The sequence below is a fragment of the Fuscovulum sp. genome, assembly GCA_035192965.1.
Taxonomy (GTDB): domain Bacteria; phylum Pseudomonadota; class Alphaproteobacteria; order Rhodobacterales; family Rhodobacteraceae; genus Paragemmobacter.
In genome coordinates this window covers 1,044,889-1,101,541 of the sequence record CP136571.1, presented here as the reverse complement: position 1 = coordinate 1,101,541, position 56,653 = coordinate 1,044,889, and the positions used below count along the sequence as shown (strand labels likewise).

The following is a 56,653-nucleotide window of genomic DNA, read 5'->3' as shown; positions in this document are numbered from 1 at the left end:
GATCGATGCCTACATCTCACGCGCACATAGGGATGCGCGGGGGCAGGGGTGTTCGGCCGCAGCGCTGAGCGGTGAGGCCGCGCGGTTGCCGAATGATACACGGGCCGTCTTTGGCGCGGGGATCGGGGGGCTGTTTGCCGCGTTGGAGCACGGTCTTGCCGGGCAGCCGAATGCAAGGGCGCAGGCCATCAGCCTCTTGGCGCAGGCGGTTGGTGCTGTGGTGCTGTCGCGCGCCTGCCCGGACGGGTCTGCGCTGGTGGATGAGATTCTGGATACCTGCCGGGCCGATTGCCACGCCGCGCTGGACCGTGACGCAGAATAACAAACGGGGGCCGCAGCGATACGGCCCCTGACGTTGCCCCCGACTTTTATCCAGCGTGAGCGAGACTCCGGGTTTGAGTTTTGCTTGTTTGGGCGGGTTGGGCAACGGGGGCTGGCGCGGAGCTTTGCGGGTTGCGCAGCGTCAGGCCCCGTTGCGGGGTGAAGGTTTGGGCGAACTGGGTAGGCGTCTGCCAGCCGAGGCGTGAGTGGGGGCGCTCGGTGTTGTAGTCCTTGCGCCAGGCCGCGAGCGTGGCGCGGGCGTGGTTCAGGGATGCAAACAGCGTTTCGTTCAAGAGCTCGTCGCGCAGACGGCCATTGAAGCTCTCGATGAAGGCGTTCTTGGTCGGCTTGCCGGGTGCGATGTAGTGCCAGTCGATCTTGCGGTCGTCGGCGAAGGTCAGGATCGCGTTCGAGGTGAACTCGGTCCCGTTATCGCTGACGACCGTCATCGGCTTGCCGCGGGCCTCGAACAGGGTCGACAACTCCCGCGCCACCCTTGCGCCCGACAGGGAGGTGTCGGCGATCAGGGCGAGGCATTCCCGGGTGCAGTCATCCACAACGGTCAGCACCCGGAAGCGGCGGCCATCGGTCAGCTGGTCGGAGACAAAGTCGAGCGACCAGCGCTGGTTCGGCATCAGCGGTAACGCCATCGGTGCCCGCGTCCCTATCGCCCGTTTGCGTCCACCGCGACGGCGCACGTGCAGCCGCTCCTCGCGATAGATCCGGAACAGGCGCTTGTGGTTCACCTCATGCCCTTCACGGCGCAAGAACACGTGCAGCCGCCGAAAGCCGAACCGGCGACGGACACGGGCCAACTCCTTCAGCCGCTCACGCAGCACGGGATCATCCTGCCGGATCGCCTCATAGCGCATGGTCATCCGGCAACAGCCGATCACCCGGCACGCCCGCCGCTCGCTCATCCCGTGGCCCGCCACCAGATGCGCGACCGCTTGCCGCTTTCCGGCGGGCGTCACCACTTTTTTCTCAAGAGATCCTTCAGCGCCGCATTGTCGAGCATCGCATCGGCCAACAACCGCTCCAGACGGGCGTTCTCGTCCTCGAGCCCCTTCAGGCGCTTCGCCTCACTGACATCCATGCCACCATACTTGGCCTTCCACTTGTAGACGGTCGCATCGCTGACGCCGTGCTTGCGGCACAAATCGGCGACGGAAACCCCGTTCGGCATGGCGCTCGGACCAATGGCGCGGCCATGCTTCACCATGCTCCTTCAGAATGCCGATGATCTGGTCTTCGGTGAACCCGCTGCGCTTCATCTCTGGTCCTCTCGGCTTGGCCAGAGTCTACCTCAGACTGGATTAGGTGCAGGGGGCATCGTCACCGATATTCTCCGGACTTCATGACTGCCACATTCTAGTGTCGTGCATTTATGTAATTGATTTCCGTAAATTTTCCGAAAACCTGCCTGAACACTTTGATTTCGGAGCCATTCGCGAATTGGAACAGAAATCGAAAGTGGCGGGGCACTTGTTTGCACTCATGTCTCTGGATTGAACCGCCCCGGATTTACCGGAGGGCAAAACTCTCGGAGAATTGCCCGTTATGGAACAGACATCAAAGAAGAAGACCTCGAAGCCATATTCGCCTGAGTTCCGCGAACGCGCAGTTCGGCTTGCGATAGAACATCGCGATGAGTATCAAAGCGAAGCTGCGACGCTGACGGCGATCGCGGGTAAATTGGGCTGTTCGCCGGACAGTCTTCGCGTCTGGATGCGACAGGTCCAGCGTGATGGCGGCGAACGGCCAGGCCAGACGACCGCCGAGAAGGCGCGGATCAAGGAGCTTGAAAGCGAGGTGCGGCAGCTTCGTCAGGCCAATGAGATCCTGAAGAAGGCGTCGGCGTATTTTGCCCAGGCGGCGCTCGACCGCCCGTTTCGCAAATGACTGCCTCCATTGAATAACACCGCAGGGAGTTCGGGGTCGAGCCGATCTGTAAAATTCTATAGATCGCCCCGTCGACCTATTATGACCGGCGGGCCATCTTGCGTGATCCTGACCGGGCGTCAGCCCGGGCCAAATCGGACGCCGCCCTGAGCGTCAAGATCGACGCCGCCTGGGGTGCCAACCACAAGCTCTATGGCGCGCGGAATATCTGGCATGTTTTGCGACGGCAGGGTGACAACGCCGCCCGCTGCACCGTGGAACGGTTGATGCGCAGTTTAGGCATCAGGGGTGTGGTTCGCGGCAAGAAGGTCATCACAACCAACCCTGACACATCTCTGCCCTGCCCGGACGACAAGGTGAACCGCCTGTTCATGGCAGATCGGCCTAACAAACTGTGGGTTTCAGATTTCACCTATGTGCCCACTTGGTCCGGCACCGTCTATGTGGCCTTCGTCATCGACGTCTTTGCACGGCGGATCGTGGGCTGGCGTGCCTCAACTTCGATGAAGACCCAGTTCGTTCTTGATGCGCTGGATCAGGCGATCTAGCAAAGAAAGACGCAGCATAACAAGAGCTTGGTCCATCATTCTGACCGCGGATTGCAAAATCTGTCGATCAAATACACCTACCGCCCGGCCGAGGTAGAGATCGACCTTTCAGTCGGGACAGTCGGTGACGCCTATGACAACGCCCTAGCCGAATGCGTCATTGGCCTCTTCAAAACCGAGGTCATCAACCAGATCGGGCCCTGGAAATCGATCCGTGAAGTCGCGTGGGAAACCCTCAAATGGATCGATTGGTATAACAACCGCCGCCTTTTCGGTCCCATCGGATACATCCCGCCCGCAGAAGCAGAGGAGGCGTTCTATGCAAACCTGAACTCACTCGATATGGTCGATTAGTCGTTGAACAAATCACCCTCCGGTAAACCCGAGGCGGTTCATGACCGCTCGGTCGACCATCAGGCGCTGCTCCACAGACGTGGCATCCTGACCTCCATGAGCGGGCGCGGAAACTGCTACGACAACTCGATGGTGGAAACGTTCTTCAAGGCCATCAAGTCGGAGCTGATCTGGCCAGTCGCGTGGCAATCCCGCCAGCAGGCCGAAAACGACGTCGCCAGATACATCGACGGGTTCTATAACCCCATCAGGCGGCATTCATCGCTCGGCTTCCATAGCCCCATCGACTTCGAGCGAACGGCCCGGGAAGTGAGCTAAACGCTCTCCACGAAAGCCGGACAAGTCCAACTCGGACCTTCATCGAGCATGCGGAGAACGCCCGCTTTCCGCCCGACGCCCCCACTCCTAGCCTTGAATACGGTATCCTGTGGGGGTCGGCATGACCGAAGAACGTGCCGATATGTGGGCCGCCGCGGTTGGATGAGATACAAATCTGTCATGCAGCTGTGGCTGACCTGTAACCCAACTGGTTCACTTCTATGCCATTGGAAACTCGCGACAGGAATTGCCCATGCTCCTTCGTTCCCTTTGCCTGACATCGGTCGTGGCACTTGCCACGGCTTTTCCCGCCTCGGCCGACACCGCGTTTACGCGTATTGCGACCTTTGCCACGCCACAAAACATGGCTGATGGCGAGGATCAGAGCCGCGAGAGCTCTGCCGAGATCGTCTCGGTCTCTGAGGACGGCATGACGTTGGTCTATTCCGATAGCCCTCTTGGCGTCATCGGGCTTATCGACATTACGGACCCTGCGGCGCCCAAACCGATGGGCAACATCGAAACCGGGGGCGAACCCACGACCGCCGTGTTCATCGGTGACCAGATCTTTGCTGGCGTCGATACCAGTGAAAGTTTCACGGCACCGTCGGGCAAGCTGGTCACGATCGACCCGGCCACCCGCAGCGTCACGGCTGAATGCGAGATCGGTGGACAGCCCGATTCCGTTGCCAAGGCGCCGGACGGAACGTTCCTCGCCATTGCCATCGAAAACCAGCGCGATGAGGACGCGGGTGATGGCGGGTTGCCGCAGATGCCCGCGGGATATGTCGTGAAACTGCCAGTCGTGGACGGCGTGGTGGATTGCGCTGCGCAGGTCCGCATAGAGGTAACCGGCCTTGCCGCCGTCGCGCCTGAGGATCCAGAGCCCGAGTTCCTGGACGTGAACGCGGCAGGCGAGATTGTCGTGACGCTGCAGGAGAACAACCACATCGTGGTGATCGGCGTCGATGATACGGTAGCCAGCCACTTCAGCGCGGGTGACGTGGCGGTGGACGGCATCGACACGCGCCGCGACGGGCGGTTGTCCTTTACAGAGGGCAAAGCGGCGGTGCCGCGCGAGCCCGATGGCATTTCTTGGATCGACAGCGACCACGTCGCCGTTGCGAACGAGGGCGACTGGAACGGCGGCACGCGCACATGGTCGATCTTCCGCAAGGACGGCACGCTGGTCTGGGATTCTGGCAGCAGCCTAGAACGAGCCATTGCTGCGATTGGCCACTATCCCGAACACCGCAGCGGGTCCAAGGGCGTGGAACTGGAATCAGTCAAGTTCGCCAACTATGGCGGAGTGCCCATGGCCGTTGTCGCCTCGGAAAGGGCATCGATCATTGCGGTCTATGACCTAACCGATCCTGCCGCACCGGTGCTGAAGCAGCTGCTGCCGTCGGGGGTGAGCCCCGAAGGCATCGTGGCAATCCCCGAACGCAATCTGCTGGTCACCGCGAATGAGGTGGATCTGCGCGCGGACGGTCTGGCTCCGGCACATGTCATGATCTACGCGCTGGCCGAGGGTGCGCCGTCATATCCGATGCTGACCTCGGAAGGAACCGATCCGCTGATCGGCTGGGGCGCTTTGTCCGGCCTCGCGGCCGATCCGGCCGAGGCGGGCAAGCTCTATGCCGTGTCGGACAGCGTCTATGGCGCGATGCCGCGCATCTACACGATCGACGCCACGCAGACACCGGCACGCATCACCGCGGCGCTGGACACCACGCGCGGTGGCGACCGGGCGCAGAAGCTGGACATCGAGGGCATTGCCCCAGATGGCGAAGGCGGCTTCTGGCTGGCCAGCGAAGGCCGCAGCGACCGGCTGATCCCGCATGCGATCTATCAGGTCGACGACAAAGGCGCGATCGTTCAGGAAATCGCCCTACCCGAGGAGTTGCTGGCCAACGAGATACGCTTCGGGTTCGAAGGCATCACTGTGGCGGGCGACTGGCTGTGGATGGCCGTGCAGCGCGAATGGAAGGATGACCCCAAGGGCATGGTCAAATTGCTGGCCTACAACACCGTCGACAAGAACTGGGGAGCGGTGCATTACCGGCTGGACGCGCCCGCCGAGGGTGCCTGGATGGGCCTTTCGGAAATCACCCTGCACGGCGACTGGGTCTATGTGGTAGAGCGTGACAACCAGATCGCGGGTGCTGCGGCTGTCAAGAAGCTGTACCGCGTCCCCGTCGCGCAAATGGTGCCTGCAACTCTGGGCGGCACCCTGCCGGTGGTGGAGAAGGAACTGGTTCGCGACTTGCTGCCCGACCTGATCGTGCTGAACGGCTATGTAATGGACAAGGTCGAAGGCTTTGCCATCGACGCGGCCGGAACGGGTTGGGTCGTAACCGACAACGACGGCGTTGATGACAGTTCGGGCGAGACCCTGTTCTGGTCAATCGGCCGGATCGAGTGACTTCACCATAACCGTCACAGATTGCTCCCGGGGGCTATGCCCGGGGGCTCTTTCGTGCCAACGCGGCCCCGCAGCCACATCGTGGATCATCGCCCGGTGCAGCGGTATCAGGGGGCGTGCCCACGATGCTCAGGGCAACCACGATGTAAGCCCAAAGATATCCCCATTTCCTGATGGACCGCATGAAGATCTCCTTCGGGACTTCCTGGTGTAGGCACATTCTGCCAAGCGCCTGTCCGACCCGTCGACCAGAAGTCGTTTGGCGACTTGCTGCACTACGGCGGGAAGGCCGGGTCGATTTTCTAGGCCGATCCCACAGTTGCAACATCAATCAAGCGCCTCGAACCAATCCAGCACCATCGGGGCCCAGCCTTTCGGGATACTGTGTCCTCCCTCATGCAATGCGAAGATCAGGTCTGTGCCGGGGTGGCAATTGGTCCATTGCTGAACAGCAAACGGGCCAAGGCTTGCCGTTCTGTCGGCAACCGCTGACTTGCAGCCATTTGCCTTGCGCCAGATTTGCATCGCCTCGGGCACATTGCCCTGCACGAAGTCCGGCGAGATCTGGCGCCCTTCCAGAGGAACTGTCCGGTCGCTGGTGCCATGTGTATGCAAGAGCCTGACCGGACCTGCGCAGTTGGCCGGATGTGGACGCCAGAAACTGCCCGCAACCGGGGCATAGGCGGCAAAGGCAGTGGGGTTCAGACAGGCGACATAGCTTGTCATTGATCCGCCGATCGAAAACCCTGCCAGTAGCATTTCATCCCGTTTCAGACCGTATTTCGCTGCAGCATCATCCGCCACGGCAATCAGGAACGTGGCTTCATCGCGCGTTGCGGGGCGGTTTGGATGAAAGTCCCACGATCTGCCCTTGCCATTCTCGCGCGGTTGGCCATCCGGCGCGATCACGGCATAGCCGCGCTCAAGAAACAGTCGGGCCATCCCGTCATTGCGAACGAAACCCGCTCCTTCGCCACCGTAGCCATGCAGGAGCAGGACAGCCGGATGCAACGCCACCGCTTCCTCCGGCAGGACGATGTGATAGGTGCCGTCGGGCAGCGAGCACGGTTCGGGATCGCCGTTGCACCCGGCCATCGCGAGAGAAGCGCTGAAGAACACGGCAAGGGTCGCGGCCAGCGCGGCAATGGGACGGATCATGCGGTTTTCTCCCCGGCTTGGCGTTGCTTGAATGCCGAGAGGGGCATCTGCACAAGCGCCGCCAAGGGAATGGTCAGACAGAGGCTGACACTGATGGGCAGAAGCCAAGGGCTGATCTTTCCAGCGAGGGACAGTGAAAGAAGAACCACGCCGAGCCCGGTTTCGACAGCATGAAATCGCAAAAGAGTGCGCAAGTCAGACCGGCCTGTGGCATGCGGCATCCATCCCCCATCACCCCCCCGCACAATGCGCAGCACCGCCCGCACTTGGTGCACCATCAAAGCCGGGGCGAGTAGAGCGGAAACGAGCAGCTCGGCCGTAACGAGACCTGCAAAGCGGGGCACCCCGGCAATTGGCAGGCCGTTGCCGCGCAAGTGGGCGATGATCCCCAGAAGCTTCGGCGCGACAAGCATAGCGACAACGACACCGGCGATGGTGGTCTGTGGCATTTGGGGGGTGAGTGACCAGTCCGCCAAGAGCGGAGTGGCAACGATTGCGGTCCCACCCTGGCCGGAAAGCGCCCAGAGCAGAAGCAAAAGCAGCCACCAGACCGAGGAGAAGTAGGACATAGCCCCCTGCAAAAGGTGGAACCGCGACAAGGGGTGCAGCCCGGGGACCAGAAGAAGCCTGACATGCTGCAGGTTGCCCTGACACCAGCGTTGGTCGCGCCTTAGGTATCCGATCAGCGTTTCGGGCGTGTCTTCATGGCTTTCTTCCGCCTCTGGCATCATCTGCACCCCCCATCCGGCGCGACGCATCAGGGCAGCTTCGACGAAGTCATGACTAAGGATGACCCCACCGCGCGGGGCCACACCGGGAAGATGCGGCAGACCGGCTGAGGCGGCGAAGGCACGTGTCCTGACCAAAGCATTATGACCAAGGAAATTACCCTCATTTCCCGTCCACATGGCAAAGCCGCGCCCCATGTTCATGCCGTAGACCTCGGAGGCAAAGCTTTGCAGACCCTGCCAGACGGTCTTCCCAGGAAGGATACGGGGGATGGTCTGGATCAGGCCAAGCCCAGGCTTCCGTGCCATGGCATCTGCCATCAGGATCACTGTGTCAGGCCCCATGATGCTATCCGCATCTAGGATTAGCATGGCGTCATGGGCGTGACCTTCCGAGATCACCCAGTCGCGAATATTGCCGGACTTGTAATCGGTGTTCTTGGCGCGGCAACGGTAGGTCAGGGAAAGGCCCCGATGCCGAAGGCGGCATGCCGCGACCACTGCCTCCTCGATCAATGCCGCAGCCGAGGATCGTGTGTCGGACAGAACATGCAGTGAGAAGGAATGCCTGCCCTTGCCGCCAACACCTGCAAGAAGCTGAATGGCATTGCCGATCGTTTCTGCGGCAGGCTCCCCATACATCGGCAGCAGGATCGCGACTTTTAGCTCATGAAGGGGCCGCACCGTGGATGGCCGCCTCCAGCAAAGCCCAAGTATCGCAGTGGCGACCGAGAGGACCATCCAGAAGAACGCAAAACCCGATAAGCCGGCCACGACGGCCTCTGCTAGTGTCAGCCGTCCGTCCATGGTGAACCAGCCAACCCATACCGCAACAAGCGCAACTGTGAAGCAGAGCGGCAGCACAAGCACGAAGGTCCGACAGGCCAATACCTGCCCGCTTGGGCGCAGACCCGGTGCAGCAGGATCACGAAAGGGTGCCGTCATGCTCTGGTCCGGCATCACCAGCGATTCCGCAGCAAGGCTGCCGGGCAAAAGCTGACGCGGGGAGAACGTCACGTCCGCACCTTGGTTTGCCAGTCTGCTTCAGCCGCGGGTGCGGCGGTGCGGACCGGGGCGGTCTTCCATGGCTGGCTTTTGAAATAGGCGGCGATCCATGCCACGCCGATGATCAAGGCGAAACCCGTGAGGTTCACCACAAGCGCAGCAAGCGGGCTGCTTCCTGCCAGTTTCAAGAATGCGCCAAGGACGCGCGCAAGCACCATGGATGCGGCGAAAACCGCAAGCGATTGCTGACCGACGCGGCAGATGAGGGCGATGATCTGTCCGGCCCAGCCGCCAAGTCGCAATCTCGCGCCGTCTGGTCCCACAGCGGCCCAGGCCAAATAGGCAAGTGCGAGGAAGTGGACATAGCGCAAGATGCCAAAGTCGGTCTTGTTGAACAGTGGTGCTGCGGCTTTTCGGACCTCGCGCAGCAGTTCGAATTGGGTAAAGACCTTGCCCCAGGCAAAGGGTATCGACAGAAGCACGATCCCGACCGCCAGCCAGATCAACGCGCGGTGGACGGGTGGCGCGGGAAGCCATCCCGCCATCAGGGCAAAGCCGGTGAAGAATACAAGCTGCCAAGCAAATGGGTTGAAGAACCATTGGCGGTCAGAGGATTTGGTGAACCAAAGTTCGGCCGGAAAGTTCAATCCGGCTGTGGCTGCGATCCAAAGCGCGATGCTTGCGGCAAGAACAAGCCGCGTATCTTGGCGTGCAAGCCCCATCATCACGGGGATAAGCGCGAGGATCACCAGATACATCGGCAGGATGTCGAAATAGTTCGGCACATAGGTCAGGGTCAGCAAGCCGATCAGGTTCGGACCGGTGTTGTTGAGGAAGTGATTGAGGTTCAGCGCCGAAACCTCATCACGCGGGAAGAAACCCGTCATGTTCAGCGCGACCATCAGGGCAAGCGTCACGAAGAACACGCCCAAATGCACCCAATAAACCTGCCAGACCCTGTGCAGGATGCGGATTGTCCCTAACAGCCAACCTGCCCGCGAAAAGACTGCCCCGAAGGCAAGCGCAGAGGCCATGCCAGAGCAGAAAACGAACATCTCTGTCGCGTCGGAAAAGCCGAAGCGGGCAGGTATCCACAGCGCCCAGGGGTTGCCGGTGATATGGGCGATGAGGATGATGAACATGCCAAGGCCGCGAAAGAAATCGAGGCGAAGGTCACGCTGCTTTTGGGCCGACGCCATGTCACACGGCCTTGACGCGAACAGCGTCGATCAGGGACAGGCGCGCGGAGGTATAGCCGTCAATAGTGCCCGCCCGCCGTGCCATCCGATCGCGAAGCAGGGCTTCAGCCGCTTCTGAGTATCCGCTTCTGAGCGCCGCTTCGATGGTGATGCGATCAAAGATATCGCGCTGCGCGTGGCTGCCGCCGATCTGCTGCAGGTCAGCGCGCCCTGCACGCAGGTGCATCCATGCCGACGCATATTCTCCCCCGGCAAAGGATTGCAGTCCCTGCGCGATATGCAGGCCCGGATGGGCGATGACCCGCTGCGCTTCATGGCCCACAGGGCGTGTGGCCTGCATGCGGGCGATAAGTCCAGCGGCCGCCTGATCCCGCGCGCCGCCGCAAAGCGCCAGCATGTAATGAAGATCCGCGAAGGCGAGGCAGCCGTCGGTGGCACGGTTCTCGGACAGGTCTGCCAGTTCTTCCCACCGTTCGCCGACATTGACGCCTTCAAGTTCTAGCCGCGCAAGAAGGGAGGCCGCGTTCGAGATATCGCGGTAATCGTCGGTCTTCTCGGCGCGGATATCGGCGTCGTAGAGGGCCAGCGCAGCCTCGTACTCCCCAAGGTCCAGATGCATCAGGGCCCGATGCCACCAGACGTGGAAGCGGAAGTTGTTGCAATGCGCCCAAGCGGCTTCGCGCCCCGTCAACCAATCCAGCCCGGCGCGCGCGCGGCCCGTGCTGTCATAGACATGAGCCACGGCATGCAGACCCCAAGCATCATCCGTGGCAAGCGCTACGCCGTCGCGGCCGATCCGTTCTGCCTGCGCAAATTCTCCAGTTTCTTCCAGCGTGAAGGCATGGCAGCCCAAGATGTAGCCGCGCGCCGGGTGGTCGTCGGTCCATGCGGGAAGGATGGCTTCAACCGACGCGCGCATCGCATCGGGCCTGCCCATGACGAAATGGATCGCCTGAACCATCTTCATTGCCAAAGCATCCCGAGGGTTCAAACTCAGGATCACCTCCATGCGCGCGGCGGCACGGGAGGGGCGGCCGCCCAGCCAGTCGCCCAGAGCGTGGACGAAAGCGATTTCTCGCATCGTTGCAGGGGCACCGGTCAGCGCTGCGGCATAGGCTTGACGGGCGATTTCCACCATTTCTGCGCGGCCCAGCAGAAGACAGGATATCCCCCGGATCGCCTGACCCAGCGCGAAATCTGGACAGGCTGCAAGCACGCGGTTCAGATCGGGTCCGGTGCTTGCCGCGTGCGAGAGTATGCCCCTGATCACCCGGTTCCAGTCATCGATCAACTCCGATGAAAGGGAGGTGGGCGTTCCACTCAGGTCATCTGACAGCGGCATGGGCAAACCTTTCACGGCGGAGTGAAGGCCTGCAGGGGACGGAGATCGGCATTTGCAGGCGCGGACAGTCTGCGTTTCGCTATCCGACCCTGTTTTGTTACAGTCGGAAGGGATCGTAACACCCGTCTCACGCAGTCGTTACAGCGCCTCCCTTAAAAGGCCCCGTCATAGGCCCGTCGCGGGATATGCGCCGCAATCAGGGTAAAGCGGTCGCGGCCAAGCGCAGCACGTGCCTCGGCGGCCAGCGTGGCGCTGTCCGACACGTCCACACCATGCCCGCCAAAGGCCCGGGCAAGGGCTGCGAAATCGGTGCCCGCTCCCGGCCCGCCGAAATCGACGCCAAGGTTCGGGCGCTGGCTCGCGCGCTGCTTCATCTCGATCAGGGTCAGTCTGTGATCAACGAGAACGCAGATCAGGATGGGCAGATTCTGCGCAGCAAGGGTGGCCAACTCGCCCGCCCCCATCTCCAGCCCGGCGTCACCTACGAAAGCAAGGACGGGACTTTCGGGCCGCCCCATCTTGGCCCCACCGGCAAGCGGCACGGCGCAGGCCATAGTGCACAGGCCCGAGGATTGAAGGATCAGGCGGGGCGCGGGGCACGCCCACATCTGGGATAGGAGAATGCGATGTGCGCCAGAATCGGCGGTGATTACGGTCTGCGACGGCATGACGGCCCGCAGCGTCGAGAAAACTGCATGTGGACCCCATGCATCTGGGCCGCTGAAGGCGGCCTTCAGCGCGTTCCGGGCAGCATCCGGCTCACCCTCGGCCCATCGCTCTGGCGCGTCATGGCAAAGCGCATCGAGGGTTGGTGCGATCCCGCCGATCAGTGGGATGTCTGCGCGGTGCATGCCGTGGTCGCGCCGGGTAGGGGCGATTTCGATTACGGTCTGGGATGGACCGAAAGGGTTGCGCCAGCCGATCCGCATCTCGATTGGATCGTAGCCGATCAGAAGAACTGTGTCGGCCTGCGCGATGAGCGGCATCAAGATGCGATCCGCCTTAGGTGACAGGCCTGCGCCACCCAAACAGAGCGGATCATCTTCATCCAGCAGCCCTTTGCCCTTGTAGGTGGTTACAAGCGGAATGTGATGGCTACGGCAGAAGGCGGCGATGGTTGGACCTGCCGCTTCGTTCACTGCATCAACACCGGCGATGGCGATGGGCCGCCGCGCAGCACAGAGCGCGACGAAGGCCTGCTTGAGATCGTCCAAAGGTGGCAGTCCGGTGGCAGCGGTCCAAAGAGTAAGCGGAGATGCCTCTTCAGCAAGGCCTTCGGCTACGTTGATCGGCACGTCGATATGCACTGGCCCCGGCTGGCCCGAAGTCGCAAGGGCGATCGCCTTCGCCATGCCCGCGCCGACGGCCCCTCGGGCAAGACGGAAGCTGCCCTTGACGACGGGACGCAGCATCGCCTGATGGTCGAATATCTGATGGGTATAGGTTTCCGCCTCGGCAGCATCGACACAGCCGGTCAGGAAGATCAGCGGCACGCGATCCTGCATCGCATTGGCCACGACATTGACCGCATTGGCCACCCCGGGGCCAAGCGTCGCCACCAGAACCGGCAGCGCCCCAGTCATGTGCCAATGGCCCTCGGCCATAAAGCCGCCGCCATTCTCGTGCTTGACCAGCACGAAGCGCAGGCCCGCGGCGTCCAACCCCTGCATCAGGGCGAGTACCTCGCCCCCCGGAATGCCGAAGGCATGGGTTGCACCGGCACGGAAGAGGGCCTCGCCAATGATGTCCGCACCGGTTGTCGTCATGGTTCAAAATCCCCGCCAATCACGCCTGAGGCCGCAAGTTCCGAAAGCTCTGCCCGTGTCAGCCCAAGGTAGCGGGACAGAACCGCAACGGTATCGCCCCCCAGCACGGGAGGCGCCTTGGAATAGCTGACAGGGGTTCCCGACATCTTCAACGGGTTGCCGATGACCTTCACCGCTTCCCCCGAGGCAAGGGTCATGGCGACGGTCATCTCCCTTGAAGCGACCTGCGGGCTGGCGAAGACCTGTGCAAGATCGTTGATCGGGCCTGCCGGAATGCCCTGCGCTGCACAGAGCGAAATCCACTCCTGCGCTGTCCTTCCCGCAGTCAGGGCGCCCACCAAAGGAATCAGAACGTCGCGATTGCTCACCCGCGCCGCATTCGTGGCAAAGCGTGGATCGGCGGAAAGACCAGGCGCACCGGCAAGAGCGGCGAAACGGGAAAACTGCGCGTCATTGCCGATGGCGAGGATGAAGGTGCCATCGCTGGCCGGAAAGGTTCCATATGGCACGATGGTCGGATGGTCGTTGCCACGCCTCGGCGGCGACTGTCCATTGACAAGGAATCCGACACCCTGATTGGCCAGCATGGCCACCTGCGCATCCATCAGGGCAAGGTCAATGTGTTGGCCCACGCCCGTTTCCTGGCGTGACACGACGGCGGCAAGTATGCCCACTGCCGCATACATCCCGCAGATCAGGTCGGCGATACCGACCCCGGCCTTGAGTGGCGGGCCATCTGCCATGCCCGTCAGGCTCATCAGCCCGCCTTCGCCCTGCACAAGAAAATCATAGCCTGCGCGCTGTGCGTTTGGCCCGGTCTGACCGAAACCGGTGATGGAGCAATAGATCAGGCGTGGATTGGCAGCCCGAAGGGCAACTGCATCGAGGCCGTAACGCGCCAGATCACCCGGCTTGAAATTCTCGACCACCACGTCCGCCTGCGCGGCCAGCTCCTGCACCAGTGCCTGCCCGCGCGGATCGGCTATGTTTACGGCGATCGAATGCTTGCCCCTGTTGGCCGACAGGAAATAGGCGCTCACGCCAGATTCGCACCCGGTTGCATCAGTCAGGAAAGGCGGCCCCCAGCCGCGTGTATCGTCCCCTACACCGGGACGTTCGATCTTGATGACCTCGGCCCCGAGATCGGCCAAAAGTTGGGTCGCCGACGGACCGGCGAGGATGCGCGACAGGTCAAGCACACGCAGGCCAGCAAGGGCCTGCGCGTGCTTTTGTTCTGGCTCGATGGCGGTCAACTCCCCAGTCCGATCAATTGGGAACCGGTGCCGCCGAGGTGAAGGCCGGGATCTTGGCCGTTGAAGCATCGGCGGCTTCGATTCCTGGCCAGTTGGCTTGGGACTTCTGCAGATTACCGGGAATGTCCTCTTCCCAGAACCCCACGACGTTCTTTGTAATGTTGAGGTAGAGTTTGCCGTCGACAATCCGCCAGAGTGTGGGATTGCCGGGAACCTTGCCGCCCTTGGAAACGCCATAGGCGCAATGCCCGTCATATTGCGGAGCAAACGCCGCAGGGTTTGCAAGGAAGGTGTCGCGGTTGGCCTCTGTCGCGAAGGCGAAGGTGGCTCCGTTGTATTCTGTCGTGATCGCGGCATTACCTGGCAGGGGCGATAGCTGCGGCTGGCCAATCCCGGATTGCGGCAGCTCGAAATAGGATACGACGTCATATCCCGAAACAGCAAATCCGGTCTTGTCGACATATTGATCGCCCGCAAAGGCGGTTCCAAACATTCCGGCGGCAAAGGCAAAGGCAAGGGCGGTGGTCTTGAACATGGAAAGCTCCTGTTTTGTCTAAACGTCCATTCGCAGGCTGAAAGAGCGGCGTTACCGCCGGGACCGTCTGGTCGCGGAGACGTGATGCCTATGCGAGGGTTTCATTCCTCGTGTCCCAACTGGGCAGAAAGCGCCGCGCATAGCGCATCGCGCTGCAAAGACATAAATCGGTGCGCTGCTCTTTCGGTCGGGTGTAGGGGGTCTTTCACTCTGCCAGTGGCCGAGCGACGAAAGTTCGCGGCATTGCCAAGGTTTTCACGGATTGTTTCCGGTGTCAGCCCGGCGACAAAGCTGCACTGCCCACCGGCTGTAGCGAAAGCTGCCTCGATATTGGCCTGTGCCACTTGGCGCAGGCGGACGGACTTCTCGCCATAGGTCGGGGCCGACGTCATGAAGATGCAAGGCTGATCCGCAGGCAAATCGGCAATGAAAGAACGCGCATCCTGCAAAGCAGCCTCGGCGCTGGCAGCCCAGCGTCGCGTGGCATTGCCCATGAGGAACATGATCAGGAGCTTTGGTTGGTAATACCCCTCGTTGAACACGGCCTGAAGGGGAGAAAGGCCGTCTTGACAGAACTGGAACCGTTCACCTTGCCCGATCTGGACATAGGGGTTGGCACCTTGGGAAAGCAGTCCGTAGGCACCGGCATTGACCTTCCATTTCGGGTCGATGTCGCAGATTGCCCCTTTGGCCGAGCGTCCCGTTGACGTCCATGACTGCAGACTGCTGGAGCGTACACCGATCACGCCGACAGTCGTGTCGCGCGAAAGTCCGCACGCGCCCCTCAAGTCCTCAAGGATCGTAACAAAGGCCTCACCCGCTCCGAAAGAAAGCTGCGAGTCGCCTAAAACAAGTATGTCTGGCGATGTCTGCGTCTGGGCCATGGCCTCGCCGCGCAGGAACAGTCCCATCACGGCGATGGCCAATGCCGCAACCCGGTTTTTCATGGCTGTTCCCTTCGGCGATGGGCTGCGTCTGCAGATCCGACCTGCGGCACTTCGCTTGCCGAAACAGCATCGTTACAAGAAGGGCTGGGCAAAACCAAAATCAGCGCGACGCGACACTCAAGCGCCAAACACAAAGGCAGAACACGCAGAAATCTTTTGTGGGGCTATCTGTTTCCCGAAAGTATCTGCGCGCGCCGTTGCCAGAGATCATTGCATGTGGTCCATACCCAACGGCACGGTCGACCGAGCCATCCCTTCTTCCACTCACAGACCGGCTCCTCGCTCAAGGCAAACGGAGACGGTTTCGCATCCGCCACATGGCAAACTTCTGTCAGTTTGTGGGTGGGGCCCCTGATCCGGAAACCGCTTGGGCAAAAGACAGCGCCTCGTTTGGCGCCTGACCAAGGCTGGTTGCGATGATTGCGGACCAGTCCAGCGCGGGATGGTCGCGGGTGGCAAGGGTCGCAAGGGGCTGGCCCGTGGCAACGGCCTCGGCCAGCAGGGACTTGACCTGCCGTTCGGCATCAGGGCGGGGTATCTGGCGGGCAAGGGCAAAGGTCAGCGCCTCGGCGTGAATGCTGCCGTGGCTTGTGCCCATCTGTGCGGCGATTGCCATCGGGTCGGGTTCCAGCCGAGACAGGCAGTCTTGCGCCAAGCTGAGCATACGCCCCAAAGCAATGCAGGTTTGCGGCAGGGTCAGCCATTCGGTGAACCAGGCCGCACCGTCCCGCTGCTGACGGTGAACCCCGGCCCCCTGCAAGATGGTGGCCTGCCCGATGACATGCCGCGCCAACGCGACAAGCGCCGACGGGGCGACAGGGTTCTGCTTTTGCGGCATCGTCGATGAGGCACCGCCCTGCCCCAGCGTCACTTCGGCCAACCCGGACTGGGTTAGCAGGATCAGGTCCTCTCCGATCTTGCCAAGGGAAGCGGCCAGCGTGGCGGCGAAGCCTGCGAGTTGGCTGATACCAGAGCGGTCGCTGTGCCAGCTGTGACCGGGGTCTTCAAGGTTCAGCACCTTTGCCAATGCGGACCGCACCGCCGGGCCCTCCGGCCCCATGGCAGACAATGTGCCAGCCGCTCCCGAAAGGGATACTTGCAGAACTGCGGGGCGCAAGCCGACCAGACGGTCGCGTGCAGTGATCAATGGCCAGCCCCAGCTTGCAACAACAGCGCCAAAGCTGGTCGGCGTCGCGATCTGGCCATAAGTCCGGGCGGCCATCGGAAGGGTGGCATGGCCTTCGGCAAGGGTGACCATTTGCTGCAACAACGCACCCAGCCGGGCCTCCCACAGGGCCAGCACGGGCCGCAACCGCAAGGCAAGGGCGGTGTCCATGATATCCTGACTTGTGGCCCCCCAATGCAGGTACTGCATCAGGTCGGGCGCGGTCGCCGCCTTGCGAAACGCCCCAAGCAGCGCCGGCACAGGCACCCCGTTGCGGGCCGTGTCTGCGGCAAGCGCGGCAGGGTCGATCTGCACTTCATGCGCGGCTCGCTCGATGAAGGCGGCCGCATCTGCGGGGATCAGACCCAGATTGCCTTGAACACGGGCCAGCGCTCCCTCGACCAGCAGCATGGCGCGCAGTTCGGCGCTGTCGCTGAAAAGGCGCTCCGTTTCCGGGTCACCAAAAAGCCCCGCATAGATCTGGGAATTCATCGGACTGGCGGGCATGGCGGGCTTTCTCGGGGGGGGCGTTCTAGGCGGTTTGCGGCAAAGGAAGGCCAAGGATGGCGCGGGCCTCTGCCCAGGTCGCCACCGGGCGGTTGTAACGATCACAAAGGTCGACCACCCGCTGAACAAGGGCCGCGTTGGACGGGGCAAGCCTGTCACGGTCAAGACGCACGTTATCCTCCAGCCCCGTGCGGGCATGGCCACCAGAAGAAACGGCCCAGTCGTTCAGGATGATCTGCGCCGGCCCTATCCCGGCCGCGCACCAGGGCACATCGTCGCCGAACAGGCGTTTGACGGTGGCGATGTAGTAGTCGAACACGTGGCGGTCTGCGGGCATTGCGTTCTTAACACCCATCACGAATTGCACATAGGGCGTGCCTGCCAACTGTCCCTTGGTCTGCATCTCCTTGGCCTTGAGGATATGCGAAAGATCAAAAGCCTCGATCTCGGGCTTGACCTCGTACTTCAGCATCTCGGCAGCAAGCCAATCCACCAGATCAGGAGGGTTTTCGTAAACGCGGGTCGGAAAGTTGTTCGACCCTACCGAAAGGCTGGCCATATCCGGCCGCAAGGGCAGCATGCCGCCACGCGCATAACCGGCCCCTGATCGCCCACCGGTGGACAATTGCACGATCATGCCGGGGCAGTGCTTTTCCAGCCCTTCCTTCAGCCGCGCGAAACGGTCGGGGTCGCTGGTCGGCTTTCCCTCATCATCGCGGACATGGCAATGCGCAATGCTCGCCCCGGCCTCGAACGCTTCCTGCGTGCTTTCCACCTGTTCGGCGATGGTGATCGGCACGGCGGGATTGTTGGCCTTGGTCGGCAAGGACCCGGTGATGGCGACGCAGATGATGCACGGATTGGACATTGTCACACGTCGATGAATACGGTTTCGCCGTCGCCCTGCAACCGGATATCGAAGCGATAGGTGGATGGCCCGGTCGCAATAGCGATCAGCGTCGCCACGCGGGCACGCTGCTCGATACTTCCAAGCACAGGGTCGGCAGCATGGGCGGCGGTGTCTTCGGGAAAGTACATCCGCGTGTTCAACCCGATGTTGATACCCCGTGAGACAAGCCAAAGGTTCAGGTGCGGCGCCTGCATCCGGCCCGCACGGCCCGCAACTGGACCGGGCTTGACGGTTTCAAACCGAAAAAGCCCTGTGTCAAAATCTGAAATCACTCGGCCCCACCCACGAAAGCCCGGCGCGCAATCGGCCGCGCGGGGATCTTCCGGATGGGGGTAGATGCCGTTCGCATCCGCCTGCCAGACCTCGATCAGCACATCCTTGATCGGCGCACCCAGACCATCGAACACTTGGCCTTCGATGGTGACTCGGGGGCCGGGAACACCTTCGGGCGCAAGGGTCTGGCCCAGTTCGGTCTCAAAGGTATGAAATCCGGCGGCACCGGGGGCCAGCCCGATATGGACATAGGGACCAGCGGTTTGCGAGGCGCTTTCGCGCAGGTAGGGCAAGGTTTGGACCATCTCAGTTCCCCTCAAGCCGGTTTTCAAAGAGCGTCGACCGCCGCCCGCGCAGCACGATGTCAAACTTATAGGCCAGACAATCCATAGGCACGGCAGAATTCAGATCAAGCACGGCAATCAATTGCTGCACCGCCTGCGGGTCGGGGATGGTCTGAACGATCGGGCATTTCGGGATCAGCGGATCGCCCTCAAAGTAAAGCTGCGTGATCAGGCGCTGGCTGAACGACGTGCCAAAAACGGAGACATGGATATGCGCGGGCCGCCAGGAGTTGACATAGTTCAGCCAAGGGTAAGGCCCGGGCTTGATGGTGCGAAAGGCATAGCGGCCCTCTGCATCGGTCAGCGTGCGCCCGCAGCCGCCAAAATTCGGGTCCAGCGCACCTAGATAGGCGTCTTTCTTGTGGCGATACCGACCCGAGGCGTTGGCTTGCCAGATTTCGACCAAGGTATTCGGTACGGGGCGGTTGTTCTCGTCAAGAACCCTGCCCTGCAGAATGATCCGCTCGCCCACTGGCAGACCGCCGTGGTTGAAGTTCAGCGTCAGGTCATTGTCGAGCGCGCCGATATCATTATGCCCGAAGGTCGGCCCGGTGATTTCTGACACGGTCTGTTGCAGCGTCAAAAGCGCGTTGCGGGGCGATCGTGGCACGCTGGTCTTGTAACCCGGATGGTGGGCGGGCGGATGCAGGTTGCGGTCGCGCATATAGAATTCGGCGGGCTTCATCGGGTGACCTCCTGCTCCATGGCGGCGAAAACCTCCTTGGCGATCGAAATGGCATGGTTGGCGCGCGGCACACCCGCATAGATGGCGACATGCAACAGCGCCTCCATCACGTCGGATTGCGTGGCACCGGTGTTGCGGGTGGCCCGGATGTGCATGGCCAATTCGTGATCGTTGCCCAGCCCCGCAAGCAAGGCGATGGTCAGCATCGACCGTTCGCGCAACGAGATGGTATCGCGCGACCAGACATGTCCCCAGGCGGCATCGGTGATCAACGCCTGAAAAGGGGTGTCAAACGGGGTCTTTGCTGCCTCGGCGCGGTTCACATGGGCATCGCCCAGGACGCGGCGGCGGGTTGTCATGGCCGTCTTGGTCAGGTCAGACATGGGCGTGGGCTTTCAGGAAAGGCGAGACGATAGCAGCCCAGGCTGCGGGCGTCTCGACGCAAGGCAGGTGGCCTGCGCCAGGGATGATATGGAACGCGGCGCCCGGGATAAGGGCTGCAGTGGCCTGCACCAGATCAGGCGGGCTCGCCCCATCTTCTGATCCGGCGATCACCAGCGTTGGCAGGCGCAAGGCGGCGGTGGCGCTGCTCTGATCCGCAGTGGCAAGCGCTTGACACGCAGCGACATAGCCTTCGGCCGGCGTGCGCAGCAACATGTTGCGCCAAGGGGCACAGGACGGACTGGCGCGGAACGGGGCGGCAAACCACCGCTCCATCACCGCATCAGCAATAGACCCAAGCCCGTGCGAAGCGACGGCATCAATCCGGGCCTGCCAGCTTTCCAAGGTACCGAGACGAGCGGCGGTGTTGGACAAGACCAACGCGCGCACAAGGTCGGGGCGCTGGCTGGCAACGACCTGCCCGATCAGCCCGCCAATGGAAAGCCCGACAAAGACGATCGGGCCGCCGCCCAACGCCTCGATCACTGCAATCGCATCCGCGGCATGATCCTCGATCCGTGTCCCGCTGCCATGATCCGACAGGCCATGCCCGCGCTTGTCATAGCGCACCAGCCGCAGGCCCAGCGGCAAAAGGGGGAGCACGGCATCCCAAAGGCGCAGATCGGTGCCCAACGAATTGGCAAAAACCACCGCGGGCGCGCCCTCTGGGCCATCAGTCTGGATGTGAAGGGCGCCAAAGGGCCGGGTCAGAACTTGCATCACTGTCTCTCCAATCCATAATATAACCGGAACAGAATGGGTGAAGAAATGCGAAATGGCTGCATATGCATAACTCCATGATTATGCATCCCGCAATCAAGCTGCGCCATATCCGCGCCTTTCTGGACATTGCCGCCATCGGCGCCCTGTCGCCCGTCGCGCGGGCCCAAGGCATTTCGCAGCCTGCGCTCAGCCGGACCCTTGCAGAGCTTGAAGATTTGCTGGGCATCGCGCTGTTTCGTCGCGAACGCCGGCGATTGATCCTGACCGAGCAAGGCGCAGTTTTCCGTCACCATGCCACATTGGGCCTGCGGGCGCTGGAAGATGGCGTAGCCGCCCTGCACCCGGCCACCGGCGACAGCATCCGCGTCGGCATCCTGCCCACAGCGGCGACGCGGCTTTTCCCGCGCGTGGCAGTGCGCTTTCGCGCCCTTCAGCCCAATACCGTTCTGAAGATCGAGACTGGACCGCATGCCTATCTGATGGGCCTGTTGCGCGCCGGTGGGATCGACATGATGGTCGGCCGCATGCCCGATCCGCAAGACATGGTCGGCCTGCGCTTTACCCATCTCTATGAAGAAGATGTCGTGCTCGTCGCCCGCGCGGGCCACCCGATGGCGGCCCACTCGGTGGCCGAGATTCTGCAGGCTGTGCCGGTCATCCTGCCCCCGGATGGCGCCCTGATCCGGCGCAATGTGAACGACTATTTGGCAATGCTTGGCCTGCCCACCCTGCGCCCTGCGGTCGAGACTGTGGCGTTGGCCGTTGGTCGTGGTCTGCTTGCTGCGTCGGACGCGGTCTGGTTCATCTCGCGCGGGGTGGTGGCCGAAGAACTGGCCAGAGGCGAGCTGATCGCGCTGCCCACCGGTGTGCGGTTTTTGTCGGGCGCCGTGGGCATCACACAGGTCCAAAGCGCAACATCCCATGCGCGCGTCGAGCTTTTGCTGCGACTTTGTGCCGAAGATGCGACCGCGCCTTCCCATCTGCAACCGCCGCCTCAGTAGGGGAGCCCTGAATAAACCTCTGAAAACAAACGGCGCGCATCAGACGATTCCGCAAGCTGGGCCAGCTCCGCCACCTGCATCCGGCGGTCAAACCCTGTCTGGTCCGGGAAGCGGTGCATCAGCGTGGTCAACGACCATGAAAACCGCATCGCCTGCCAAACCCGCGCCAGCGCATCCTGCCCATAGCGTTCCAGAAGGTGATTGCTGCCATCCGCGTGCTGCGCGATCAGCGCGCGCGACAAATAGAAGATATCGGACACAGCCAGGTTCAACCCCTTAGCCCCGGTGGGCGGCACGATATGCGCCGCGTCGCCGCACAGGAACAGGCGGCCCCATTGCATCGGCTCGCAGACGAAACTGCGCAGGGGCGCAATGCTTTTCTCGATCGACGGGCCGGTGACAATGGTGGCCGCCACTTCGGGCGGCAGACGCGACAGCAGTTCAGCCCAAAAGGCGTCATCCGGCCAATCCTCGACCCGGTCGGTCAGCGGCACTTGGATGTAATAGCGCGACAGCATCGCGTTGCGCATCGAAGTCAGCGCAAAACCGCGGGCGTGATTGGCGTAGATCAGTTCCGGTGTTGCAGGCGGCGTGCGCGACAGCACCCCCAGCCAGCCAAACGGATAAACCTTCTCGAACTCTTGCCGGACCGAGGCCGGAATGCTGGGGCGGCTTACGCCATGGAAACCGTCGCAGCCCGCGATGTAGCGGCAGTCCAGCCGTTTTTCTCCGCCTTCATGGCGAAACGTGACATAAGGCGCGTCGCTCGTCAGATCATGCAGCGCAACATCCGACACCTCATGCAGGATCGTGGCCCCCATCGCATCCTGCGCCTCATAAAGATCGCGCGTCACTTCGGTCTGACCATAGACCATCACCTGCTTGCCGCAGGCTTCCATCAGGTCGATCTTGATCAGCGTGTCATCCGACGTCAGATAGCAACTGTCATGCGGAATGCCTTCGCGCATCATCCGCGCGCCCACATCCGCCTCTTGCAAAAGCTGCACAGTCCCGGCCTCCAGCACGCCGGCGCGAATGCGCGACAGGACATGCGGCCGGGTTTGCCGCTCAAGAACGACGGTCGAAATGCCCGCCCGCATCAAAAGCTGCGACAGCAGCAGCCCCGCAGGCCCGCCTCCGATAATGGCCACATCCGTTTTCATCCGAATCCTCCCCGGTACTCCCTGCCCGGTTTAGGTGCGGCGACCCCAGTATTGAATGGACAGCACGGACAGCCACTGGCACTTTGCGGACATGAACACACTTTCGTCCGACACCCACACCGCCATTCCTGCCTGGAGCCTGTATGGCGAAAGCCGGGCCTTTCCCGATGTGCTGCACATCGAGCGATTCACCGACCGCGCGGCTGGTCTGGACTGGCGGATCGCCCCACATCGGCACCTGCATCTGCACCAGTTCTTTCTGATCCAAAGCGGGGTCGCTCAGATCACCTTGGATGGAAAAGGTGTGGCAGTCGCACCGCCTGCTCTCCTGAACGTGCCGCCCGGCGTGGTCCATGACTTTACGATGGAGGCCGGAACGCAAGGTTGGGTGCTGACTGTTCCGGTGCAGACCCTGCCTGATCAGCTTGGCCCGGCACTGGCGCGGGATACGGCGTTGGGGTGGCCGGGGATCTTGTCGTCGGGCGATGAATACTTGCGTCTTTTTCAGCAGATCGAGGAAGAACACCGCCAGTCGCGCCCGGCACGAGAAATCCTGCTGGGCGCACTGGCCACCGAACTTGCTTGTACGGCGTTGCGGGATCTGGGCCAGATCAGGGCCGACACAGCCGGGACCGACCCGCGTTTTGCGCAGTTTCAGGCTCTTCTGGCCCGGCACATGCGCGACCGATGGACGCTCACGGATTATGCGCGCAGCATCGGGCTGTCGCCCCGTCACCTGAGCCGGATTTGCCAGGCCGCCACCGGCCAACCCGCCTCGGGCGTGATCGAGGCGGCCGCAATGCGCGAGGCTTGTCGCCTGCTGGTCTATACCCGCACTCCCGTCGCACAGATCGGCTACGCCCTTGGGTTCGACGACCCGTCCTATTTCTCGCGCAGGTTCCGCAGCGTGATGGGGCATTCCCCCGCGCGATATCGTGCAGGATATGATCAGGATTAAGGTTGGTCCTGTCCGGCCAGACGCGAGCCTTGTCGCGCTATCCTTTCCGGTTCAACCCCAGCTTTGCCAGCCGATAGTCCAACTTTGCCCGGCTAAGCCCAAGCGCCCTTGCTGCGGCAGAAACATTGCCGTCAGCGGCGGCCAGAGCGGCGCGATAGGTATCAAGTTCCAGTTCGTCGAACGTGCGCCCTTCGGTCGGATCCGCCAACGCGCCCTGGGGGCTGCGCCGCACAATCCGGCCCGAAGCGTGCAGGCCTTCCACGAATTCAGGCATCTGCTCGATACCCGTAAAGATGTGCGAAATCTCCAGATCGCCGCCCGGTTCGGCATAAATCACGCCGCGTTCGATCATGTTGGACAGCTCTCGCACATTGCCCGGAAAGTCATAGCGCATCAGCAGATCGCGCGCGGCCGCCGTGATCTGGCGCAGCGGCTTGCGATGGGTGCGGCTATGGGTCAGGACGAAATGATCGATCAGCATCGGCAGATCATCGCGCCGGTCGCGCAATGCCGGAATGACAATTGGCAAGAGCGACAGGCGAAAGTAAAGGTCCGCCCGAAACGCGCCAGTGGTGACAGCATCTCGCGGGGCCGCCCCGGTGGCCGACATCACGCGCGTCGCCTTGCGGTTTGCCCCCCCATCGCCCAGATGGGCGGCCAGCTGCGATTGCAGCGGTCGCGGCAAAGAAAAGAGGTCGTTCAGAAACAGCGTCCCTCCCTGCGCCCGCTCAATGGCACCGCCCTTGCCGAACAGCGGCGTTTCCGCATAGCCGCCCGCATAGGCATCACAGTTGACGGTCACGAAAGGCGCCTTCGGTGTCCGGCCGATCTCGTGCAGGCGGCGGGCAAAGAACTCCTTGCCGGTTCCCGGTTCGCCCATGAAGATGACCGGCTCGTCATAGCCCGCGACCCGTTCCAGAAGGCGCCGCGCCCGCTCTATGGCGGCAGTCTTGCCGATGATCGCATGCGGGACATTGGCCTGAGGGGGTCGCGGGTCCGTCGCGCTGGGATTCCATGGCTTGGCACGCGGGCGGGCAGTCGCAGAGGCGAAATCCTCCAACTCCGGCACATCTTTGCCCCAGGCGGCAGCGTTGCGCCCGATCACGACGCAGCGTTCGGCCCCCATGCCCATGCACTCAACCTCGCGAAAGATCACCGGTTGGCCCAGAAGGGCGGTGGTGAACCCGGCTGGCGCCCCCACCTGCATCCAGCAGGTCGGGCAGTCGGACACGCCAAAGGCGTTCAGATGCTCCACTGCCTCCGTGCTGTCATGCCAGTGAAACTCACCGTGATAATGCCCGCGCTTGATGTCGAACTCGAACCGCTTGGTGGTGACCTTGACGAAGCCTTCCATCGTGTGCAGGCGCGGGCCGGCCGCCAGCGCGGCGGTCAGATCATCCTGGTTGAACCGTTTCCGGACCAGGTCGGCGTAGAGCTGCCCCTGCCGCCAGCCCGTGCGGTAGAACAGGCTGCGTGCCGCATCTATGCCGATCCGCTTGATCACATCGCGCCGCAGGCTGCCCAGAACCTGCGTCTGCATCATCACCATCCGCTCGTCGCTCAGCCAGATGCGGCCATCGCCAAGGGCAAACTGCAAGGCCCCTGCAAGGTCGGCCAGCGTCGGGGCGGCACCTTCTTCCAGCAGCCGACTATCCCCCCGCGCCGTGATTCGAGGCGCGCGCCGAGAAGCTTCGGTCAAGGTGATGCGTTCGGTCATTTTCGCCATTTCATGAAACTGGAGCCGATTCTAACTATTTCATGAACCGCCCCATTCGGCAAGCATATCGAATAAAAACTCGTAAAAACAGATGGATGAAGCTGTATTGAGGTAAACCATAATTATTCTTGAAAGTCATGTTTTCTATATGCCAGACATCTCGTCAGCGTTTTGGGAGGAGCGCCGCAGATGGGCCAACGGCTCGGCGGCGAATGGACAAAAGGGTGGCCGCTGAAGGCACCCATAAAGGGGAGGACGGACATGGACGGCTCAGCACCGATCTTTTTGGAACAGGACGCCTGGACAGGCATGATTTTCTCTGGCGGCTGGGGCAAGGCCGCGGGCGGCGTATATGACGTGACCGCCCCCGCTGACGGCAGCGTTGTGGCGTCGGTCGGTCAGGGCAACAAGGCGGATGTGGCACGCGCTGCGGCCGCTGCCGCCGCTGCTCAACCCGCATGGGAGGCGACCCCGCCCGCAGAGCGCGCGCGCATCCTGACTGCAACCGCTGAAATCCTGGAACAGCACCGCGAAGAGCTGATCCCGTGGATCATCCGCGAATCCGGGTCAATCTATCCCAAAGCCGCAATCGAAATCGAACATTCAGCGGGCTTCCTGCGGGCCGCTGCGGCCGCCGCACTGGAGCCGACGCGCCGTGTGGTTCAGTCGCTGGACGGGCGTGATGAAGAGGTGATCCGCGTTGCACACGGCGTCGTGGGTGTGATCTCTCCTTTCAACTTCCCCCTGATCCTGTCGATGCGCGCCATTGCAGCAGCGCTGGCCACCGGCAATGCCGTTGTCCACAAGCCCGACCCCCGCACCCCGATCAGCGGCGGTGTCATCATCGCCCGTGTGTTCGAAGAAGCCGGTCTTCCGGCGAACCTTCTGCACATCATTCCCGGTGGCGGCGAGGCGGGCACAGCCCTCTGCGAAGACCCAAACATCGCCATGGTATCCTTCACCGGCTCGCCCGGTGTGGGCGCAAAGGTGGGCGAGGCGTGTGGCCGCAACCTCAAGAAAGTGCAACTGGAGCTTGGCGGCAAGAACGCCCTGATCATTCAGGATGACGCCGATTTCGCGCTCGCAGCCGCCAATGCGGCCTGGGGCACATGGCTGCATCAGGGCCAGATCTGCATGGCGACCGGCCTGATCCTTGCGCCTGCCGCGATGGCCGACGCGCTGGCGGCAGAGCTTGCAACCAAGGCCAGCCGTCTGCCTGTGGGCAATCCGGCAACCGAGCAATGCGCCCTCGGGCCGCTGATCTCGGATGGTCAGGTGGCGTTGGTCAAGGCCATAGTTGAGGATGCCGTGGCCAAGGGGGCAAAACTCCTGGCCGGTGGCACTCCGACGGGGCGGATGTTCCCGGCAACGGTGCTGTCCGGTGTGAAACCCGGCATGCGCGCCTTTGAAGAAGAAATCTTTGGCCCCGTTGCCGTGGTCGTTGCCTATGACAACGACGATCACGCCATCCAACTGGCGAACATGTCGGAATTCGGTCTGGCCGCCGGGATCATCGGCAAGGACATCGACCGCGCTCGCCGCATCGGCATGCGCCTGAAGGTCGGTCATCTGCACATCAACGATCAGACCGTTATGGCCAGCCCCAATGCCCCCTTTGGCGGGCGCGGCAAATCCGGCAACGGCAGCCGCATCTCCGGGCCTGCGATCTGGGAAGAGTTCACGCAATGGGTCTGGATCACCGCGCGCCCTGACGCCGTGATGTACCCATTCTGATCTGACATCCCTCACATCCAGCACGCTTTCGGCCGCCCCCATCGGGGGCGGGCGATTGCGGCTTGACCAAACGAAAGACCAAGACATGACTTTGAACGGAAAGACTATCGCCATCACCGGGGCATCTTCGGGTATCGGCGCCGAGATTGCCCGTCTGGCCCGGTTTCAGGGTGCGCATGTGATCGGGCTGGATCGCAATGATCCGATGATCACCGTAGACGGGTTCGTCAAGATCGACATGGGCGATGCCGCGGCGATCGACGCCGCCGTTGCCGCCCTGCCCTCCGGCATTCATGCGCTGGTGAATGCGGCGGGCGTATCCGGCCTTGCCGACAAAGACGTGGTGGCGCGCGTCAACTATCTGGGCCTGCGCCACCTGACCGAGGCGTTGCTGCCCAAGATCGCAAAGGGCGGCGCGATCGTGAACATCACCTCGATCCTTGGCGCAGAATGGCCCAAGCGGGTGGATGCGCACAAGGCGCTGGCCGCGACCACGACCTGGGCCGATGGTGCGGATTGGCTGGCCAAGAACCCGGTCCCGCAGGAAACCTGCTATCAATACTTCAAGGAAGCGCTGGTCGTCTGGACCAAGAAGCGCGGCTACGACCTGTTCATGCAGAACGACATCCGCATGAATTCGGTCGCGCCCGGCCCGGTCTTCACACCGATCCTTGGCGAGTTTGTGCAGATGCTGGGCGAAGAACGCGTGGCAGCCGACGCCGCAAACATCAAACGCCCGGCCATCGCCGATGAAATCGCCCCGCCTGTGCTGTTCCTGTGTTCGGACGCCGCGCGCTGGGTCACGGGCATCAATCTGCCCGTCGATGGCGGGATCGACGCTCTTTACGTCTGAAAACAGGGGGTTGCGCCGATGCCTTTTGGCGTCGGCGCCACGGGGGAGGAGCAGCTTTCGCTGCAAAAACAAAGACGAGGGACATCTTGAAGAACACTGCAAAACTCTTGGCCGCGATGGGTCTTTTGGCGTTTGCCAGCCCGGCAATCGCGCGTGAACCCGGCACGCCTGCGGCAATGCCCGCCGGCGCAACCTCGGCTGTGCCGGTAGGCGCCAACCCACCGCCCGGCCTGTACTTCTCAAGCCGGACAGAATTCTTCTTCGGCGATATCTATGATGCGAACGGCAATAAACTGCCCGTCTCGCTGGATGTGAAGGCGACAGCGCTGCAATTCCACTGGGTGCCAGGCAATGAAATCCTTGGTGGCACCTATCGCGCCATGATGCTGATCCCGTTGGTCGATGTGTCGGTGGGCGGTGTCGGCAGCAATACCGGTTTGGGCGATATCACGATCTCTCCCTTGAACGTGTCCTGGATGCTGTCACCCGGTGTGTTCGTGCAGACTGGTCTCAGCTTTGGCATTCCCACAGGCGACTATATCGGTCTTGGGCAAGCCAACCTTGGCAACAACGTTGTCACCACCGGCGTGGACGTGGGTTTCAGCTACCTGAAGGACGGCTGGAATGCATCGATCCATGCCAATTACTTCATGTACGGCACGAATGACGCGAACAACTTCAAGTCGGGTGACGAACTGCTCGTGAACTGGACCGCGATGAAGTCCATCGGCGGGGATCAGAGCCTTGGATTGGTCGGTTACTACCGCAAGCAAGTTGAAGACGACACCCTCGGCGGGGTTGTTTTCGCTGGCGGGAACCGTGCCGAAGCCCTTGCCGTCGGCATCGGCTATTCCAAGCGCTTCGGCCCAACCGAGCTGAACGTGAACCTGATGCGCGACGTCAACGCCAAGAGCGAGGCTGGCGGCACTAAGCTGCAAATTAATCTCTTCACGCCACTCAAATTCTGATTCAACAGGCCGCCATGTTCTGCATGGCGGCCCTTTGCAACAAAAGGGAGGACGACCATGAACAACCAATCGACAGGTGGCATCAGCCGCCGCAGCTTTAACCGCCTGATCGCAGGCTCGGCTTTGGCCGCGCCGTTTATTGGCACCCGCGCCTTCGGGCAGGATGCCGCAACGTTCAAGATCGGCTATGTCGGCCCGCAATCCGGCCCTTTGGGCATTTTCGGCGCGGGTGATGGCTATCTGATCGAGACGATCAAGGCCAACCTCGCGGGCGGGATCGACGTCAACGGCACCAAGATGATGGTCGAAATCATCACCGCCGACACCCAGTCGGACCCGGTTCGCGCCAGCCAGATCACCCGCGACATGATCAACGCAGAAGCACCTGATCTGATCCTCACGCATTCGGCCCCCGAAACCGTCAACCCGGTGTCTGATGCCTGTGAAGCCGGGGCAACGCCTTGCCTGTCGACCGTCGCCCCTTGGGAAGCCTTCTACTTCGGCCGCGGTGGCAAGCCGGACGCACAATCGTTCAAGTGGACCTTCCACTATTCCTTTGGCTCGGCAAACTTCCTGAACCTGTACAACGGCCAATGGTCGCTGCTTGAAACCAACAAGAAAGTCGGCACCCTGGTTCCGTCCGACGCCGACGGCAACGCAATCCGAGCGGGACTTTTGCCCAAGCTGGCCGAGGCCGGCTGGGAAGTCGTCGATCCCGGCCCCTATGAAAACATGAGCCAGGATTTCAGCACCCAGATCAACGCCTTCAAGGATGCGGGCGTCGAGATTGTGGTCTGCTTCCCCTTCCCGCCGGATTTCCCCGTGTTCTGGCGTCAGGCAGCGCAGCAGGGATTGGCCCAGCAGCTGAAGATCATGCAGATGGCAAAGGCCGGGCTCTTTGCAGCCGAGATGGAAGGTCTGGGCGATCTGGGCCAAGGGCTGTGCACGGGCGTCTACTGGCACCCCGCGTTCCCCTTCGCCTCGGCAGCTGCGGGCTTGACCAATGCCGAGCTTGGCGCCGGGTATGAGGCCGCAACTGGCGCGCAATGGGCGCAGGCCCTTGGTGCTTCGGCGTCCTTGTTCGATGCCGCTTTGGCACTGGCCGTGCAGGCAGGCAGCCCAAAGGACAAAGAGGCGATGGCGGCCGCATTGCCGAAGCTGAAGGCGGAAACCGCCGTTGGCACCGTCGATTTCAGCGCAGGCCCGATGCACAACTGTGCCGTCAGCGGTCTGGCAGGTGGGCAGTGGAACAAGGCCAGCGAAGGACCGTTCCAGTTCCAGCTGGATCTGGTGTCGAACGCGGACTTCCCCGGTGTCAACCTGACCTCCGAGTTCAAGCCGCTGGCCTTTGGCTGATCTGATCCAAAGAGGGGCGGGTGCCAAACCCGCCCCTCTTTCTCTGCCGGAAAAGAAGGAACGATGGGCGTGATGATGCCAGCCGTAACAGCGGAACCGATGCTGCGGGCCACGGGGGTGAACAAATCCTTCGGTGCGCTGAAAGTCCTGTTCGACGTGGATTTCCACGTCATGCCGGGCGAGGCGGTGGGTATAGTCGGGCCGAACGGTGCGGGTAAGACCACGCTTTTCGGCGCTCTTGCCGGGTCATTCCCGGTCAGCTCTGGGGCCATTCAGCTTGGCGGGCGCGATCTGTCAGGCACCTCTGCCGCCGAACGCTGCCGTCTGGGTCTGGCCCGCACGCATCAGGTGCCGCGCCCGTTTCTGGGGATGACGGTCTTTGAAAATGTCCATGTCGCCGCGCGCTCCGGGGCCGCGCTGGATGACAGGGCCGCCACGACAGAAGCCGCAGATATCCTGCGCCGGACGGGCCTGCTGCACGTGGCGAACCGGCCTGCGGCGGCGCTTGGCCTGCTTGACCGCAAGAGGCTCGAGGTGGCGCGCGCCCTGGCAACGCAGCCAACCGTTATCCTGCTCGATGAAATCGGCGGCGGATTGACCGAAGCGGAACTGGTGGCGCTGGTGGACCTGATCCGCAGCCTTCAGGCAGGCGGTCTGACGGTGGTCTGGATCGAACATATTCTGCATGCGCTGCTGCGCGTCGTCACCCGTCTGGTCTGCATGTCCGAAGGGCGGGTTCTGGCGCAGGGCGACCCGCGTGATGTGATGGCGCACCCCGAGGTGCAGCGCGCCTATTTGGGGAGCAGCCCGGAATGACCGCAGCCTTGACATTGACCGACCTTGTCGGTCGGCACGGCCAGTTGCAGGCCGTAAAGGGAATTTCCCTGACCATCGCCGAGAACGAAGTTCTGGCTGTGATCGGCGCAAATGGCGCGGGAAAAACCACGCTAATGCGGATGATCGCAGGCCTGCATCCTGTGGCAGAGGGCGGTATCCTTCTGCATGGCGCGCCTGTCACCACGATGCCCGCGCATGAGCGTGTGAAGGCCGGGATCGCGCTGTCGCCTGAGGGGCGGCGTTTGTTTGGGGACATGACGGTCGCCGAGAACCTGATGATCGCAGCCGAGAATGGCCGCAAGGGCGACTGGACGCTGGCCACGGTCTGCGATGCCTTTCCACAGTTGACCCCGCTGCTCGGGCGGTTTGCCGGCGGGCTTTCGGGCGGTCAACGACAGGCTGTTGCAATCGGCCGGGCACTGATCGCCAATCCGTCCGTCATCCTTCTGGACGAGGTGTCGCTGGGCCTGTCGCCCGCGGCGGTCGAAGGTCTTTATGACTCCCTGTCTGGATTGAAAGGTCAGGTGACCCTGATCGTCGTGGAACAGGACCTGACCCGCGCGATGGGTTTTGCCAGCCGCCTGATCTGTATAGCCGAAGGCGTTCTGGAACTGGATGGCACACCCGCAACGCTCACCCGTCAGCAGATTACGGATGCCTACTTCGGGATCCACAAGGCCGAGGAGCCAAGCCATGCTTGACAGTCTGATTCAGGGCATACTGCTTGGCGGCTACTATGCCGTTCTTGCGGCGGGCCTTTCGCTGATGTTCGGGGTGGTGCGGTTCATCAACCTTGCCCATGGCGATATGGCGGTTCTTGGCGCACTCGGTTCACTTTGGCTGGTGCAAAGCGCCGGAGTGACCGTGCCGCTTGCCATCGTCATCACGTTGCTTGGCATGGCGGCCCTTGGCTGGCTGATGCAGCGGTTCATCTTTGAACGGGCGTTGGCGGGCGGTTTCCTGATCCCGATCCTGACAACCATCGGTCTGGGGGCGGCGCTGCAAAACGGCATGTTCGCAGCCTTCGGGTCGGACACGAAATCGCTGGGCGCGCATATCGGAAACTTGTCCTGGGCTAGTTGGGAACTGCCCGGCGGCATCTTTGTCGGCCAGTTGCCCGCCTATATGTTTGCCACTGCCGTGCTGGTGCTTGGGGCACTGCATCTTTTGCTGACGCGCACCGCCTTTGGCCGCGCTGTCCGGGCAACCTCGACTGATGCCGAAGCAGCCAGCCTGTGCGGCGTAGATCCGCGCAAGGTGCACCGCTGGGCGGCTGCCATCGCTGTGGCGCTAGCTGGCTTGGCCGGGATCTTCTTGGCAATGCGCGCACAGGTCACGCCGTTTTCCGGGCCAATGATGCTGGTCTTTGCCTTCGAAGCAGTGGTGATCGGCGGAATCGGGTCGCTGCGCGGCACGCTGATCGGTGGCATCGTTCTTGGCGTGGTGCAGGCGCTGGGGGCGCTGATCTCACCGCAAATCTCGATCCTGGCCGGGCATCTGGTGTTTCTCGCCGTTCTGGGCTGGCGGCTGATGCGGGCGGCGGCGGCGGATCGGGGCGGCTGGCGTGCCGCGCTCTCGGCCATGTTCAACAAACCCGACCTGTCGCGGAGGCAAGCATGACACCCGCCCAAACCCTGCCGATGGCGGCCTCTAACCGCAGGCTGATCCTGCTGGCCTGCGTCGCCCTTCTGGCGCTTGCCACCCTTCCCTGGCTTGGTTCTGCGCTGATTGTCGACAAACTGATCTATCTGTTCATCCTCGTGATGTTTGCCGTGATGTGGAACCTCCTTGCAGGCTATGCAGGGCTGGTGTCGGTCGGCCAGCAGGCGTTCATCGGATTGGGGGGCTATGCCCTGATCCGGCTGGTCGAGGCGGGTCTGCCCCCCTTTCCGATGATCTTTGTTGCAGCTTTGCTGACCGGTGTGGTCGCCTGGGCCATGTCCTGGTTCGTGTTGCGGATGAAAGCGGGTGAGTTCGCCGTTGCCACTTGGGTGATTGCCGAAACCATCCGCTCCATCGTGATGTTCGATCCGATCGTGCAAGGCGAAACCGGCACCTCTTTGCTTGCACTGAACGCCTATGATCCCGATTTCCGCCGCACGGTGCTGTATCTGCTTTCGCTGGCCAGCATGGTCGTGATGGTCTGTGGTACATGGGTGCTGTTGCAGCGCCGGATCGGCGCGGAAAGCCAGGCGATCCGCGATGACGAAGATGCTGCCGCATCCGTCGGGATATCGACCTTTCAGGTCAAACAACGCATCTACATCATCGCCTCGGTTGGCTGCGCGCTGGCGGGTGCGCTCTGGCTGGCATCCGCCATCACGTTTCAACCGCGCACCTCGTTTGGGGTGCAATGGTCGGTCTTCATGCTGTTCATGGTGCTGGTCGGCGGCATCGGCACCTTCATCGGGCCGATCCTCGGCGCGCTTCTGTTCTTTGCGCTTCAGGAAATCTTTGGCGATTTTGGCGCATGGTATCTGGCGGGCATCGGTATCGTGGCGATCGTCTTTGCCCTGTACCTGCCGCGCGGCTTGGTGGGCCTGTGGCTGGACCGGGGCCGCGATGAACCCTTGTCGATGCGCAAAAGGCTTGGGCTGTGATGCAGGATCAATATGTTGACGTGAACGGCTGCAAGCTGCGTTACCGCGATACGGGCGGGCCCGGCGTTCCGATCCTGCTAACGCATGGGATCACAGGATCGTTGGAACTGTGGGATCACCAGTTGCAATCCCTCGGCACCGCACATCGCCTGATTGCCTGGGATGCCCCCAACCACGGCCTGTCTGACCTGACCGGAAGAACCGAGGATTTTGACAGCTACGCCGCTTGGGCCCTTCGGTTTGCAGATGCAATCGGCCTTCAGGCCTTCGTTGCAGGTGGCAATTCAATGGGCGCTGCGATGTCGCTGCGGCTGGCCGGACTGGCACCTGACCGCATCAAAGGGCTGATCCTCGCCAATGCGGCCACTCTGGGCCGCGAGGTGACGCCTGTCTTCAAGCTGTTCTCCCTGCCGGGTCTGGGTGAGGTCATGAACAAACCCAGCGAAAAGGTCGTGACCTTGCAGATTGGCGCGATTGTCAAGGATCCGGCCTGCGTGTCGCTTGAACTGCGCCAGGTGCTTTTGCGCAATGCCTTCAAGCCCGGCGCAACTGCGGCCTTTCTGGCAACGCTGCGCAGCACATTGGGCCTGCGGGGGCAGAAAGCCGCGGTCTGGGAAAAGTCAGCTCGCCTGCTCGATGCTGTGCGTTGCCCGACCCTGATCATCCACGGCCGCAAGGATGCTGTCATCCCGGCGAAACACAGCGAAGACGCGGCAAAGCGTGTGTCGCATGCACGGCTTCTGTTGCTGGATGACTGCGGCCACACGCCCCAGATCGAACAACCGGCAGTCTTCAACGCAGCACTGCATGAATTCCTAGCTCCGCTGACCTGATCGGTCGCGGACAAGGGGATGGTTACCAAATAGTGCCTTATTTGGGTGACTAACACTCTTTGATAGAGTTAGTCACTTTTTGCGCCCTTATAGAATCTCCTTAAAAACAGGGGGCGATAGGGGTCGGAAAGCTGCAGTTCAACTGTCCATGGGAGGAAGATGAATGAACAAGGTTTTCACAGAGCTACTGACAGAGCGCACGCTGCCACCGGATATGGATGCCGCCGTTTTCGAAAAAGCCCTCGCGCGTTTGGTCACGGCGCTGGGTTCCGCCAACGTCGTCTCGGATCTTGAAACACTGTCGGGCTATATCGACCTGTACCCCCTGGAACCCTCGCAGAACAACGCGCCAAGCGTTGTCCTCTACCCCGGCTCACCCGAAGATGTTCAGGCCATCGTTGCGATCGCCAATGAATTCGGCCTGCCCCTTTCGCCCATCTCGACCGGTCAGAACAACGGCTATGGCGGCAAGTCGCCCCGACTGAAAGGCGCGGCTGTGGTGGATATGGGCCGCCGGATGAACCGCATCCTCGAGGTGAACGAAAAGTTCGGCTACGCGCTGGTCGAACCCGGTGTAACCTATTTCGATCTGGCCAATCACCTGAAGGCCACCAATTCGATCCTGATGATCGACACGCCCGATCTGGGCTGGGGCTCCATCGTCGGCAACACGCTAGAGCGTGGCGTGGGCTATACGCCCTACGGCGACCATTTCATGTGGCAGACGGGCCTTGAGGTTGTACTGCCCACCGGCCGCATCATGCGCACCGGGATGGGGGCCGTGCCGGGGTCGAACACCTGGCAGTTGTTCCCCTATGGCTTTGGCCCCTACCCGGACGGGCTGTTCACCCAATCGAACCTTGGCATCGTGACCAAGATGGGCATCGGCCTGATGCAGCGCCCACCAGCCTCGATGACCTATCTGGTCACCTTCGACCGCGAGGAAGACCTTGGCGCGATCATGGACACGATGCTTCCCCTGCGCATCAACATGTTCCCGATCCAGAACGTGCCTGTGGTGCGCAACATCATCCTGGACGCAGGCGTCGTGTCCAAACGCACCGAATGGCAGGAAGATCCCGGCCCGTTGACGCCCGCTTCGATCGACAAGATGAAAGCCGCGCTGAATCTGGGTTACTGGAACTTCTACGGCACGCTCTACGGCCCGGAAGAGATGATCCAGATGGCCTGGGGCATCATCCAGCAGGCTTTCGGTCAAATTCCGGGGGCGAAGTTCTTTACCAACCGCGACCGGACCGAAGATAACGGCGACCGGGGAGCGCATGTGCTGCAAGACCGGCACAAGATCAACAACGGCATCCCGTCGCTGGACGAGATGAAGCTGATGGATTGGCTGCCCAACGGCGCGCATTGCGCCTTTTCGCCCATTTCGGCGGTGGACGGGGCAGATGCACTGCGCCAGTCGGCGATGGTCAAGGCCCGGTCGGATGAATTCAACAAGGATTACGCCGCGCAGTTCTGCATCGGCCTGCGCGAGATGCATCACATCTGCCTGTTCCTCTACGACAAATCCAAACCATCAGACCGCAAGGAATCTCTCGATCTGATGCGCTTGTTGATCAACGAGGCGGCGGCCGAAGGCTACGGCGAATACCGCACGCACAACGCGCTGATGGATGACGTGATGGCCACCTTCAACTGGGGCGACGGGGCGCTCTTGAACTTCCACGAAGCAATCAAGGATGCGCTGGACCCGAACTCGATCATGGCGCCGGGCAAATCGGGCATCTGGGGCAAAAAATACCGGGGGCGTGGTCTGTGACCGATTGGCAGGTGCAGCAGACTTTGCCGCACCTGCCAATCGCGGCTGGCTTTTACGTCCGATCAGACCCGCGCATCAAAAGACGACCGGGCCGCATCAATCTCGGCCCGGTTTTCAATAACCCAACCTGCAAGGCTCGACAGTCGCACGAACAGGCTTTGCCCCAAAGGGTGCAGCCGATAATCCACGCGCGGCGGGGCGGTCGGGGTGACGATCCGTTCAACCAAACCATCACGCTCCAGCTTGCGCAGGGTATGGGTCAGCATCTTTTGCGACACATCCGGAATATCGCGGCGCAGCTCGGAAAAGCGTCGCTGCGAATTGGACAGCGCCGCCAACACAAGGATCGACCATTTGTCACTGACCCCATCCAGCACTTGCCGCACCGGGCAAGTGGCCAGGTCCAACGAAATCCTGTGCAGTTCGCGCGGCACATCGAGTGTCATGTCTGGTTCGCCTTTAACGGATCCGGGTTTCTTGGAGGTTACCAAATAGTGCCTCCTTTTCTCACTCTAGCAAATCAACTATGTGGTTGGTACCTAAATTATACCAGGTACACAAAGGAAACCAAATGGAACTTTTGAACCGCAGAACACTTCTGAAAACCGCGGCCGCAAGCGGCGCTGCTGCCGCCCTGCTGCCGGGTCTGGCACATGCTGCCGCATCGGGAACCGAACTTTTCACCTCGGATGAGGCGGGCCTTCTGGTCGACAGCACGGTGATCCTGGGTGAAAAATCCGCCGTCCTGATCGACGCCCAGTTCACCACGGGGAATGCGGGCCTTTTGGCAGACATGATTTCCGCCACCGGACGGACACTGGAAAGCATCCTTATCACGCATATTCACCCTGACCATATTCTCGGCCTGCCGATCCTTATGGACCGCTTCCCCGGCGCAAAGGCCTATGCGCAGACTGACATCCAGGGGATCCTGTCCCAGATGCTGGCCCCGATGCACGCACAGATCGCCGGCGGCGCCCCGGCAGGTGTCTTTCCTGACCGTTTCGTCCTGCCCGAGGCGCTCAGCGCCGATCACCTGATGCTGGAAGGCGAGCGGATCGAGATTCTGCCCCCAATGGCGGGCGACACCGCGCTCATCACGCCGGTACATATTCCCAGCCTCAACACGCTGATTGCGACAGATATCGCCTATATCGACACGCATCTGTGGATGGAAGAAGTGGCCACCACCGACGGAATCGCCCCTTGGCGTGCCAGCGTCGAGGCGTTGCGCGCGATTGGTGCGGCAACGGTCATTCCGGGCCATCGCAAATCCGGCAGCGCCAATGATGCCAGCGTCTTCGACGCGACGATTGCCTATCTGGACCATTGGGAAAAAGCGCGCGCCGAGTCGGCCAATGCCGAAGAGTTCCGCGCCAAACTGTTGGTCGGGACCGAAGATCTGGGCTTTGCCTTTGCCATCGACCGTGGCGTGGCGGCGGCTTTCCCGGGCTGACATCTGTAACTGTGCAAACTGGAGGCGACGAATGATCTCACTGAAAACCTGTGCATTGGCGCTGGGGCTGGCCGGGGCTGCAATTGCCAGCCCCGCGCTGGCGGAATCCTCGAACAAGGATTTCGTCGTCAATGCGGTGACAGAGCTGTTCATCAACCGCGATGTCACAGCGGTGGATCGCTATTGGGCGGAAGACTACCAGCAGCGCAACCCGCTGTTTCCCTCCGGCAGCGCCGTGATCCGTGAGGCCTTTGCCAACCTGCCCCCCGGTTTCAAATATGAAATCGGGATGGTGATCGCAGAGGATGATATGGTCGCCATCCACGGCCGCTACACTGGCATCGCGCCCACCCCTTTAATCGTGGTCGACATTTTCCGCGTCGAGGATGGCAAGATCGCGGAACATTGGGACGTCTTGCAGGCCGAGGTGCTTGAAACAGCGTCAGGTCTGCCAATGTTTGAACCCATGGAATGACAAAGCAACCTTCGGGGCCTGATTGCAGGCCCCGAACCCTTCATAAGGCGAAACAGCGCGTGACCGAGACCAACAGACAACCCGCCCGCCGCCGTTTCCTGCAATTCGCCGCGATGGTTCCGGCCAGCCTCGGCCTGACCGTCGGGCGGGCGGCAGCAGAACAAGCGATGATCCCCACCGCCAGCGATATGGAGGGTCCGTTCTACATTTCGAACATGCCCGTCGTTTCCAATCTGAACCGCTTTGGCAAATCAGGCGAGACGATGCGGATCGTCGGCAGGGTGTTGAACGCCGCCGCGCCGGAAACACCGGTTCCCGGCGCGATACTGGAACTTTGGCAGACAGATGGCTCTGGCCGCTACTACCCAGAACAGAACGGCGATTACAGCGACTTTCAGGACGACGCGCTTGATCTGCGCGGCACCCTGATTACTGAAGCTGATGGCCGGTTCGAAGTGCTGTCGCTGTTCCCAAAGGAATACTGGCCCCGCCCGCCCCATATCCACTATCGCATCAGCGCCGAGGGCTTTCGCACCCTGATTACCCAGCACTATCTGGACACGCGACCGCGGGACAGGCCGCACCGCACGGCTAATGTGATCCGCGATCAAAGCCCGGCCTTGTTCCCGGCCCCATCCTTTTTCATCGAGCCACAATGACAGCGGAGCCTGAAATGCAAAATCTTACCAGACGTCGTTTGCTTGAAGGGGGCATGAATGCGACGGTGGTGGTAGGTGCTGCTCCCATACTTGGTACCGTCATGACCCCCAACCCTGCCTTTGCCGACACGGCCGATGCCCCGCTGCGGCCCGGTGCCCCCCTGCTCTTGGTGCGCGATCTTGAGACTGTCGCGCGCTACTATGAGCAGGTCATCGGTCTGCACCTGCTCCATCAGGACCGTGATGAGGCGCATCTTGGCGCGGGCAGCCGCACGCTTCTGACCCTGCGACGGCGCGCGAACATCGACCTTGAACCGCAAGGCTTTGCCGGCCTGTTTCACACAGCCTTTCTTATGCCCGATCGAGCGACACTTGGCCAATGGCTGCTGCGCGCCATCGAGGACCGAACCGAATTTGTCGGTGCAGCCGACCATCTGGTCAGCGAGGCTTTCTATCTGCAAGACCCCGAAGGCAACGGCATCGAGGTCTATGCCGACCGTCCCCGAGACGCGTGGACCTGGCAGGGTGACAAGATCGAGATGGCCAGCCTTGAGGCTGACATACAGGCCATCGTCATGTCGGGTGGCGGTGTCGCTTCACCCACGTCGCGGGTGCCAGATACGATGACCGTGGGCCATGTCCATCTGCGTGTCGGTGGTATCCCTGAAGCCGAGGCCTTCTACAACGGCATCCTGAATCTGGATGTGACCGCCCGCCTGCCAGGCGCCACCTTCTATTCAACAGGACAATATCACCACCACATTGCCACCAACACCTGGCAGAGCGAGGGGGCACCGAAACGCTCGGGCACGATCACCGGCCTTGCAGCCTTTGATCTGATCGCAGCCGACCTCGCTGTTTTTGATACCGTTGCCGAAGCGATGCTGGCCAAAGGCGGCAAGCTGGATGGAGCAATGGTCACTTTGGCCGATCCATGGGGCAATCTGGTGCAGGTGCGACAGGCATGACCTTTGCCGCTTTTGTTAGGCCGACGTTGTCAGCGGCTGAATGCGTCCTGCTTGAAACGTATCGGCCATGCGCGTCAGTTCCACGCGCTTGACCACGCCACCTTTGGCAAAGGGGTCGCCCATGGCAAAGGCCCGGGCGGCGGTCTCATCGGCAGCCTCGATGATCCCAAAGTTCCCAATCCCTTCGCCGGACCCGTTCCAAAGCGCAGACCCTGTCAACACCCGGGCCAATCCATTGCCGCCCGAGGCCACCCATTCGCGGTGCTGCGGGCGCAACTGATCGCGCAGGGCGGCGATATCGGCGCCCGGATGATGCGGGCAGACCATCAGAAAATACATCAGGCGTTCTCCAGCAACACCATGCCCGCGCCGGTCATCGAGGCGGGGGCAAAGTAGTGGCGGTGCAAGGTGTTCACCGTCTCATCCATGCAGCCGCGCATCACCAACCACATGATCAACTCCGCCCCTTCTGACCCGAACACTTCGACATAATCCTCGCGTGTCATGTCGCGATAGCGCTGCGGGTTCGGGCCGATCTCGGCGATCCATTTGCGATCCTCAGCCGGGTTGATATAGCCCGCCCGCGCACCCTGCAATTGATGCGACAATCCGCCGGTGCCCAGCACAATCACCTTCTCATCCGTTGGCCAGCTTTCGATGGCAGCGCGCAGCGTGCGTCCCAGATCCCACATGCGTTGCGGCGTGGGAATCGGATACTGGATGGTGTTCACCAGGATCGGCACCACCTTTACTGGCCAGGCCTCTGGCCTGCCAAAGACCAGTTCCATCGGCACCTGCATGCCATGGTCCACATCAAGCTCGCGGCAGATCATCGGGTCGAAATGGCGCGACACCATCTGATCGGCCAGATGCCAGGCAAAGTCGGCAGCACCCTCAAAGGATGGCACCGGACGCGGACCCCAACCCTCATCGATCGGGGCATAGCTGTCGGCTACACCAAGGGCCAGCGTCGGCACTCGGTCCAGGAAAAAGGCATTGCCATGATCGTTGAAAATCACCACCGCGATGTCGGGCTTTTGCGCCGCCACCCAATCCTGCGCCGGGGTATAACCGTCAAAGAACGGCTTCCACTCGTCCGAATGCCGCAGACCTTTATCGAGTGCCGCAGCAATAGAGGGCACATGGCTCGTGCCGATCCCGCCAATCAATCTAGCCATTTGTCACCTTCCCCAGCCGGGTATCCAGAAACGCATCAAGGCTCATCCCCGCCTGGGCTGCACCGATCGCGCGGATAGGCGTCGGGTCAACAGCCGAAATCTTCAGGATATAGAACAGGTTGCCACCAAGTCGGACCATCGCTTCCCAATCCCGCGCCAGCACGGCACTGCGTTGTTCGGGCGTCAGGGCAAAGCGGTCCAGATAGGCCGTTTCATCCGCCAGAAATGCTGCGCGGCCTTCGGGCGTGGACAGACCCATCGCCATCTTGTTCAACGCATAGCCGGTATTGGACCGGGGCCGGTCAAACAGGGGCGTATCCGGAATACGGTCAAGCCCGGCATCTGCTGCGGCCACACCGCGCGCCCAGTCCGCCACAACCGCTGCAACCACCGCCGGCTGTTCGACAGGCGCGAAATGACCCGCATCTTCAATGATCTCCAGCCGGGCCTGCGGGCACAGGCGGGCAATGTCTTCATGCTGGGCAATCGGGCTCCAGACGTCCTGCCGTCCCACCACCAGCAGCATGGGCCCCTTGAAGATAAGGCTTGCCCCCGCATCAGGCCGGTCCAGCAACGCGCGCAACTGGCGTTCGTGAATGGCCTGCGTCATGCGCAGGCACATCGCTGTCAGGTCTGCCATCAGTCCAGGGTCGGCTTCGGCCCCCGCGCGCAACATGCCCGGCAGCCATGCCGCCGCCAGCGCCGCCATGCCTTGACCATTCGCCAGATCGATCATCGCCTGACGCTTGGCCTCTTCCCCCTCGCGCCGTGGGTGGATACCGGTATTCAGCAGGGCCATCCCGGCAATACGCCCCGGTGCCATTCGGGCCATCTCCATGGCTACGCGCCCGCCCATCGAATGGCCTGCCAGGATCAGACGCCCTGAATGCCGGGCCAAAAGATCGCGCGCCATATCGGGGATACTTGCTTGGGTCGTGACATCAGCCACAACGCTTTGCAGAGCGGCGGTCACAGAGGTCCAGACAAATCCGTCGGACACGAGGCCCGGGATCAGCAGCAGCGTCGCCATGGGGAAACCTTCCAGAAAAAGGGGCTGCCCCTGAAGGGACAGCCCGAGGCTTCAGGGAGTTAGCGTTTGGTCCGCCAGCTATCGGCATAGTTGGTGCGCGCCTCGGCGGCATAGGGCGTGGCCGCCACGCGCACGCGGATTTCCGTCTGGCGATGCGGCTCGGTCGAGGTTTTGCCAGTCGTTTCCGGCTCGCCCCATTTCAGGGTCAGGATGTCATTCTCCTGCACATCCTGCGACACGACCCCCAGCGAAAGCATGCAGCGTTCGTTGTAGGAATAGCCGTTGAACATGCTCATCCCGACCATCTTGTCGCCCTGCATCACCATATCAGCACTGGAAGACGCATAGTTCGGCTGCGGGAAATCGATCCACTTGAACGGCACGCCCGGTTCGAAATTCGACGCGATGACCTTCAGCACATCGTCGCGGTTCCATTCGAAGGTGACCTTCTTGCGGTTCTTGGACGAACCCTTCATCGCCTGCAGCGCGGCCTTGCCGATGAAATCGTCCTTCTTCCAACCGATATAGAAATCGTAACCCAGCTCGAACGGGTTGACGTAATAATCCTCGATGTTGTCAGACACGAAGCTGCCACCGATGGCGCCTGCGGCCTCATAGCTGTCGGCACCCAGCCAGTCACGATAGTCCTTCAACATGCCGTCACCGGTATAGATCCCGGGCAGGGGCGAAGGGATCCACCCAGATTCCAGCGTGTTGGTCGAATAGGCACGGCTGCCGCACTGCACCAGATTCACACCCGCATCGCGCGCAGCCTGCAGGATGGTCGAGTGGATGTAATCCTTGTCCTTGTAAGGCCCCCAGATCTCCAAACCGGGCGCGCCCGACATGCCATGGCGCAGAGCCTGCACCTTTTTCGATCCGATATTGATCCAGTCGACGTGGAAGAACTTGATGTCCGGCACCGGACCACCGTTCATTTTCTCAAAGATCCTCGGCGCATCGGGGCCTTGAATCTGAAAACGGTAATGCTCACGCAGCACGCGCTCACCTTCGGGGCGCGACGGGCTGCGCGGGTCATAGCGCAGACGCACGTTCCACTTGCCATAAGCCGCGCAGAACATCAGCCAGTTCGACGTCGGCGCGCGGCCAACAAGGATGTACTTGTCCTCACGCTCGCGAAAGATGATGTGGTCGCCGATGACATGGCCGTTGGGCGTGACCGGAACAAAGTGCTTGGCGCGGTTCAGGTCGAAATTCGAGAATGAGTTGATGCCGTGATGCGACAGGAATTCGGTCGCCTGCGGGCCTTCGACGATCACTTCGTCCATGTGGTGGCTCTGATCGAACAGCACGGCAGTCTGACGCCAGGCCACCTGTTCGTTGCGCCAGTTCTGGAATTCCGGCGCCACGACCGGATAGACATACATACCGGCCTTGGAATTGCGCAGCATGGTAACAGGATTGCCGGCCGCGGCCATCGCGGTTGAAAGGCTTTGCGCCATCGATTTCTCCTCCCTCAGAGATATGTATACATAGTGCGAGGGATTTCGGATCATATCAAGCGAAACTCGCCCAATTTCACCCCATTATGTATACAAATCCCTTCAGTTGGCCAGAATTGCCAGACTGGGCACACCTTCCCGCAGCGCCGCTTCATGTGTCAGTAGAAACTCGACATTCCGCCGCGCCGCGCGGGCGTGTTCGCGGGCCAGCGATTCGGCCCGAAACCCCTCGCGATTGCGTATGGCCTCGATGATGGCACGGTGCTGATCCTGGGCGGCGGCAAGGGTCTTGACCAGCTCCGCCTGCCGCGACTGGTCATCCAAAAAGGCCGAGGGCGAGGCAAAGGGCAAAGCCGTAATCCGTTCAATCTCGCGGATCAGAACCTCACTTTGCGACAGACGGGCAAGAAGGTGATGAAATCCGGCATTGAAGCGCGAATATGCCTCCATATCAAAGACATCAGCCCGAAACAGCGCATCGATCCCGCGCAGGATACCACCCGCTTCCGCCAGCAATGCCTCGGGTGCGCCCCGCTCTGCCGCAAGCCGCGCGGCAGTGCCTTCCAGCACACCGCGCAGTTCGATCGTATCCACCACATCGGCCACCGCAAAGCTGCGCACCACAAAGCCGCCCCCAGCCGTGCGGTCCAGCAATGCCTCTTCGGCAAGCCGCGACAGGGCCGCACGGACGGGCGTGCGCGAAATGCCAAGCTCCTCCGCCAGGGCCACCTCATAAAGCCGGGTACCCCCCGGCAGATCGCCGCCCAGGATGCGCTGACGAAGCGTGATCAACGCCCGTTGTGCGTGCGTGGAACTGCGTTCTTCCGATGCCATAGCCACCCTCCATGTATACACAACCAGCATAGCAGCGCTGATTGCCATGTATACATCGGGTTACATCTTCAGAATGCGCCGCGCGTTTTCCTTCAGGATCAGGGGCCGCACTTCATCGCGGATCGGCAGATCGGCAAAATCCTTCAACCACCGGTCTGGGGTGATCGCAGGCCAGTCCGATCCGAACAGCATCTTATGCTTCAGAATGGTGTTGGCATAATGCACGAAGATCTGCGGGAAATACTTCGGCGACCAGCCAGACATGTCGATATAGACGTTCGGCTTGTGCTGGGCCACGGCCAGCCCCTGCTCGGTCCACGGGAAGGACGGATGCGCCAGCACGATCGTCATGTCGGGAAAGTCCACCGCCACATCGTCGATGTGAATCGGGTCGGAATACTTCAGCCGCATTCCCATGCCGCCATGCATCCCCGACCCCACGCCGGTCTGCCCGGTATGGAACAACGCGATGGCGCCTTCCTCTTGAATGGCCTCATAAAGCGGATAGGCCATCCGGTCGTTTGGAAAGAAACCTTGCATGGTCGGGTGAAACTTGAACCCCTTGACCCCAAACTCGCGCACCAGACGCCGCGCTTCACGCGCGCCAAGCTTGCCCTTAGCGGGGTCGATGCTTGCAAAGGGGATCAGAACGTCGCCGTTTTCGGCGGCCAACTGGGCGATTTCCTCGTTGTTGTGCCGATAGAAACCCGTGTTACGCTCTGCATCCACGCCAAAGATCACCGCGGCAATCTTGCGCTCACGGTAATAAGCGGCGGTTTGCGGCACGGTTGGCAACATGCCGTCAACGCCCGCGGGATTGCGGAAATAGGCCGCCATCCCCGCCTGAAACTCGTTGTAACCATCATCACGGTGGCAGTTGCATGGCTCTTCGGCATGCGTGTGAAAGTCGATGGCGATGATGTCGTCCAGGTTCATGGCTATCAGTCCTTCGGCGCTTCAAGCTTGGCCGTGCGCTTTTCCAGAAAGGCGCGCAGGCGTTCGGTTGCCTCGGGCGTCACGCTGGTCAAGGACGACATCAGGCTTTCCACGAACAACCCATCTTCGGATGACATGTCACGAATGCGCGGCAGGGCGTTGATGATGGCATAGTTTGACATCGGCGCGTTCTGCGCGGCGACCTTGGCCAACTCAATGGCCTTTTCCAGTGCGCGGCCTTCGGGCACCACATAGCTCACGCCGCCCCACTGCTCCATCTGCACCGGCGATACAGTGCGGCCGGTCAGCATCATGTCACCCATGCGCTGCGATCCGATCAGCCGCGCAATCCGCACTGCCCCGCCACCACCAACGAAAATGCCGCGCGTGCCTTCGGGCAGCCCGAAGAAGGCGCTCTCTTCGGCCACACGCACATGGGCCGCTGCGGCGAGTTCGAACCCACCACCCACAACGGCCCCCTTCAGCGCGACAACAAAGGGAATGACGCCCCGTTCGATCCCGTCAAAAATCTTGTGCCAGCGGCGCGATCCCTGCACTGCGGCGATCAACGGCTTTTCTGCATGTTCGGCCAGATCAAGCCCGGCGCAGAAATGCTTGCCCTCCCCAAAGATCACGGCGGCCTTGGCCTCGTGCTGGGCCGCCTCCACCGCCAGATGCAGCGCCTCGACCACCCGGTCACTGATGGCATTCCGTTTGGCCGGACGGTTCAGCCCGATCAGGGCGATGCCATCGCGCAGCTCATAGGTCACCAACTGCTCAATGCTACCGTCCATGTCCTGCTCCTTCGCGGCTTTGTGCCCGCACAGGGCCCCAGAGATAGTTATATCGAATAAACATTATGGTGTAAACATCTCTTGCGCAAATCTGCCATCTCGCCTACTGTTATATTCAATAACTATCGGCCGTCATCTTCTGGTATCCGGCTGCATTCGGGGGGAACATGCCAGGCGACACTTTTCAATCCGTTGGCAACGGCGCGGTGCCGCTGCTTCGGGAAACCCGGCCTGATGGCACGGTCCTGATCCGGCAAACGGCAGAACTGCCCGCGTGGCCGCGCTGCATGACCGCACGCTTCATGCACTGGGCCAACGTGGCGCCTGACCGGTTATGGATGGCCGAACGCGGTGCCGACGGCACATGGGTGCGCATGACCTATGGGCAGGGCGCGCAGGCGATCCGCGCCATCGGGTCTGCCTTGCTGCAACAGGGCCTTTCGGTGGATCGCCCCTTGCTGATTCTGTCCGGCAACAGCCTGTCGCATGCGCTGATGGCTCTGGGCGCGCAGCATGTCGGCATCCCTTCTGCCGCGCTGTCACCTGCCTATGCCCTGTCGGGCGAGGATCGGGGAAAGCTGTCGCAGGTTGTGGCGCAATTGACGCCGGGAATGGTCTTTGCCGATCATGCCGCAAGGTTCCTGCCTGCCATAGAGGCTGTTCTGTCGCCCGATGTCGCGCTCGTCAGCCAGACCGGACGCAGCGATACCCGCACCTCATTGTCGTATGACAGCCTGCTCGCCACCACACCAACCCCCGAGGCAGATGCCGCCCATGCGTCTGTCGGGCCTGAAACGGTGGCAAAATTCCTGTTCACATCTGGCACCACAGGCAGCCCCAAGGCGGTGATCCAGACCCAGGCCATGCTGTGCTCCAATCAGGTGATGATCGCAGACGCCTATGCCTTTCTGTCGCAAGAGCCGCCGGTTCTGGTGGACTGGGCGCCGTGGAACCACACCGCCAGCGGCAACAAGGTGTTCAACATGGCCATCTTCCATGGTGGCACCTATTACATCGACGATGGCCGCCCCACACCAAACGACATCGGCCGCACGATCCGCACCCTGCGCGAAATTGCCCCGACATGGTACTTCAACGTGCCCGTGGGCTATCAATTCCTTCTCGACGCAATGGAAACGGATGAGGCGCTGGCCGATACCTTCTTCTCGCGCCTCCGGATGCTGATGTATGCTGGCGCGGGCATGAGCCAGCCGGTCTGGGATCGTCTTGCCGCCGTGGCCGCCCGCAAGGTGGTGGGCGGCGTGCCGATCGTGTCGGGTCTTGGCGCCACGGAAACCGGGCCCTTCGCGCTGTACTACAGCGACAAAAAGGATCGCCCCGGCAATATCGGCGTGCCTGCCCTTGGCGTTACGCTGAAGCTGGTCCCGCAAGAGGGCAAGCTTGAGGCGCGGCTGAAAAGCCCATCGATCACGCCGGGCTACTGGCGCAATCCGGCGCTGACGGCAGCGGCTTTCGATGAAGAAGGCTATTACAAACTGGGCGATGCGCTGCGCTATGCCGTACCGGATGAACCCGCCGCAGGCTTCATCTTTGATGGCCGACTGGCCGAGAACTTCAAACTGGCCACGGGCACATGGGTCGCCGTAGGCGCTCTGCGGGCGGCACTGGTCAATGCGATGGGCGGCCTCATTTCGGACGCGGTGATCGCTGGCGAAGAGAAAGACGATCTTCGCGCCCTTCTGGTTCCGAACTGGATCGCCCTGCGCGAGCTTGCGGGCGGTGCAGACGATGTATTGGCCCATCCGGCCGTGCAGGCCACCCTTGCGGAACGGCTTTCGGCCCATGCCCGCGCGGCCACGGGCAGCGCGACCCGCGTGGTCGCCGCTCTCATCCTTAAAGAACCGCTCAGCTTTGACCGGGGTGAGGTGACAGACAAAGGGTCCGTCAATCAGCGCGCCGTCCTGCGCGAACGGGCCGATCTTGCAGCCTCGCTCTGGACAGGCGGGCCCCACGTCATTCTGGCCGACTGGAAGGGAAAGAAATGATGGAGATCGCAGGCGCACATATCGCGGTCACCGGGGGCGGGTCGGGTCTGGGTGAGGCTGTGGCGCAGGCGCTTGCCAAGCGCGGCGCAAAGGTCACGGTGATTGATCGCAACGCCGAAGGCGCGGCGCGGGTGGGTGCCGCCATCGGGGGCCATGCGCTGGCGCTTGATGTGACGGACGAAGCCGCAGGTGCTGCGCTGGACAACGCGATTGCCGCGATGGGTCCCCTCCGTGGGCTGGTGAACTGTGCCGGAATCGGCGGGGCTGCCCGGATTGTCGGCCGCGAAGGGCCGATGGCACTCGACGCGTTCGAACGCACCATTCGCGTCAACCTGATCGGAACTTTCAACATGCTGCGCCTTGCCGCAGCACGGATGCAAGGGAACGATCCCGATGCCGACGGCGGGCGCGGCGCCATTGTGAACACAGCCTCGGTCGCCGCCTTTGACGGGCAGGTCGGTCAGGCCGCCTATGCGGCCTCAAAGGGCGGAATCGTGGCGCTTGCCCTTCCGGCTGCGCGTGAACTTGCGCGTTTCGGCATCCGGGTGAACACGGTCGCCCCTGGCATCTTCTTGACACCGCTTCTGGCAGAACTGCCGCCCGAGGTGCAGCAGGGCATCGCCGCCCAGGTCGCCTTTCCAAACCGTCTTGGCGATCCGGCGGAATTTGCGGACGTGGTCCTGATGTGCCTGACCAACAGCTATCTGAACGCCGAAGTGATCCGTCTGGATGGCGGCGTGCGCTTGCCGCCAAAATAACGCACCGCGGCGGAACGCCGTCCATTCGCGGCCAGATAATGGTATTGACGAATATTGATATGGAATCTCTTTCTCAGAGAGGTATGCTGCCGACATACGCGCCGCGTTGAACTCCCCATTCGGGAAAGGGCCAAAAGATGGAAGTTATCGCTCAGGCACCCGAGCAAGCGGCCGAGACGGATCGCCATCTGTCCACTTTCATCGGCTACGCCATGAAACGCGCCCTGTCGATTGTTCAGGCCGATTTTGCCAAAACGCTGGCCGAATACGACTTGCGCGCGGTGTCCTTCTCGGCGCTGTCGATCATCGTGGGCGAGCCGGGCCTAACACAAACGCAGCTTGCCGACGCCCTACAGATCGAGCGGTCGAACCTCGTCACCATCATCGATGAACTGGCAGGCCGCAATCTGATCATTCGCGCACCAGTGGCGCAGGATCGCAGGCGTCATGCGCTCATGCCCACCACGGCAGGCAAGCAGTTGGCTGCTGCGGCACAGGCCAGCGCTGCCGACCATGAACGCCGTTTGTTTGGCTGCCTGACAGAAGCCGAACGCACCGAGCTGCAGCGCATCCTGCGGAAGTTCCGCAAAGGAGCTTTGGCCTAAACAGCGGCCGCGCGCAGCGCCGCCAGCATGTCGTCCTGCGCCCTTGTGGGTTGCCAACCGGCGCGCATGGCAAGGCCAATCGGGCGCAATGTCCCATCGGGCTGAAACGGCAGTTGGACCAGCGCGCCCCGTGCGACCTCGCGCCCAACCTGCCGGGCCGAGATAAAGCCAAGGTGGTCTGACGTGCCAACCAGATCGCTCAAAAGCCCCATAGACCCGGTTTCAACAAGGCTGCCCGGAACCGGCAATCCCACCCCCCGGAACATCGCCGTGAAATGGTCGCGCGCCGGGGTACCCTCAGCGGCTACAACCCAGGGAAAGCCAACCATTTCAACGGGACCCACCGGACCTTGGGTCAAGGGATGGCCGGGCCGGGCGACGATGGCCAGCGCATCCTGAAACAGCACTTCCTGGGTCAGATCTGAAACAGCGGGGCGCAACGCCCCCACCAGAACATCCACCTCTCCCCGCCGCAGGGCCAGAACCAAGTCCGCATAAGGCCCATCGATCACGCGAACCGGAAGCGTCTTCCAACGCCTGCGGAACAACGAAATCGCCGAACCCAGCAGCGCCGACCGTGCCAAGGGCATGGCCCCAATGACAACCCGCCCAACCTCACGCCCCGCCAAGGCTCCAACATCCGCCTCGGCCTGCTCCATCTCGGCAAAGGCCAGACGGGCGGCGATTGCCAGATGCCGCACCGCACGGATCGGGATCACGCCATGCGATGTGCGGTCAAACAAGGGCTGGCCAACCTCTCCCTCAAGCTGGCTGATTGCCCGGTGCACCGTAGGCTGAGCGACGTTCAGACGGCGTGCGGCTGCGGAAAAGCTTTCGCATTCGGTCACAGCGATCAGCGCGTTCAACTGGGCAACCGTTGCCGTTCGGGTCAGGCGCGGTGCAAGCGCGGTCAGCACCGGATCCAGCAACGCCAGCGCCCGGCGAAGGCGCAGGACCACAGCCTCGCCCGCCGGGGTCAGGATCAATCCACCGCGCCCCCGGTCAAAGATCGGCGTCCCAAGCAGCGTCTCAAACTGCGCCAAGGCGGCCGAAACGGCGGGCTGCGACACATGGCAAAGCGCCGCACCTTGGGTGACGGACCGCGTCTCCTGCACCGCCAGCACGATCCGCAAATGGCGCAGGCTCACCTTCATCGCAGGGCCTGCAAGACCACGTCTGCCCTTGCTGCAAGATCCTCCGGCCCCGGGTCCACTGACAGTGCGGCAAGGTCTGTCTGCCATTGAACTGTCGCCTCGGTCATCCGGCCCGGCAGGCCAAGCTGTCGCAAAGTGACCGCCACCTCAGTCATCTCAGCCGCCCGCCGCGCGCCATGCACCAGCATCCGTTCCAGATTATATGCCCCACGCCGCGCCCAGTCGAACCCCGGATCTGATGCCTGCAGGGATGCGATCACGGCCTCTTCCACCCCCGCCGCGCGGGCGGCGAGGAAGGACTCCGCCGTCAATGCCTCCAGCCCCTTGATGATGACCGAACGCAGCATCTTGATGGATGACGCCTGCCCCACCCGGTCGCCCACAACCGTGGCCGCCATCCCAAGCGCCTCGAGCGTCGCCGCGCCAGCAATGGCATCCGGCCCCGAGGCCAGCATCGGCGTGCGATGCAAAAGCGGATGAACCGGTGCCATCAACGCCAGATCAACATAGCGCCCGCCTGCCGCACCAATCACCGCCGCCGCCTGCTGCTTGGTGCCGGGCGCGCAGGAGTTGCCGTCAAACCAGAACGCCCCCTGCGCCAAATGCGGGGCCGCGGCACGCGCCGCGACCAACGCCTGATCGGCCGTGACAAGGCAGATCACAACCTGCGCCTTTCCCACGTCCCCAAGCCCGCAAGGCAGAACGTCCAGCTGCGCCAGCGCCTGCCGGCAAAGATCAGCTTGTGCAATGGCATCTAGCTTCAGATCATATCCCGCAATGCGCAGGGATGCGGGACGCAAACCCTTGGCAAAGGCCTGCCCTGCCTCGCCAAACCCTACGAAAACGATGTCCTGCATCCGGAAAACCCCTGTCGCGCCGATCTGGAAAGCCTGCGGGAACAGCGCCATCCGGACAAGCATCTGTAGCTAAAATTTATGCCCCTTGCCAGTCTTCCGAATTGGAATGGCAATCCGCGCAGAGCATGACTTTCGCACCGCTCATCAAAGGATCCCGCTATGACAGCCGCCGGAACAGCCCCCAAGACCGCCCTTATCATCTCGGCCCATGCCGCCGATTTCGTCTGGCGTTGTGGCGGGGCGATCGCGCTGCATGCTGCCATGGGCTATCAGGTCACGGTCGTCTGCCTATCCTTCGGCGAACGCGGCGAAAGCGCCAAGCTGTGGAAAAAACCCGGCATGACGCTCGACGTGGTCAAAGCCGCGCGTCGGACCGAGGCCGAGGCGGCAGCCAAAGCGCTGGGTGTCCATAATCTGATCTGCCTTGATCTGGGCGACTACCCGCTCCGCCTGACGGACGATGACAAGATGCGCCTCGTCGACATCATCCGCGACGTGCAGCCCGCTTTCATGATGAGCCACAGCGCCTTTGACCCCTATAACACCGATCACATGTACACCACGCAGGTGGCGCTGGAATGCCGGATGATCGCGCAGGCCTGGGGCCACAACCCCGGGCAAAAGGTACTTGGCGCACCACAGCTGTACCTCTTTGAACCGCACCAGACCGAACAGATGGGTTGGAAGCCGGACGTCTTTCTCGACATCACCCCGGTCTGGGACAAAAAGCGTGCCGCCATCGAATGCATGGCCGGGCAGGAACACCTGTGGGAGTTCTACACCCGCGTTGCCCAGAACCGCGCGAACCACTTCCAGCGCAATTCGGGCGGCATGTCAGGCGGGCGGCAGGCGGCCTATGCCGAAGGCTTTCAGTCGATGTTCCCCCGCACGGTGGATGAACTCTGATGGGGACCATCGCGCATCTGGGTCATGTCGAACTTTACACCGACCGTTTCGACGACAGCCTCGATTTCTTCACCCGTGTCTACGGGCTGAAGCTTTCGGCGCAGGATGCAAACAGCGCTTATCTGCGGGCCTGGGATGACTATGAATTCTGCTCGCTCAAGCTGACACGCCATCACACCACCGGGGTTGGCCACATCGCCTATCGCGCGGCCTCAGCGCAGGCGCTGGCCGATCAGGTGGCCATCATCGAAGCCTCGGGTTTCAAGACGCATGGCTGGGTGGCCGGCGATCACAGCCACGGCCCCGCCTACCGTTTCGAAGATCCCTTTGGCCATATCTTTGAAATCTATTGGGAAACCAACCGCTATACGCCCAACGCTGCCGACCGCCCCGCGCTGAAGAACATGGCCAGCCGCTACACGGGCCAAGGCGCCGCCCCTCGCCGGATTGATCATCTGAACCTGCTGGCAACCGACGTCGCCGAATTTCGGCGCTTCATGGAAACCTGTCTCGGCTCCCGCGTTACCGAAATGATCCAGCTGGACAATGGCCGCACCGGTGGCTGCTGGTTCACGGTCAACAACAAGACCTATGACCTTGCCTGCACCGAAGATCACAGCGGCGGCCAAGCCCGCCTGCACCACGTGACCTATGCCACCGACACCCGCGAAGACATCCTGCGCGCGGCCGACATCTTCCTTGAAAACGGCGTCCCTATCGAAACAGGGCCGCACAAGCACGCCATTCAGGGCACCTTCTTCCTCTACGTCTGGGAACCGGCAGGCAACCGCGTGGAATTGGCCAATTCCGGGGCGCGGCTGATCCTTGCGCCGGATTGGGAGCCGGTCATCTGGACCGAAACCGAACGCAAAAAAGGCCAAGCCTGGGGCCTCAAGACCATCGACACCTTTCACACCCACGGCACTCCGCCCGTCAAGAAGGACTAGATCATGGCCGTATTGCCGTTTCGCCCTGCCAAATCCGATGCGAATACCCCGCGTCCGGGCACCATCGCACAGGGCTATTCGATCGAGGTGATGCCCCGCACCGCCGCCAAGATCGCAGATTTCCGCGCGCTGCTGCCGCCCGCAACGCGCATCTACATCGCCCATCTGGATGGCACGCCCTTCACCGAAATGCTGGATTGCGCAAGGCGCCTCACAGGCGAAGGCTTTGCCGTCATGCCCCATCTTCCGGCACGGATCATTCCCGATCGGGCCACATTGGACCTCTGGTTGAACCGCTATGCCACAGAGGCAGGGGTTACACAGGCGCTGGTGCTCGCAGGTGGGCCAAAAACTCCGGCGGGGGATTTCGACAACTCGATGCAACTGCTGGAAACCGGTCTGTTTGATCGCCACGGATTTATCTGCCTGCATGTCGCAGGCCACCCCGAAGGCAACCGCGACATTGATCCCGACGGATCGACACGGCTGGTGGATGAAGCCGCACGCTGGAAACAGGATTTCGCCAACCGCACCGGGGCAGCGATGGCCATGACAACCCAATTCGCCTTCGACGCAGGTCCGGTACTGGACTGGACGGATCGGCTGGCCGATGCCGGGGTCGCGCTACCCGTCCATGTCGGTGTATCCGGGCCCGCAAAACTGCAAACGCTGATCAAGTTCGCCATCGCCTGCGGCGTTGGCCCCTCGCTCTCGGTTCTGCAAAAGCGGGCGCGCGATCTGTCGAGGCTCTTGCTGCCTTTCACCCCCGATGACGTTTTGTCCGATCTCGCCACAGGCATGGCCGCGGGGCGCGGACGCAACATCGCAGGCATCCACATCTTCCCCCTTGGCGGCATCGCAACAGCGGCAACCTATGCCAATACGCTGAACGAAACGGCCGCCCTGCAAGGTGGCCTCGGGGGTGGCGTGGCATGAGCGTTGTCATTCGTAACATCCCCCGCGCAAAACCCGAAGTCATCGACGCGCTGGCCCGCGCCGGTGTGGCCACGGTCCACGAGGCGCAGGGCCGCAAAGGGTGCCTTCACAGTTACATGCGCCCGATTTATGCGGGTGCGCAGGTGGCAGGCAGCGCAGTGACCATCAGCGCACCACCGGGCGACAACTGGATGCTGCATGTCGCCATCGAACAGCTGCAACCCGGCGACCTTCTGGTTCTTGCCCCGACAAGCCCCTGCGACAACGGCTATTTCGGCGATCTTCTGGCCACCTCTGCGCAGGCGCGCGGTTGCCGGGGCCTGATCCTCGACGCGGGCGTCCGCGATGTGCGCGACCTCACAGCGATGGGCTTCCCGGTCTGGAGCAAGGCCGTCTCGGCACAGGGCACGGTCAAGGAAACCTTGGGTTCGGTCAATGTGCCCATCGTCTGCGCCGGGCAGACCATCGAGGCGGGCGACGTGATCGTCGCGGATGATGACGGCGTGGTCGTGGTCCGCTGCGCCGAGGCCGAGGCAGTGCTCGCCGCCGCCGAAGCCCGACTTTCCGCCGAGGCGGCCAAGCGCGAAAAGCTTGCAGCTGGGACGCTAGGCCTTGATCTTTACAACATGCGTCCCGCCCTTGCGGCCAAGGGACTCAAATATGTCTGACGCGGGCATCCCCTGCCTTTGGATGCGCGGCGGCACATCGAAGGCGGCGGTGTTCCTTGCCTCGGACCTGCCCGCCGATGCGGTTGCGCGCGACCAGCTTTTGCTGCGGATCATGGGCAGCCCCGACCCACGCCAGATCGATGGCATCGGCGGGGCCGACCCGCTCACCTCAAAGGTGGCGATCCTCTCCCGCTCCAACCGGCCCGATGCCGATGTGGACTACCTATTCCTGCAAGTCTTCGTCGATCAGGCGCTGGTGTCAGATGCGCAGGGTTGCGGCAACATCCTTGCCGCGGTCGGCCCCGCTGCCATCGAACGCGGGCTGGTTGCCGCTGCGGGCAGCATGACGCCGGTCCGCATTCACATGGTCAACACCGGCGAAGTCGCGCGGGCCGAGGTGCAGACCCCAGACGGTCGCGTCCGCTATGACGGGGGCACCGCGATCGACGGCGTTCCCGGCACCGCTGCACCCATCCCTCTTCTGTTCCAGAACATCGCAGGCTCGATGTGCGGCAGCCTGCTGCCGACCGGCCGCGTACGGGATGTGATCGACGGGGTAGACTGCACCTTGATCGACAACGGAATGCCCATCGTCATTCTCCGCGCCTCAGATTTCGGCCTGACCGGGCAGGAAACCTGCGCAGAGATCGAAGCGATGGATCAGGTCAAGGCGCGGATCGAGCGTATCCGCCTGCAAGCCGGGGGCCTGATGGGTCTTGGTGACGTGACCACGGCCTCTGTACCCAAGATGACCTTGGTCTCGGCGCCAATCAACGGTGGCGCAATCAACACCCGCAGCTTCATTCCAAAGCGCGTCCATTCCTCGGTCGGGGTTTTTGCTGCCATCTCTGTGGCCACCGCCTGCCTGATGCCAGACAGCCCGGCAGCCAAACTGGCGGTAATCCCCGCCGATGGCCGCTTTTCCATCGAACACCCCTCTGGGGCAACCGAGGTGTTTCTCGACATCGACGCCGATCACAACGTCCGTGGCGCAGGCTCGAACCGAACCGCCCGCAAACTGATGGACGGACGGGCTTTCCCGCGCTTGTGAGAACCCGCCGGAAGCAGGGAACGGCGCCGCGCAGTGTCAGACATTTCCCCGCGATGTCCCATCTGTCACCCTCACGCCATTTCCCCGTACGCAGCACGCCGCCCAAAGCGGACCCACGGCTGATGCAGATCAAGGTGCCATTCCCGATGCCTGCCTAAGGTGGCTGCGCGGCGCGAACAGGGGTCGACCGCCCTTCCAAAGCCCCGAGCGGACCACGACAGGAACGGAACATGCCCCCTCCAAACAAGGTGACGGATATCGCAAACAAGGCGAAACCCGTCGCCGCGGCCAAGACGCCCGGCGCGGAACATGCGCTGCTG

Annotated in this window: 53 protein-coding genes, 3 pseudogenes and 1 other annotated feature (2 of these 57 running past the window's edge); of the genes and pseudogenes, 29 read left to right on the top strand and 27 right to left on the bottom strand. The window is 62.1% G+C overall.

Features of this window, described 5'->3' with window-relative positions; translation table 11 throughout:
• Nucleotides 1-322 carry the 3' portion of a helix-turn-helix domain-containing protein gene (locus RSE12_05435; protein WRH63781.1) on the top strand. The gene continues 242 nt to the left of window position 1, outside the view, so 322 of the gene's 564 nt are visible here — the last part of the coding sequence; the start codon falls outside the window, past its left edge; it ends in the stop codon at nt 320-322.
• Between the two features lie 46 nt (nt 323-368).
• Here RSE12_05435 and RSE12_05430 read toward each other — a convergent pair.
• A pseudogene (locus RSE12_05430) lies at nt 369-1,595 on the bottom strand (IS3 family transposase).
• Nucleotides 1,596-1,881: 286 nt separating this feature from the next.
• On the opposite strand from RSE12_05430, the pseudogene RSE12_05425 reads away from it, so the two are divergent.
• The 3 genes and pseudogenes from RSE12_05425 to RSE12_05415 all read left to right on the top strand — a co-directional run bounded on the left by RSE12_05425 (nt 1,882) and on the right by RSE12_05415 (nt 5,868).
• Nucleotides 1,882-3,125: pseudogene (locus RSE12_05425) on the top strand (IS3 family transposase).
• Nucleotides 2,178-2,294: a sequence feature (AL1L pseudoknot), on the top strand. (Overlaps the previous pseudogene by 117 nt.)
• Before the next feature lie 48 nt (nt 3,126-3,173).
• Nucleotides 3,174-3,443, top strand: a pseudogene (locus tag RSE12_05420) (integrase core domain-containing protein).
• A gap of 253 nt (nt 3,444-3,696) precedes the next feature.
• On the top strand, nt 3,697-5,868 hold the full coding sequence (locus tag RSE12_05415; GenBank protein WRH63780.1) for an esterase-like activity of phytase family protein: 2,172 nt from the start codon (nt 3,697-3,699) through the stop codon (nt 5,866-5,868).
• Nucleotides 5,869-6,195: 327 nt separating this feature from the next.
• Here the strand turns inward: RSE12_05415 and RSE12_05410 are convergent, their stop codons facing one another.
• The 14 genes from RSE12_05410 to pcaD form a co-directional block, all read right to left on the bottom strand.
• Nucleotides 6,196-7,026, bottom strand: a complete 831-nt coding sequence (locus RSE12_05410) for a PHB depolymerase family esterase (GenBank protein WRH63779.1) — start codon at nt 7,024-7,026, stop codon at nt 6,196-6,198.
• Complete coding sequence (mdoH, locus tag RSE12_05405) at nt 7,023-8,771, bottom strand: glucans biosynthesis glucosyltransferase MdoH (GenBank protein WRH63778.1); 1,749 nt, start codon at nt 8,769-8,771, stop codon at nt 7,023-7,025. Before mdoH ends, RSE12_05410 begins: the two co-directional genes overlap by 4 nt.
• Nucleotides 8,768-9,958 carry an OpgC domain-containing protein gene (locus tag RSE12_05400; protein WRH63777.1) on the bottom strand — a complete coding sequence of 397 codons (1,191 nt, stop codon included), beginning with the start codon at nt 9,956-9,958 and terminating at the stop codon, nt 8,768-8,770. The genes mdoH and RSE12_05400 overlap by 4 nt, the downstream gene beginning before the upstream one ends.
• A gap of 1 nt (nt 9,959) precedes the next feature.
• Complete coding sequence (locus RSE12_05395) at nt 9,960-11,300, bottom strand: tetratricopeptide repeat protein (protein ID WRH63776.1); 1,341 nt, start codon at nt 11,298-11,300, stop codon at nt 9,960-9,962.
• Nucleotides 11,301-11,452: 152 nt separating this feature from the next.
• Nucleotides 11,453-13,066 carry a thiamine pyrophosphate-binding protein gene (locus RSE12_05390; GenBank protein WRH63775.1) on the bottom strand — a complete coding sequence of 538 codons (1,614 nt, stop codon included), beginning with the start codon at nt 13,064-13,066 and terminating at the stop codon, nt 11,453-11,455.
• The gene (locus tag RSE12_05385; GenBank protein ID WRH63774.1) at nt 13,063-14,319 is read right to left on the bottom strand and encodes a CaiB/BaiF CoA-transferase family protein; all 1,257 of its coding nucleotides are present in this window, start codon (nt 14,317-14,319) and stop codon (nt 13,063-13,065) included. Before RSE12_05385 ends, RSE12_05390 begins: the two co-directional genes overlap by 4 nt.
• Nucleotides 14,320-14,332: 13 nt before the next feature.
• On the bottom strand, nt 14,333-14,854 hold the full coding sequence (locus tag RSE12_05380; protein ID WRH63773.1) for a YHS domain-containing (seleno)protein: 522 nt from the start codon (nt 14,852-14,854) through the stop codon (nt 14,333-14,335).
• A 101-nt stretch (nt 14,855-14,955) separates the two neighbouring features.
• The gene (locus tag RSE12_05375) at nt 14,956-15,801 is read right to left on the bottom strand and encodes an SGNH/GDSL hydrolase family protein (protein WRH63772.1); all 846 of its coding nucleotides are present in this window, start codon (nt 15,799-15,801) and stop codon (nt 14,956-14,958) included.
• A gap of 331 nt (nt 15,802-16,132) precedes the next feature.
• The gene (locus RSE12_05370; GenBank protein WRH63771.1) at nt 16,133-17,458 is read right to left on the bottom strand and encodes an adenylosuccinate lyase family protein; all 1,326 of its coding nucleotides are present in this window, start codon (nt 17,456-17,458) and stop codon (nt 16,133-16,135) included.
• A 40-nt stretch (nt 17,459-17,498) separates the two neighbouring features.
• Complete coding sequence (locus RSE12_05365) at nt 17,499-18,341, bottom strand: 3-keto-5-aminohexanoate cleavage protein (protein ID WRH63770.1); 843 nt, start codon at nt 18,339-18,341, stop codon at nt 17,499-17,501.
• Between the two features lie 2 nt (nt 18,342-18,343).
• Complete coding sequence (gene pcaG, locus RSE12_05360; GenBank protein WRH63769.1) at nt 18,344-18,961, bottom strand: protocatechuate 3,4-dioxygenase subunit alpha; 618 nt, start codon at nt 18,959-18,961, stop codon at nt 18,344-18,346.
• 1 nt (nt 18,962) lies between these two features.
• A complete protein-coding gene (gene pcaH, locus RSE12_05355) occupies nt 18,963-19,685 on the bottom strand; it encodes a protocatechuate 3,4-dioxygenase subunit beta (protein WRH63768.1) in 723 nt (240 codons plus the stop codon).
• Complete coding sequence (gene pcaC, locus RSE12_05350) at nt 19,682-20,068, bottom strand: 4-carboxymuconolactone decarboxylase (protein WRH63767.1); 387 nt, start codon at nt 20,066-20,068, stop codon at nt 19,682-19,684. Before pcaC ends, pcaH begins: the two co-directional genes overlap by 4 nt.
• Complete coding sequence (gene pcaD / locus RSE12_05345) at nt 20,061-20,846, bottom strand: 3-oxoadipate enol-lactonase (GenBank protein ID WRH63766.1); 786 nt, start codon at nt 20,844-20,846, stop codon at nt 20,061-20,063. Before pcaD ends, pcaC begins: the two co-directional genes overlap by 8 nt.
• Nucleotides 20,847-20,923: 77 nt before the next feature.
• Between pcaD and RSE12_05340 the strand changes: the two genes are divergently transcribed.
• Nucleotides 20,924-21,850, top strand: coding sequence for a LysR substrate-binding domain-containing protein (locus tag RSE12_05340; GenBank protein WRH63765.1), 927 nt, complete (start codon nt 20,924-20,926; stop codon nt 21,848-21,850).
• Here RSE12_05340 and pobA read toward each other — a convergent pair.
• A complete protein-coding gene (gene pobA, locus RSE12_05335; GenBank protein WRH63764.1) occupies nt 21,844-23,013 on the bottom strand; it encodes a 4-hydroxybenzoate 3-monooxygenase in 1,170 nt (389 codons plus the stop codon). The genes RSE12_05340 and pobA overlap by 7 nt on opposite strands.
• A gap of 91 nt (nt 23,014-23,104) precedes the next feature.
• Between pobA and RSE12_05330 the strand changes: the two genes are divergently transcribed.
• Nucleotides 23,105-23,971: a helix-turn-helix domain-containing protein gene (locus tag RSE12_05330; GenBank protein ID WRH63763.1), complete on the top strand. Its 867-nt coding sequence runs from the start codon at nt 23,105-23,107 to the stop codon at nt 23,969-23,971.
• A 37-nt stretch (nt 23,972-24,008) separates the two neighbouring features.
• Here the strand turns inward: RSE12_05330 and RSE12_05325 are convergent, their stop codons facing one another.
• A complete protein-coding gene (locus RSE12_05325) occupies nt 24,009-25,688 on the bottom strand; it encodes a XylR N-terminal domain-containing protein (protein WRH63762.1) in 1,680 nt (559 codons plus the stop codon).
• Between the two features lie 261 nt (nt 25,689-25,949).
• Between RSE12_05325 and RSE12_05320 the strand changes: the two genes are divergently transcribed.
• From RSE12_05320 to RSE12_05275, 10 genes are all read left to right on the top strand, one after another.
• Nucleotides 25,950-27,422, top strand: a complete 1,473-nt coding sequence (locus RSE12_05320) for an aldehyde dehydrogenase family protein (protein ID WRH63761.1) — start codon at nt 25,950-25,952, stop codon at nt 27,420-27,422.
• Between the two features lie 85 nt (nt 27,423-27,507).
• Complete coding sequence (locus tag RSE12_05315; protein ID WRH63760.1) at nt 27,508-28,275, top strand: coniferyl-alcohol dehydrogenase; 768 nt, start codon at nt 27,508-27,510, stop codon at nt 28,273-28,275.
• A gap of 86 nt (nt 28,276-28,361) precedes the next feature.
• Nucleotides 28,362-29,243, top strand: a complete 882-nt coding sequence (locus tag RSE12_05310; protein ID WRH63759.1) for a transporter — start codon at nt 28,362-28,364, stop codon at nt 29,241-29,243.
• A gap of 57 nt (nt 29,244-29,300) precedes the next feature.
• Nucleotides 29,301-30,599 carry an ABC transporter substrate-binding protein gene (locus RSE12_05305; protein ID WRH63758.1) on the top strand — a complete coding sequence of 433 codons (1,299 nt, stop codon included), beginning with the start codon at nt 29,301-29,303 and terminating at the stop codon, nt 30,597-30,599.
• Nucleotides 30,600-30,671: 72 nt separating this feature from the next.
• The gene (locus RSE12_05300; protein WRH63757.1) at nt 30,672-31,415 is read left to right on the top strand and encodes an ABC transporter ATP-binding protein; all 744 of its coding nucleotides are present in this window, start codon (nt 30,672-30,674) and stop codon (nt 31,413-31,415) included.
• Nucleotides 31,412-32,137 (top strand): ATP-binding cassette domain-containing protein, encoded by a 726-nt coding sequence (locus RSE12_05295; protein ID WRH63756.1) that lies wholly within the window; start codon nt 31,412-31,414, stop codon nt 32,135-32,137. The genes RSE12_05300 and RSE12_05295 overlap by 4 nt, the downstream gene beginning before the upstream one ends.
• Nucleotides 32,130-33,056 carry a branched-chain amino acid ABC transporter permease gene (locus tag RSE12_05290; GenBank protein ID WRH63755.1) on the top strand — a complete coding sequence of 309 codons (927 nt, stop codon included), beginning with the start codon at nt 32,130-32,132 and terminating at the stop codon, nt 33,054-33,056. Before RSE12_05295 ends, RSE12_05290 begins: the two co-directional genes overlap by 8 nt.
• Nucleotides 33,053-34,036, top strand: a complete 984-nt coding sequence (locus RSE12_05285) for a branched-chain amino acid ABC transporter permease (protein WRH63754.1) — start codon at nt 33,053-33,055, stop codon at nt 34,034-34,036. Before RSE12_05290 ends, RSE12_05285 begins: the two co-directional genes overlap by 4 nt.
• Entirely contained in the window at nt 34,036-34,869 is an 834-nt protein-coding gene (locus RSE12_05280; protein ID WRH63753.1) for an alpha/beta fold hydrolase, read from the top strand. Before RSE12_05285 ends, RSE12_05280 begins: the two co-directional genes overlap by 1 nt.
• A 163-nt stretch (nt 34,870-35,032) precedes the next feature.
• Nucleotides 35,033-36,652, top strand: a complete 1,620-nt coding sequence (locus RSE12_05275) for an FAD-binding oxidoreductase (protein WRH63752.1) — start codon at nt 35,033-35,035, stop codon at nt 36,650-36,652.
• Nucleotides 36,653-36,714: 62 nt separating this feature from the next.
• Here RSE12_05275 and RSE12_05270 read toward each other — a convergent pair whose 3' ends face one another.
• The gene (locus RSE12_05270; protein ID WRH63751.1) at nt 36,715-37,098 is read right to left on the bottom strand and encodes a helix-turn-helix domain-containing protein; all 384 of its coding nucleotides are present in this window, start codon (nt 37,096-37,098) and stop codon (nt 36,715-36,717) included.
• A 125-nt stretch (nt 37,099-37,223) separates the two neighbouring features.
• Between RSE12_05270 and RSE12_05265 the strand changes: the two genes are divergently transcribed.
• From RSE12_05265 to RSE12_05250, 4 genes are all read left to right on the top strand, one after another.
• Nucleotides 37,224-38,108 (top strand): MBL fold metallo-hydrolase, encoded by an 885-nt coding sequence (locus tag RSE12_05265; GenBank protein ID WRH63750.1) that lies wholly within the window; start codon nt 37,224-37,226, stop codon nt 38,106-38,108.
• 31 nt (nt 38,109-38,139) lie between these two features.
• Complete coding sequence (locus tag RSE12_05260) at nt 38,140-38,583, top strand: nuclear transport factor 2 family protein (GenBank protein WRH63749.1); 444 nt, start codon at nt 38,140-38,142, stop codon at nt 38,581-38,583.
• A gap of 59 nt (nt 38,584-38,642) precedes the next feature.
• Complete coding sequence (locus RSE12_05255; protein ID WRH63748.1) at nt 38,643-39,242, top strand: hypothetical protein; 600 nt, start codon at nt 38,643-38,645, stop codon at nt 39,240-39,242.
• A 101-nt stretch (nt 39,243-39,343) separates the two neighbouring features.
• A complete protein-coding gene (locus tag RSE12_05250; protein ID WRH63747.1) occupies nt 39,344-40,210 on the top strand; it encodes a VOC family protein in 867 nt (288 codons plus the stop codon).
• Between the two features lie 15 nt (nt 40,211-40,225).
• Here the strand turns inward: RSE12_05250 and RSE12_05245 are convergent, their stop codons facing one another.
• The 7 genes from RSE12_05245 to RSE12_05215 form a co-directional block, all read right to left on the bottom strand.
• Nucleotides 40,226-40,549 (bottom strand): YciI family protein, encoded by a 324-nt coding sequence (locus RSE12_05245; protein ID WRH63746.1) that lies wholly within the window; start codon nt 40,547-40,549, stop codon nt 40,226-40,228.
• A complete protein-coding gene (locus RSE12_05240; protein WRH63745.1) occupies nt 40,549-41,388 on the bottom strand; it encodes a class III extradiol dioxygenase family protein in 840 nt (279 codons plus the stop codon). The genes RSE12_05245 and RSE12_05240 overlap by 1 nt, the downstream gene beginning before the upstream one ends.
• Entirely contained in the window at nt 41,381-42,418 is a 1,038-nt protein-coding gene (locus RSE12_05235) for an alpha/beta fold hydrolase (GenBank protein ID WRH63744.1), read from the bottom strand. Before RSE12_05235 ends, RSE12_05240 begins: the two co-directional genes overlap by 8 nt.
• A 59-nt stretch (nt 42,419-42,477) precedes the next feature.
• On the bottom strand, nt 42,478-43,881 hold the full coding sequence (locus RSE12_05230) for an aminomethyltransferase family protein (protein ID WRH63743.1): 1,404 nt from the start codon (nt 43,879-43,881) through the stop codon (nt 42,478-42,480).
• Between the two features lie 102 nt (nt 43,882-43,983).
• The gene (locus tag RSE12_05225; protein WRH63742.1) at nt 43,984-44,715 is read right to left on the bottom strand and encodes a GntR family transcriptional regulator; all 732 of its coding nucleotides are present in this window, start codon (nt 44,713-44,715) and stop codon (nt 43,984-43,986) included.
• 60 nt (nt 44,716-44,775) lie between these two features.
• Complete coding sequence (locus RSE12_05220) at nt 44,776-45,651, bottom strand: amidohydrolase family protein (protein ID WRH63741.1); 876 nt, start codon at nt 45,649-45,651, stop codon at nt 44,776-44,778.
• 5 nt (nt 45,652-45,656) lie between these two features.
• Nucleotides 45,657-46,445, bottom strand: a complete 789-nt coding sequence (locus tag RSE12_05215; protein WRH63740.1) for a crotonase/enoyl-CoA hydratase family protein — start codon at nt 46,443-46,445, stop codon at nt 45,657-45,659.
• A 167-nt stretch (nt 46,446-46,612) separates the two neighbouring features.
• On the opposite strand from RSE12_05215, the gene RSE12_05210 reads away from it, so the two are divergent.
• The 3 genes from RSE12_05210 to RSE12_05200 all read left to right on the top strand — a co-directional run bounded on the left by RSE12_05210 (nt 46,613) and on the right by RSE12_05200 (nt 49,814).
• Entirely contained in the window at nt 46,613-48,451 is a 1,839-nt protein-coding gene (locus RSE12_05210) for a feruloyl-CoA synthase (GenBank protein ID WRH63739.1), read from the top strand.
• Complete coding sequence (locus RSE12_05205) at nt 48,451-49,209, top strand: SDR family NAD(P)-dependent oxidoreductase (GenBank protein WRH64742.1); 759 nt, start codon at nt 48,451-48,453, stop codon at nt 49,207-49,209. Before RSE12_05210 ends, RSE12_05205 begins: the two co-directional genes overlap by 1 nt.
• A gap of 137 nt (nt 49,210-49,346) precedes the next feature.
• Complete coding sequence (locus RSE12_05200) at nt 49,347-49,814, top strand: MarR family transcriptional regulator (GenBank protein WRH63738.1); 468 nt, start codon at nt 49,347-49,349, stop codon at nt 49,812-49,814.
• On the opposite strand, the gene RSE12_05195 is transcribed toward RSE12_05200, so the two are convergent.
• Together RSE12_05195 and RSE12_05190 are read right to left on the bottom strand one after the other, a co-directional pair.
• On the bottom strand, nt 49,811-50,968 hold the full coding sequence (locus RSE12_05195) for a LysR family transcriptional regulator (protein ID WRH63737.1): 1,158 nt from the start codon (nt 50,966-50,968) through the stop codon (nt 49,811-49,813). The genes RSE12_05200 and RSE12_05195 overlap by 4 nt on opposite strands.
• Nucleotides 50,965-51,888 (bottom strand): DUF1932 domain-containing protein, encoded by a 924-nt coding sequence (locus RSE12_05190; GenBank protein ID WRH63736.1) that lies wholly within the window; start codon nt 51,886-51,888, stop codon nt 50,965-50,967. Before RSE12_05190 ends, RSE12_05195 begins: the two co-directional genes overlap by 4 nt.
• A gap of 96 nt (nt 51,889-51,984) precedes the next feature.
• Between RSE12_05190 and RSE12_05185 the strand changes: the two genes are divergently transcribed.
• The 6 genes from RSE12_05185 to RSE12_05160 form a co-directional block, all read left to right on the top strand.
• A complete protein-coding gene (locus RSE12_05185) occupies nt 51,985-52,731 on the top strand; it encodes a PIG-L deacetylase family protein (GenBank protein ID WRH63735.1) in 747 nt (248 codons plus the stop codon).
• A complete protein-coding gene (locus RSE12_05180; GenBank protein WRH63734.1) occupies nt 52,731-53,678 on the top strand; it encodes a VOC family protein in 948 nt (315 codons plus the stop codon). The genes RSE12_05185 and RSE12_05180 overlap by 1 nt, the downstream gene beginning before the upstream one ends.
• 3 nt (nt 53,679-53,681) lie before the next feature.
• The gene (locus RSE12_05175; GenBank protein ID WRH63733.1) at nt 53,682-54,614 is read left to right on the top strand and encodes a methylenetetrahydrofolate reductase; all 933 of its coding nucleotides are present in this window, start codon (nt 53,682-53,684) and stop codon (nt 54,612-54,614) included.
• On the top strand, nt 54,611-55,282 hold the full coding sequence (locus tag RSE12_05170; protein WRH63732.1) for a 4-carboxy-4-hydroxy-2-oxoadipate aldolase/oxaloacetate decarboxylase: 672 nt from the start codon (nt 54,611-54,613) through the stop codon (nt 55,280-55,282). Before RSE12_05175 ends, RSE12_05170 begins: the two co-directional genes overlap by 4 nt.
• Entirely contained in the window at nt 55,275-56,333 is a 1,059-nt protein-coding gene (locus RSE12_05165) for a 4-oxalomesaconate tautomerase (protein ID WRH63731.1), read from the top strand. The genes RSE12_05170 and RSE12_05165 overlap by 8 nt, the downstream gene beginning before the upstream one ends.
• Nucleotides 56,334-56,563: 230 nt before the next feature.
• On the top strand, nt 56,564-56,653 hold the 5' end (the start) of the coding sequence (locus tag RSE12_05160) for an efflux RND transporter periplasmic adaptor subunit (GenBank protein WRH63730.1). The gene runs 1,104 nt beyond the window's last position; the window shows 90 of its 1,194 coding nt (coding positions 1-90); its start codon is at nt 56,564-56,566; its stop codon lies off the right edge, out of view.

Excerpts from the sequence above, each read along its gene's own strand:
- RSE12_05280 (WRH63753.1), top strand. The coding sequence starts at position 34,036 with ATGCAGGATCAATATGTTGACGTGAACGGCTGCAAGCTGCGTTACCGC.
- RSE12_05250 (WRH63747.1), top strand. The coding sequence starts at position 39,344 with ATGACCCCCAACCCTGCCTTTGCCGACACGGCCGATGCCCCGCTGCGG.
- RSE12_05220 (WRH63741.1), bottom strand. The coding sequence starts at position 45,651 with ATGAACCTGGACGACATCATCGCCATCGACTTTCACACGCATGCCGAA.
- RSE12_05190 (WRH63736.1), bottom strand. The coding sequence starts at position 51,888 with ATGCTTGTCCGGATGGCGCTGTTCCCGCAGGCTTTCCAGATCGGCGCG.
- RSE12_05370 (WRH63771.1), bottom strand. The coding sequence starts at position 17,458 with ATGAATTCCCAGATCTATGCGGGGCTTTTTGGTGACCCGGAAACGGAG.
- pcaD (WRH63766.1), bottom strand. The coding sequence starts at position 20,846 with ATGCAAGTTCTGACCCGGCCCTTTGGCGCCCTTCACATCCAGACTGAT.
- RSE12_05340 (WRH63765.1), top strand. The coding sequence starts at position 20,924 with ATGATTATGCATCCCGCAATCAAGCTGCGCCATATCCGCGCCTTTCTG.
- RSE12_05395 (WRH63776.1), bottom strand. The coding sequence starts at position 11,300 with ATGCCGCTGTCAGATGACCTGAGTGGAACGCCCACCTCCCTTTCATCG.
- pcaC (WRH63767.1), bottom strand. The coding sequence starts at position 20,068 with ATGTCTGACCTGACCAAGACGGCCATGACAACCCGCCGCCGCGTCCTG.
- RSE12_05400 (WRH63777.1), bottom strand. The coding sequence starts at position 9,958 with ATGGCGTCGGCCCAAAAGCAGCGTGACCTTCGCCTCGATTTCTTTCGC.
- RSE12_05240 (WRH63745.1), bottom strand. The coding sequence starts at position 41,388 with ATGGCTAGATTGATTGGCGGGATCGGCACGAGCCATGTGCCCTCTATT.
- pcaG (WRH63769.1), bottom strand. The coding sequence starts at position 18,961 with ATGGTCCAAACCTTGCCCTACCTGCGCGAAAGCGCCTCGCAAACCGCT.
- RSE12_05175 (WRH63733.1), top strand. The coding sequence starts at position 53,682 with ATGGCCGTATTGCCGTTTCGCCCTGCCAAATCCGATGCGAATACCCCG.
- RSE12_05245 (WRH63746.1), bottom strand. The coding sequence starts at position 40,549 with ATGTATTTTCTGATGGTCTGCCCGCATCATCCGGGCGCCGATATCGCC.
- RSE12_05390 (WRH63775.1), bottom strand. The coding sequence starts at position 13,066 with ATGACGACAACCGGTGCGGACATCATTGGCGAGGCCCTCTTCCGTGCC.
- RSE12_05270 (WRH63751.1), bottom strand. The coding sequence starts at position 37,098 with ATGACACTCGATGTGCCGCGCGAACTGCACAGGATTTCGTTGGACCTG.
- RSE12_05225 (WRH63742.1), bottom strand. The coding sequence starts at position 44,715 with ATGGCATCGGAAGAACGCAGTTCCACGCACGCACAACGGGCGTTGATC.
- RSE12_05200 (WRH63738.1), top strand. The coding sequence starts at position 49,347 with ATGGAAGTTATCGCTCAGGCACCCGAGCAAGCGGCCGAGACGGATCGC.
- RSE12_05325 (WRH63762.1), bottom strand. The coding sequence starts at position 25,688 with ATGACCGAACGCATCACCTTGACCGAAGCTTCTCGGCGCGCGCCTCGA.
- RSE12_05315 (WRH63760.1), top strand. The coding sequence starts at position 27,508 with ATGACTTTGAACGGAAAGACTATCGCCATCACCGGGGCATCTTCGGGT.
- RSE12_05380 (WRH63773.1), bottom strand. The coding sequence starts at position 14,854 with ATGTTCAAGACCACCGCCCTTGCCTTTGCCTTTGCCGCCGGAATGTTT.
- RSE12_05260 (WRH63749.1), top strand. The coding sequence starts at position 38,140 with ATGATCTCACTGAAAACCTGTGCATTGGCGCTGGGGCTGGCCGGGGCT.
- RSE12_05305 (WRH63758.1), top strand. The coding sequence starts at position 29,301 with ATGAACAACCAATCGACAGGTGGCATCAGCCGCCGCAGCTTTAACCGC.
- RSE12_05330 (WRH63763.1), top strand. The coding sequence starts at position 23,105 with ATGAACACACTTTCGTCCGACACCCACACCGCCATTCCTGCCTGGAGC.
- RSE12_05265 (WRH63750.1), top strand. The coding sequence starts at position 37,224 with ATGGAACTTTTGAACCGCAGAACACTTCTGAAAACCGCGGCCGCAAGC.
- RSE12_05285 (WRH63754.1), top strand. The coding sequence starts at position 33,053 with ATGACACCCGCCCAAACCCTGCCGATGGCGGCCTCTAACCGCAGGCTG.
- RSE12_05275 (WRH63752.1), top strand. The coding sequence starts at position 35,033 with ATGAACAAGGTTTTCACAGAGCTACTGACAGAGCGCACGCTGCCACCG.
- RSE12_05235 (WRH63744.1), bottom strand. The coding sequence starts at position 42,418 with ATGGCGACGCTGCTGCTGATCCCGGGCCTCGTGTCCGACGGATTTGTC.
- RSE12_05185 (WRH63735.1), top strand. The coding sequence starts at position 51,985 with ATGACAGCCGCCGGAACAGCCCCCAAGACCGCCCTTATCATCTCGGCC.
- RSE12_05215 (WRH63740.1), bottom strand. The coding sequence starts at position 46,445 with ATGGACGGTAGCATTGAGCAGTTGGTGACCTATGAGCTGCGCGATGGC.
- pobA (WRH63764.1), bottom strand. The coding sequence starts at position 23,013 with ATGAAAACGGATGTGGCCATTATCGGAGGCGGGCCTGCGGGGCTGCTG.
- RSE12_05210 (WRH63739.1), top strand. The coding sequence starts at position 46,613 with ATGCCAGGCGACACTTTTCAATCCGTTGGCAACGGCGCGGTGCCGCTG.
- RSE12_05300 (WRH63757.1), top strand. The coding sequence starts at position 30,672 with ATGATGCCAGCCGTAACAGCGGAACCGATGCTGCGGGCCACGGGGGTG.
- RSE12_05165 (WRH63731.1), top strand. The coding sequence starts at position 55,275 with ATGTCTGACGCGGGCATCCCCTGCCTTTGGATGCGCGGCGGCACATCG.
- RSE12_05180 (WRH63734.1), top strand. The coding sequence starts at position 52,731 with ATGGGGACCATCGCGCATCTGGGTCATGTCGAACTTTACACCGACCGT.
- RSE12_05290 (WRH63755.1), top strand. The coding sequence starts at position 32,130 with ATGCTTGACAGTCTGATTCAGGGCATACTGCTTGGCGGCTACTATGCC.
- RSE12_05170 (WRH63732.1), top strand. The coding sequence starts at position 54,611 with ATGAGCGTTGTCATTCGTAACATCCCCCGCGCAAAACCCGAAGTCATC.
- RSE12_05295 (WRH63756.1), top strand. The coding sequence starts at position 31,412 with ATGACCGCAGCCTTGACATTGACCGACCTTGTCGGTCGGCACGGCCAG.
- RSE12_05415 (WRH63780.1), top strand. The coding sequence starts at position 3,697 with ATGCTCCTTCGTTCCCTTTGCCTGACATCGGTCGTGGCACTTGCCACG.
- RSE12_05375 (WRH63772.1), bottom strand. The coding sequence starts at position 15,801 with ATGAAAAACCGGGTTGCGGCATTGGCCATCGCCGTGATGGGACTGTTC.
- RSE12_05410 (WRH63779.1), bottom strand. The coding sequence starts at position 7,026 with ATGATCCGTCCCATTGCCGCGCTGGCCGCGACCCTTGCCGTGTTCTTC.
- RSE12_05320 (WRH63761.1), top strand. The coding sequence starts at position 25,950 with ATGGACGGCTCAGCACCGATCTTTTTGGAACAGGACGCCTGGACAGGC.
- RSE12_05230 (WRH63743.1), bottom strand. The coding sequence starts at position 43,881 with ATGGCGCAAAGCCTTTCAACCGCGATGGCCGCGGCCGGCAATCCTGTT.
- RSE12_05205 (WRH64742.1), top strand. The coding sequence starts at position 48,451 with ATGGAGATCGCAGGCGCACATATCGCGGTCACCGGGGGCGGGTCGGGT.
- pcaH (WRH63768.1), bottom strand. The coding sequence starts at position 19,685 with ATGAAGCCCGCCGAATTCTATATGCGCGACCGCAACCTGCATCCGCCC.
- RSE12_05195 (WRH63737.1), bottom strand. The coding sequence starts at position 50,968 with ATGAAGGTGAGCCTGCGCCATTTGCGGATCGTGCTGGCGGTGCAGGAG.
- RSE12_05365 (WRH63770.1), bottom strand. The coding sequence starts at position 18,341 with ATGTCCAATCCGTGCATCATCTGCGTCGCCATCACCGGGTCCTTGCCG.